Annotated in this window: 57 protein-coding genes, 3 tRNA genes and 1 pseudogene (2 of these 61 only partly in view); 31 read left to right on the forward strand and 30 right to left on the reverse strand. The window is 66.9% G+C overall.

The window, feature by feature from the left end:
• Positions 1 to 13, forward strand: the 3' portion of a protein-coding gene (locus tag RU01_RS13335; RefSeq protein ID WP_042575107.1) for a sensor domain-containing protein. Its footprint begins 2,201 nt before the window's first position; 13 of the gene's 2,214 nt are visible here — the last part of the coding sequence; its start codon lies beyond the left edge, outside the window; its stop codon occupies positions 11 to 13.
• Here the strand turns inward: RU01_RS13335 and RU01_RS13340 are convergent, their stop codons facing one another.
• The 7 genes from RU01_RS13340 to RU01_RS13370 form a co-directional block, all read right to left on the reverse strand.
• Complete coding sequence (locus RU01_RS13340) at positions 14 to 280, reverse strand: lipopolysaccharide assembly protein LapA domain-containing protein (RefSeq protein WP_042575053.1); 267 nt, start codon at positions 278 to 280, stop codon at positions 14 to 16.
• 183 nt (positions 281 to 463) lie between these two features.
• The gene (locus tag RU01_RS13345; RefSeq protein ID WP_042575054.1) at positions 464 to 634 is read right to left on the reverse strand and encodes a CsbD family protein; all 171 of its coding nucleotides are present in this window, start codon (positions 632 to 634) and stop codon (positions 464 to 466) included.
• A gap of 108 nt (positions 635 to 742) precedes the next feature.
• Entirely contained in the window at positions 743 to 1,432 is a 690-nt protein-coding gene (locus RU01_RS13350; protein WP_042575055.1) for a ZIP family metal transporter, read from the reverse strand.
• 45 nt (positions 1,433 to 1,477) lie between these two features.
• Positions 1,478 to 1,738 (reverse strand): DUF202 domain-containing protein, encoded by a 261-nt coding sequence (locus RU01_RS13355; protein WP_042575056.1) that lies wholly within the window; start codon positions 1,736 to 1,738, stop codon positions 1,478 to 1,480.
• A complete protein-coding gene (locus tag RU01_RS13360) occupies positions 1,735 to 2,088 on the reverse strand; it encodes a YidH family protein (protein WP_082043095.1) in 354 nt (117 codons plus the stop codon). Before RU01_RS13360 ends, RU01_RS13355 begins: the two co-directional genes overlap by 4 nt.
• Positions 2,089 to 2,102: 14 nt before the next feature.
• Entirely contained in the window at positions 2,103 to 2,480 is a 378-nt protein-coding gene (locus RU01_RS13365; protein ID WP_042575057.1) for a DUF5313 family protein, read from the reverse strand.
• Positions 2,477 to 2,947, reverse strand: coding sequence for a MarR family winged helix-turn-helix transcriptional regulator (locus RU01_RS13370; protein ID WP_042575058.1), 471 nt, complete (start codon positions 2,945 to 2,947; stop codon positions 2,477 to 2,479). The genes RU01_RS13365 and RU01_RS13370 overlap by 4 nt, the downstream gene beginning before the upstream one ends.
• 1,114 nt (positions 2,948 to 4,061) lie before the next feature.
• Between RU01_RS13370 and RU01_RS13380 the strand changes: the two genes are divergently transcribed.
• Both RU01_RS13380 and RU01_RS13385 read left to right on the forward strand, forming a co-directional pair.
• Positions 4,062 to 4,766, forward strand: coding sequence for a response regulator transcription factor (locus RU01_RS13380; RefSeq protein WP_231568709.1), 705 nt, complete (start codon positions 4,062 to 4,064; stop codon positions 4,764 to 4,766).
• Entirely contained in the window at positions 4,763 to 6,139 is a 1,377-nt protein-coding gene (locus RU01_RS13385; protein ID WP_042575059.1) for a sensor histidine kinase, read from the forward strand. The genes RU01_RS13380 and RU01_RS13385 overlap by 4 nt, the downstream gene beginning before the upstream one ends.
• Here RU01_RS13385 and RU01_RS13390 read toward each other — a convergent pair.
• Positions 6,123 to 7,355 carry a multidrug effflux MFS transporter gene (locus tag RU01_RS13390; protein ID WP_082043096.1) on the reverse strand — a complete coding sequence of 411 codons (1,233 nt, stop codon included), beginning with the start codon at positions 7,353 to 7,355 and terminating at the stop codon, positions 6,123 to 6,125. The genes RU01_RS13385 and RU01_RS13390 overlap by 17 nt on opposite strands.
• Positions 7,356 to 7,396: 41 nt before the next feature.
• Between RU01_RS13390 and RU01_RS13395 the strand changes: the two genes are divergently transcribed.
• The 4 genes from RU01_RS13395 (at position 7,397) to RU01_RS13410 (ending at position 10,007) form a co-directional block, all read left to right on the forward strand.
• Positions 7,397 to 7,873 (forward strand): MarR family winged helix-turn-helix transcriptional regulator, encoded by a 477-nt coding sequence (locus RU01_RS13395; protein ID WP_082043097.1) that lies wholly within the window; start codon positions 7,397 to 7,399, stop codon positions 7,871 to 7,873.
• A 37-nt stretch (positions 7,874 to 7,910) separates the two neighbouring features.
• Positions 7,911 to 8,450: a thioesterase family protein gene (locus tag RU01_RS22515; protein WP_082043098.1), complete on the forward strand. Its 540-nt coding sequence runs from the start codon at positions 7,911 to 7,913 to the stop codon at positions 8,448 to 8,450.
• Between the two features lie 68 nt (positions 8,451 to 8,518).
• Positions 8,519 to 9,271 (forward strand): molybdate ABC transporter substrate-binding protein, encoded by a 753-nt coding sequence (gene modA, locus RU01_RS13405; RefSeq protein WP_082043099.1) that lies wholly within the window; start codon positions 8,519 to 8,521, stop codon positions 9,269 to 9,271.
• A gap of 76 nt (positions 9,272 to 9,347) precedes the next feature.
• Complete coding sequence (locus tag RU01_RS13410) at positions 9,348 to 10,007, forward strand: NADPH-dependent F420 reductase (RefSeq protein ID WP_042575060.1); 660 nt, start codon at positions 9,348 to 9,350, stop codon at positions 10,005 to 10,007.
• 4 nt (positions 10,008 to 10,011) lie between these two features.
• Here the strand turns inward: RU01_RS13410 and RU01_RS13415 are convergent, their stop codons facing one another.
• From RU01_RS13415 to RU01_RS13425, 3 genes are read right to left on the reverse strand one after another with little or no spacing between them, the layout of a single operon-like run.
• Complete coding sequence (locus RU01_RS13415) at positions 10,012 to 10,557, reverse strand: DUF6518 family protein (protein WP_156148912.1); 546 nt, start codon at positions 10,555 to 10,557, stop codon at positions 10,012 to 10,014.
• 14 nt (positions 10,558 to 10,571) lie between these two features.
• Positions 10,572 to 11,369: an enoyl-CoA hydratase-related protein gene (locus RU01_RS13420; protein WP_042575061.1), complete on the reverse strand. Its 798-nt coding sequence runs from the start codon at positions 11,367 to 11,369 to the stop codon at positions 10,572 to 10,574.
• On the reverse strand, positions 11,366 to 12,910 hold the full coding sequence (locus RU01_RS13425) for an acetyl-CoA acetyltransferase (protein ID WP_042575062.1): 1,545 nt from the start codon (positions 12,908 to 12,910) through the stop codon (positions 11,366 to 11,368). Before RU01_RS13425 ends, RU01_RS13420 begins: the two co-directional genes overlap by 4 nt.
• A gap of 47 nt (positions 12,911 to 12,957) precedes the next feature.
• Between RU01_RS13425 and RU01_RS13430 the strand changes: the two genes are divergently transcribed.
• Complete coding sequence (locus RU01_RS13430) at positions 12,958 to 13,557, forward strand: TetR/AcrR family transcriptional regulator (protein WP_042575063.1); 600 nt, start codon at positions 12,958 to 12,960, stop codon at positions 13,555 to 13,557.
• Here the strand turns inward: RU01_RS13430 and RU01_RS13435 are convergent.
• Positions 13,554 to 14,405 (reverse strand): SDR family oxidoreductase, encoded by an 852-nt coding sequence (locus tag RU01_RS13435; RefSeq protein ID WP_042575064.1) that lies wholly within the window; start codon positions 14,403 to 14,405, stop codon positions 13,554 to 13,556. The two genes, RU01_RS13430 and RU01_RS13435, sit on opposite strands and share 4 nt — an antisense overlap.
• Before the next feature lie 86 nt (positions 14,406 to 14,491).
• Here RU01_RS13435 and RU01_RS13440 point away from each other — a divergent pair, with 86 nt between their 5' ends.
• Positions 14,492 to 15,388: an amidohydrolase family protein gene (locus tag RU01_RS13440; RefSeq protein ID WP_442970517.1), complete on the forward strand. Its 897-nt coding sequence runs from the start codon at positions 14,492 to 14,494 to the stop codon at positions 15,386 to 15,388.
• On the forward strand, positions 15,385 to 16,245 hold the full coding sequence (locus RU01_RS13445; RefSeq protein WP_042575065.1) for an LLM class flavin-dependent oxidoreductase: 861 nt from the start codon (positions 15,385 to 15,387) through the stop codon (positions 16,243 to 16,245). Before RU01_RS13440 ends, RU01_RS13445 begins: the two co-directional genes overlap by 4 nt.
• Here the strand turns inward: RU01_RS13445 and RU01_RS13450 are convergent.
• Entirely contained in the window at positions 16,221 to 17,099 is an 879-nt protein-coding gene (locus tag RU01_RS13450; RefSeq protein WP_042575066.1) for an alpha/beta fold hydrolase, read from the reverse strand. The genes RU01_RS13445 and RU01_RS13450 overlap by 25 nt on opposite strands.
• A 70-nt stretch (positions 17,100 to 17,169) precedes the next feature.
• Positions 17,170 to 18,426, reverse strand: a complete 1,257-nt coding sequence (locus RU01_RS13455; protein ID WP_042575067.1) for a PucR family transcriptional regulator — start codon at positions 18,424 to 18,426, stop codon at positions 17,170 to 17,172.
• Between the two features lie 135 nt (positions 18,427 to 18,561).
• Between RU01_RS13455 and RU01_RS13460 the strand changes: the two genes are divergently transcribed.
• The 4 genes from RU01_RS13460 to RU01_RS13475 all read left to right on the forward strand — a co-directional run bounded on the left by RU01_RS13460 (position 18,562) and on the right by RU01_RS13475 (position 21,413).
• Positions 18,562 to 19,353: an SDR family NAD(P)-dependent oxidoreductase gene (locus RU01_RS13460; protein WP_042575068.1), complete on the forward strand. Its 792-nt coding sequence runs from the start codon at positions 18,562 to 18,564 to the stop codon at positions 19,351 to 19,353.
• 79 nt (positions 19,354 to 19,432) lie between these two features.
• A complete protein-coding gene (locus RU01_RS13465; protein ID WP_042575069.1) occupies positions 19,433 to 20,065 on the forward strand; it encodes a dihydrofolate reductase family protein in 633 nt (210 codons plus the stop codon).
• A 41-nt stretch (positions 20,066 to 20,106) separates the two neighbouring features.
• Complete coding sequence (locus RU01_RS13470; RefSeq protein WP_042575070.1) at positions 20,107 to 20,760, forward strand: helix-turn-helix domain-containing protein; 654 nt, start codon at positions 20,107 to 20,109, stop codon at positions 20,758 to 20,760.
• Entirely contained in the window at positions 20,757 to 21,413 is a 657-nt protein-coding gene (locus RU01_RS13475; RefSeq protein ID WP_042575071.1) for an enoyl-CoA hydratase/isomerase family protein, read from the forward strand. The genes RU01_RS13470 and RU01_RS13475 overlap by 4 nt, the downstream gene beginning before the upstream one ends.
• A gap of 12 nt (positions 21,414 to 21,425) precedes the next feature.
• Here the strand turns inward: RU01_RS13475 and RU01_RS13480 are convergent, their stop codons facing one another.
• The 5 genes from RU01_RS13480 to RU01_RS13500 all read right to left on the reverse strand — a co-directional run bounded on the left by RU01_RS13480 (position 21,426) and on the right by RU01_RS13500 (position 23,731).
• Entirely contained in the window at positions 21,426 to 21,764 is a 339-nt protein-coding gene (locus tag RU01_RS13480; RefSeq protein WP_042575116.1) for a DUF2834 domain-containing protein, read from the reverse strand.
• A 31-nt stretch (positions 21,765 to 21,795) separates the two neighbouring features.
• Positions 21,796 to 22,584 (reverse strand): crotonase/enoyl-CoA hydratase family protein, encoded by a 789-nt coding sequence (locus RU01_RS13485; protein ID WP_042575072.1) that lies wholly within the window; start codon positions 22,582 to 22,584, stop codon positions 21,796 to 21,798.
• A gap of 121 nt (positions 22,585 to 22,705) precedes the next feature.
• Positions 22,706 to 22,781: transfer RNA gene (locus tag RU01_RS13490), tRNA-Arg, on the reverse strand.
• Between the two features lie 43 nt (positions 22,782 to 22,824).
• Positions 22,825 to 22,914 (reverse strand) — tRNA-Ser (locus RU01_RS13495).
• 94 nt (positions 22,915 to 23,008) lie between these two features.
• Entirely contained in the window at positions 23,009 to 23,731 is a 723-nt protein-coding gene (locus RU01_RS13500; RefSeq protein WP_042575073.1) for a dienelactone hydrolase family protein, read from the reverse strand.
• A 92-nt stretch (positions 23,732 to 23,823) separates the two neighbouring features.
• On the opposite strand from RU01_RS13500, the gene hisC reads away from it, so the two are divergent.
• Positions 23,824 to 24,891 (forward strand): histidinol-phosphate transaminase, encoded by a 1,068-nt coding sequence (gene hisC, locus RU01_RS13505; protein WP_042575074.1) that lies wholly within the window; start codon positions 23,824 to 23,826, stop codon positions 24,889 to 24,891.
• A gap of 433 nt (positions 24,892 to 25,324) precedes the next feature.
• On the opposite strand, the gene RU01_RS13510 is transcribed toward hisC, so the two are convergent.
• Entirely contained in the window at positions 25,325 to 26,353 is a 1,029-nt protein-coding gene (locus tag RU01_RS13510; RefSeq protein WP_042575075.1) for an alpha/beta hydrolase, read from the reverse strand.
• A gap of 541 nt (positions 26,354 to 26,894) precedes the next feature.
• On the opposite strand from RU01_RS13510, the gene RU01_RS13515 reads away from it, so the two are divergent.
• Positions 26,895 to 28,148, forward strand: coding sequence for a PucR family transcriptional regulator (locus RU01_RS13515; protein WP_042575117.1), 1,254 nt, complete (start codon positions 26,895 to 26,897; stop codon positions 28,146 to 28,148).
• Between the two features lie 58 nt (positions 28,149 to 28,206).
• On the opposite strand, the gene RU01_RS13520 is transcribed toward RU01_RS13515, so the two are convergent.
• Both RU01_RS13520 and RU01_RS13525 read right to left on the reverse strand, forming a co-directional pair.
• Positions 28,207 to 28,296: transfer RNA gene (locus RU01_RS13520), tRNA-Ser, on the reverse strand.
• A 64-nt stretch (positions 28,297 to 28,360) separates the two neighbouring features.
• The gene (locus RU01_RS13525; RefSeq protein WP_042575076.1) at positions 28,361 to 29,536 is read right to left on the reverse strand and encodes an alpha-hydroxy-acid oxidizing protein; all 1,176 of its coding nucleotides are present in this window, start codon (positions 29,534 to 29,536) and stop codon (positions 28,361 to 28,363) included.
• Between the two features lie 79 nt (positions 29,537 to 29,615).
• On the opposite strand from RU01_RS13525, the gene mgrA reads away from it, so the two are divergent.
• From mgrA to RU01_RS13540, 3 genes and pseudogenes are all read left to right on the forward strand, one after another.
• Positions 29,616 to 30,647, forward strand: a complete 1,032-nt coding sequence (mgrA, locus tag RU01_RS13530) for an L-glyceraldehyde 3-phosphate reductase (protein WP_042575077.1) — start codon at positions 29,616 to 29,618, stop codon at positions 30,645 to 30,647.
• Positions 30,648 to 30,764: 117 nt separating this feature from the next.
• Positions 30,765 to 31,679: pseudogene (locus tag RU01_RS13535) on the forward strand (ATP-binding cassette domain-containing protein); the annotation flags it as partial.
• Entirely contained in the window at positions 31,676 to 32,497 is an 822-nt protein-coding gene (locus tag RU01_RS13540; RefSeq protein WP_042575078.1) for an ABC transporter permease, read from the forward strand. The pseudogene RU01_RS13535 and the gene RU01_RS13540, both read left to right, overlap by 4 nt.
• Here RU01_RS13540 and RU01_RS13545 read toward each other — a convergent pair.
• A complete protein-coding gene (locus RU01_RS13545; protein ID WP_042575079.1) occupies positions 32,479 to 35,727 on the reverse strand; it encodes a BTAD domain-containing putative transcriptional regulator in 3,249 nt (1,082 codons plus the stop codon). The two genes, RU01_RS13540 and RU01_RS13545, sit on opposite strands and share 19 nt — an antisense overlap.
• A gap of 57 nt (positions 35,728 to 35,784) precedes the next feature.
• Between RU01_RS13545 and RU01_RS13550 the strand changes: the two genes are divergently transcribed.
• Positions 35,785 to 36,774 (forward strand): NAD(P)H-quinone oxidoreductase, encoded by a 990-nt coding sequence (locus RU01_RS13550; protein WP_042575080.1) that lies wholly within the window; start codon positions 35,785 to 35,787, stop codon positions 36,772 to 36,774.
• 1 nt (position 36,775) lies between these two features.
• Here RU01_RS13550 and RU01_RS13555 read toward each other — a convergent pair whose 3' ends face one another.
• Positions 36,776 to 37,978: a cysteine desulfurase-like protein gene (locus tag RU01_RS13555; RefSeq protein ID WP_042575118.1), complete on the reverse strand. Its 1,203-nt coding sequence runs from the start codon at positions 37,976 to 37,978 to the stop codon at positions 36,776 to 36,778.
• Between the two features lie 94 nt (positions 37,979 to 38,072).
• Between RU01_RS13555 and RU01_RS13560 the strand changes: the two genes are divergently transcribed.
• From RU01_RS13560 to RU01_RS13580, 5 genes are read left to right on the forward strand one after another with little or no spacing between them, the layout of a single operon-like run.
• Positions 38,073 to 38,666, forward strand: coding sequence for a bacterial proteasome activator family protein (locus tag RU01_RS13560; protein WP_042575119.1), 594 nt, complete (start codon positions 38,073 to 38,075; stop codon positions 38,664 to 38,666).
• A gap of 27 nt (positions 38,667 to 38,693) precedes the next feature.
• The gene (gene wzm / locus RU01_RS13565; RefSeq protein ID WP_042575081.1) at positions 38,694 to 39,569 is read left to right on the forward strand and encodes a galactan export ABC transporter permease subunit Wzm/RfbD; all 876 of its coding nucleotides are present in this window, start codon (positions 38,694 to 38,696) and stop codon (positions 39,567 to 39,569) included.
• A 15-nt stretch (positions 39,570 to 39,584) separates the two neighbouring features.
• Complete coding sequence (gene wzt / locus RU01_RS13570) at positions 39,585 to 40,394, forward strand: galactan export ABC transporter ATP-binding subunit Wzt/RfbE (RefSeq protein WP_042575082.1); 810 nt, start codon at positions 39,585 to 39,587, stop codon at positions 40,392 to 40,394.
• Positions 40,387 to 41,274, forward strand: coding sequence for a galactofuranosyltransferase GlfT1 (gene glfT1 / locus RU01_RS13575; protein WP_042575083.1), 888 nt, complete (start codon positions 40,387 to 40,389; stop codon positions 41,272 to 41,274). Before wzt ends, glfT1 begins: the two co-directional genes overlap by 8 nt.
• 39 nt (positions 41,275 to 41,313) lie before the next feature.
• Complete coding sequence (locus tag RU01_RS13580; RefSeq protein ID WP_042575084.1) at positions 41,314 to 42,120, forward strand: class I SAM-dependent methyltransferase; 807 nt, start codon at positions 41,314 to 41,316, stop codon at positions 42,118 to 42,120.
• Here RU01_RS13580 and RU01_RS13585 read toward each other — a convergent pair.
• From RU01_RS13585 to rfbB, 5 genes are all read right to left on the reverse strand, one after another.
• The gene (locus tag RU01_RS13585) at positions 42,113 to 44,011 is read right to left on the reverse strand and encodes a glycosyltransferase (RefSeq protein WP_042575085.1); all 1,899 of its coding nucleotides are present in this window, start codon (positions 44,009 to 44,011) and stop codon (positions 42,113 to 42,115) included. The genes RU01_RS13580 and RU01_RS13585 overlap by 8 nt on opposite strands.
• A 72-nt stretch (positions 44,012 to 44,083) precedes the next feature.
• The gene (locus RU01_RS13590) at positions 44,084 to 46,348 is read right to left on the reverse strand and encodes a hypothetical protein (protein WP_052493277.1); all 2,265 of its coding nucleotides are present in this window, start codon (positions 46,346 to 46,348) and stop codon (positions 44,084 to 44,086) included.
• Positions 46,345 to 46,791, reverse strand: coding sequence for a GtrA family protein (locus RU01_RS13595; protein WP_231568710.1), 447 nt, complete (start codon positions 46,789 to 46,791; stop codon positions 46,345 to 46,347). The genes RU01_RS13590 and RU01_RS13595 overlap by 4 nt, the downstream gene beginning before the upstream one ends.
• Positions 46,788 to 47,774 (reverse strand): glycosyltransferase family 2 protein, encoded by a 987-nt coding sequence (locus tag RU01_RS13600; protein WP_042575086.1) that lies wholly within the window; start codon positions 47,772 to 47,774, stop codon positions 46,788 to 46,790. The genes RU01_RS13595 and RU01_RS13600 overlap by 4 nt, the downstream gene beginning before the upstream one ends.
• Before the next feature lie 113 nt (positions 47,775 to 47,887).
• A complete protein-coding gene (rfbB, locus tag RU01_RS13605) occupies positions 47,888 to 48,892 on the reverse strand; it encodes a dTDP-glucose 4,6-dehydratase (RefSeq protein WP_042575087.1) in 1,005 nt (334 codons plus the stop codon).
• 57 nt (positions 48,893 to 48,949) lie between these two features.
• Here rfbB and rfbA point away from each other — a divergent pair, with 57 nt between their 5' ends.
• Entirely contained in the window at positions 48,950 to 49,825 is an 876-nt protein-coding gene (gene rfbA / locus RU01_RS13610) for a glucose-1-phosphate thymidylyltransferase RfbA (RefSeq protein ID WP_042575088.1), read from the forward strand.
• Positions 49,822 to 50,391: a dTDP-4-dehydrorhamnose 3,5-epimerase family protein gene (locus RU01_RS13615; RefSeq protein WP_042575089.1), complete on the forward strand. Its 570-nt coding sequence runs from the start codon at positions 49,822 to 49,824 to the stop codon at positions 50,389 to 50,391. The genes rfbA and RU01_RS13615 overlap by 4 nt, the downstream gene beginning before the upstream one ends.
• Here RU01_RS13615 and RU01_RS13620 read toward each other — a convergent pair.
• Positions 50,378 to 50,839: a GtrA family protein gene (locus RU01_RS13620; protein ID WP_082043104.1), complete on the reverse strand. Its 462-nt coding sequence runs from the start codon at positions 50,837 to 50,839 to the stop codon at positions 50,378 to 50,380. The two genes, RU01_RS13615 and RU01_RS13620, sit on opposite strands and share 14 nt — an antisense overlap.
• A 47-nt stretch (positions 50,840 to 50,886) precedes the next feature.
• On the opposite strand from RU01_RS13620, the gene RU01_RS13625 reads away from it, so the two are divergent.
• The 4 genes in view from RU01_RS13625 to RU01_RS13640 are tightly spaced (at most 7 nt apart) and all read left to right on the forward strand, a layout consistent with a single transcriptional unit that may run on beyond the window.
• Positions 50,887 to 52,293, forward strand: coding sequence for an FAD-binding oxidoreductase (locus RU01_RS13625; protein WP_156148913.1), 1,407 nt, complete (start codon positions 50,887 to 50,889; stop codon positions 52,291 to 52,293).
• Positions 52,290 to 53,054, forward strand: coding sequence for a decaprenylphospho-beta-D-erythro-pentofuranosid-2-ulose 2-reductase (locus RU01_RS13630; RefSeq protein ID WP_042575090.1), 765 nt, complete (start codon positions 52,290 to 52,292; stop codon positions 53,052 to 53,054). Before RU01_RS13625 ends, RU01_RS13630 begins: the two co-directional genes overlap by 4 nt.
• A 7-nt stretch (positions 53,055 to 53,061) precedes the next feature.
• A complete protein-coding gene (locus RU01_RS13635) occupies positions 53,062 to 54,954 on the forward strand; it encodes a galactan 5-O-arabinofuranosyltransferase (protein WP_042575091.1) in 1,893 nt (630 codons plus the stop codon).
• Positions 54,951 to 56,548 carry the 5' portion of a 6-pyruvoyl-tetrahydropterin synthase-related protein gene (locus RU01_RS13640; protein WP_042575092.1) on the forward strand. The gene runs 154 nt beyond the window's last position, so 1,598 of the gene's 1,752 nt are visible here — the first part of the coding sequence; its start codon is at positions 54,951 to 54,953; its stop codon lies beyond the right edge, outside the window. The genes RU01_RS13635 and RU01_RS13640 overlap by 4 nt, the downstream gene beginning before the upstream one ends.

Consider the following 56,548-nt stretch of genomic DNA (forward strand, 5'->3'; position numbering starts at 1 on the left):
CGACGCCGAGTGACTACTTGACGGCGCGACGGACCCGGAGAGCTGCGGAGATCGCGAACGCGATGATCGCACCGACGACGGCAGCGCCGAGCAGCGCGACACCCTGAGCGAGGTCGAAGTTCCACCCCACGAAGTTGATGGTGGTGTGAATGGTGTTCTGCAGGATGAAGATGACCAGGGCCACCGTGAGGATCAGCGCGACGAGGAGAGAGAGCTTGGAGAAGAATCCGCCTGCGCGTCGACGTCCGGTGTGGGCGTGCGTGGTGGTGGTGTCGGTCATGGTCGTGCCTTTCGAAGACGTCACCGGTCCCTGCCGGTGATCGAGTGAGGAATCGGCCACTGGGGCCTCCGCGAAACATGTCTGCGCGGTCGGTTCGGGGCGTCCGGACAGGCTCCGGACACACCACGGGCGGCGATGGACCCTCGTGGGTCCGGCGCCGCCCGGGTGCGAGTGAAGTACTGCTTACTTGAAGGTGTCCTTGATGTTCTCGCCGACCTTCTTCACGCCGGCCGAGCCCTGGTCCTTCTTGCCCTCGGCCTCGAGGTCCTTGTTGTCGGTGGCGTCACCGATAACTTCCTTGGCCTTGCCGATGGCGTCTTCTGCTGCGTTCTTTGCCTTGTCGACGATTCCCATGATGAATCCTTTCGTTCCGAGCGGTAGCGGGTGACTGCCGCGTTCTGAAAGGTGAGACGAGAGTCGACACGGAAAGCGCACGCCATGGACAGGTGATGCCGGTCACACTCATCCGCCGAGGGCGAAGGCGACGAGGAAACCCAGTGCCGTCGACATGCCGACCCACCACCCGCCGTCCTTGTAGGCCTCCGGCATCAGTGAGTCCGCGAGCACTGCCAGCGTCGCGCCGCCGGCGAAGGCTTGCACTGTCGAGATCCCGACATCCGGAATTGCGTCGGACAAGCCGTATCCGAGGACGGTCACAGCGACCAGGACCACCGCCGTCGCGGTCCACAACGCCATCGCCCGGGCCGCCGAGAAATTGTGTCGGTCACGCATGAGTGAGGCGCCGCCGACCGCCTCGGGCACGTTGCCCACCGCGACGGCCACCAGCAGAACGAGGCCGCCCCCGCCCGTCAGCGACACACCCAGCGCGGTGTTCTCCGGTACGCCGTCGAGAATCGTTCCGAGCATCAGCGCCCACCCGATCGCAGCGGGACCCAGCTTGTTCTCGATCAGGTGGTTCGCCACCACGTAGACGCCGGCGCCGAGGAAGAGAGCAATTCCCGCGACGACGATCCCCGCTTGCCGGAACGCCGGTTCGAACAATTCGGACGACACCGCGGCGATCATGGTTCCGGCACCGAATGCCATGAGCGCAGCCAACACTCGTTTAGGGAGTGTCCAGCGAAGGCCGACGGCAGCGCCCACGACCAGCGGCAGAGCGGTGCCGATTCCGTAGAGCGCGGCCGTCAGCATGGCGACAGTTCTTTCACCGGTCGCGTATACCCGCGGGGACGCGACTCACCCACGCAGAACCGATGCAGCCACGACTGCGGCGAGCACCACAGTCACTGCGCAGGGCGCGACGAGAGGCACTCGGTAGGCGGCTCGCGGCCACACGACGACAGCAAGTGATGCTGCGGCACATACCAGGGCGACGACGACGAGAACGGCATCGTCACGGACCGCGCGAGAGACGATCAACGCGGTCATGGTGACCGACAGCGCCGTCCGGATGCGGGCCAGAGTGGTGCGCTCGGCGGCGAGACCGGGCGCCGTCACATCCTCAGCCCGACGGCGAAGGCCACGATGGCGACCACCAGTCCACCCGCCAGCATGGCAGCCGCGGCCGGGAGAGGAAGTGATTCACGGCGACGCATCGCGGATTCGATACGGATCCAGCGTCCGAATGCACCGATCACCAGCAGCGCGGCCACGCCCAGCAGCCCGAGCACCAGAACTCTCCGCAGGGTCGGAGACAGGAGATCCCCGCCGAAGGCTTCCAGCGCTGCAGCGGTGGCAACGAGGCCCAGCGACGTTCTGACCCACGCCAGGTACGTGCGCTCGTTGGCGAGGGTGAATCGCGGATCGGGGTCGGACCCCTCTCGGAGACTTCGGGGCCACAGGCGCACGAGATGCAGCCTAGCTAGCGGCCGGGGTGCCACCGCTCGTACGCCCGGCGTTCGGCTTCCTCACGCGCCACCTTCTTGGGGTTCTGCAGATCGGGTGACAGCCCGTGCGCGGCCAGACGGCGACGCCTGTTGGGCTCCATGTACGCCGCGGCGTAGAAGAGTGCCAGCAGCACTGCGAGCAGGATCATCGCGCCGCGCAGCCACAGCTCTCCCGGGAACAGCAGAAAGGCGGCGAAGATGGGCAAGAAGGGGATCATGCTGCGCAGAAGATGCCGCGGCACCGCCCTGTCGCCGATCAGATCGTTGCGCACCCAGGCCTGCATCGTCGGCGGCAGAGTGCGTCCGAACGAGTAACCGATCCACTGCAACGGCCCGGGTCGAGACCGACTCATCGTGTGCCTCCCTCGGCTGTCGACAACGCACCTGCTGCGATCGCGGCGGTGTTGATGCTGCTCAGCACCTCGTGCAACCGTTCCAGTTCGGACACGTCTGCCCCGAGCGCCTCTATGACCTTTCCCGGTATCGACTCCGCTGAACGTCGCAGGGCCGTTCCCTTGTCGCTCAGGGCGATCACCAACCGACGCTCGTCGGTGTCGCTCCGGCGGCGAGTGAGCAGACCGTCCGCATCGAGCCGCTTCAACAGCGGCGTCAGCGAGGCAGGCTCGAGTTGCAGAGCCGACGCGATCTCCCCCGCCGACATCGGCGCCCGCTCCCACAACGCGAGCATGACGAGGTACTGAGGGTGCGTCAGCCCGAGCGGCTCGAGGAGCGGCCGGTAGACGGACAGCACCGCTCGATTGGTGACGGCCAGGGCGAAACACACCTGGCGGTCGAGCGCGAGCGGGTCGGTGGTGGTCACGAGAACCAGCCTACGCTGATAGTTAGAGTGCTTACTGTTTGATCGCTCACGATTTTGTGGGTGCAGGAGGGGGTGCGCACACCCCTACCGTTGGGCGAACACCCCCCGCGGCCTGCTGCAGAGGGTGTGGAGCGCTGGAAAGGGTGTGCACACGCCGCCCGTGAGCAGCGCGCAGGCCGGAGTTTGCCGAGATCCTCCCGTGCTGCAATTGGTGTGCACACCCCCACCGTGAAGCGCACACCCCCTACGGCCTGCCGCAGAGGGTGTGGCGCGCTGGAAAGGGTGTGCACACACCGCCCGTGAGCAGCGCGGTTGCTGGAGCTTGCCGAGATCCTCCCGTGCTGCAATGTGTGTGCACACCCCCACCCTGGAGCGCACACCCACTACGGCCAGCTGCAGAAGGTGTGGCGCGCTGGAAAGGGTGTGCACACCCACCGCAGTTCCGGCGATCAGGGCGTCGGGGGTGCGCATTCCGCCGCTGCCGGAGCACCCTCAGGTGCCTTGCCTGCCGGACCGGCGCCCTCGGGGCCGTGACCTGCAGGACCGTGACCCGCGGGACCGGGGCCTGCGGGACCATGGCCGGCCGGGCCACCCTCAGGACCGCATCCGGGTGCAGGCGGCGTCGGCGCACCTTCGGCCGGCGCAGGCGCATCAGCAGGCGGAGTCGGCGCACCCTCGGGCGGCGCAGGCGCATCAGCAGGCGGAGTCGGCGCACCCTCAGGCGGCGTCGGCGCATCAGCAGGCGGAGTCGGAGCATCAGCAGGCGGAGTGGGAGCAGCCGCAGGATCGCAGGTGGCGTCCGGGGCAGCGTCGGGTGCAGGCGCGTCGGGCGCAGCACTTTCCGACACCGGCGGGGCTTCACCCGGACCGTCGGCGGAGGCGGTGCCCACCGCCCCTAGCAGGAGCCCACCGGCCAGTACAGCTCCGGCAACCAGTCGGCCGGTCCTGACGCGCATCTTTCGTGTCGACATCTTCGTCCCCTCTGTCGTCGGCACCGGGGTGGCGCCGCTCGTGATGTCGACAGTCGGGCGTGGACCTGAAGCCTTCCTGAAGTAGCGCGGTTCGCGGGCTCGTCTTCAGCAAGTCTTCAGGCGCGGACCCGCATAGTGGTGTCGTGAGCGAACGGCGACCGGCACTGACCCCGCGAATTCTCGTGGTCGAGGACAACGAGACGTTGCGGCTGTCCGTGTCCACGGCCATCGCGGACATGGGCGCCGATGTCCGTTCCGCGCCGGACGGGTCGACACTCGAACAGGCGCTGGCGGATCACCGTCCGCACCTCGTCGTTCTGGACATCATGCTTCCGGGTCGCGACGGGCTCGAGCTGCTGCGCGTCGTGAGGCGGTCCGGCGATGCTGCGGTGTTGATGTTGACCGCACGGGACTCGATCTCCGATCGTGTCGCAGGTCTGACCGCCGGCGCGGACGACTATCTGGTGAAGCCGTTCGCCATGGCGGAACTCCTCGCCCGCGTGACCGCCGTGCTCCGTCGACACGGCGCGGTCGCCACGTCGATCGAGTGCGGTGACGTGTCGGTGGACACCGAGTCCGGCGACGCGACACGCTCGGGTCACCACCTGAATCTGACCGCGACGGAGTGGAAGCTGTTGTCCTACCTCGCTGCACAACGGGGTAGGACGGTATCCAAGACCCAGATCCTGACACAGGTGTGGGGCTATGACGCGTACGACGAGAACCTCGTCGAGGTCCACATCAGCGCGCTGCGGCGCAAGCTCGAGGAGTTCGGCCCGCGCATCCTGCACACCCGTCGCGGCATCGGCTACGTGTTGGCCGCCGACACCGTGAGCCCGGCGACATGACGACCTCACCCCGGCGCGGTCTGCGCACCGGATCGCTACGACTGCGATTGCTTCTGTCCGTGATGTCGGTGGTGCTCGTTCTGCTGGTCGGCATCGTGGTCGCCACGACATTTCTCCTGCAACGGCAACTCGAGGCGTCCGCGGGGGACAGCCTCGCCGGCCGCACCGCCACCGCGCAACAGCTGCTGGACAACGGTGCCGATCCCACCGAAATCGTCTCCGCCACACAGGGAGAGAACGTGGCGGCGCAACTGGTGACGACGGACGGTCGCATCGTCGGCGACCTCGCGCTCCGAGCGACGGCACCGCCGCCCGCACTGCGCCCGCCGGCGACCCCGGGGGGCGGCCCGCCGCCGGGACCCCCACCTGGCCCGGAAGAGACTAGGCCGACGCGAGTCTCGACGACGACGCTGACAGACGGATCGGTGTTGACCGTTGCGGTCGACACGTCGTCGATCGACGCCGTGCAGCGTCAGTTGCTGATCGTGCTGATTCCCCTGGTTCTCGTCGCGACCGCGGTCGCGGCTCTGCTCATGGCGGTGGTTGTGGGTGCGTCGCTGCGGCCGCTGCGCAGCATGACATCGCTGGCCCGGTCCATCACCAGAGGTAACCGAGGCGATCGACTCGCTCCGACCCGTTCCGACACCGAACTCGGCGAAACTGCAACGGCTTTCGACGAGATGCTCGACGAGCTCGAAGGCGCCGAGGCGCGGGAACGTGCTGCGGCGGATCGCACGCGGCAGTTCGTCGACGATGCGGCGCACGATCTGAGGACACCGGTGGCGGGCATCTCGGCCGCGGCGGAGACTCTCCTACGTGGCGGCGTCGACACGGATCGCGATGTGCGAGAACGACTGTTGGCGTCGATGATTCGGGAGTCGCGACGCGCGTCCCGGCTGATCGACGACCTTCTGATGTCGGCGCGCACCGATGACGACGTCGACCTGGACCGTCGGCCTCAGGATCTTCTCGCGTTGGTTCGGGCGGATGCGGACCGCGTGCGAGTGATCGCTCCCGACGCGACCGTGGTGGTCGACGGCGAGAGTGTCGTGGCGCGTGTCGACGGTGCACGGTTCGCTCGAATCCTGGCCAACCTCACCGACAATGCCCTCCGCTACGGACCACCCGAGGGGACGGTCACCCTCACCGTCACCAGGTCGGCCGACACCGCGATCGTGACGGTGCAGGATCAGGGACGGGGCATCGCCGAGCACGAGGCCGACCGCATCTTCGACAGGATGGTCCGACTCGACGACGCCCGTTCCACCGAAGGATCGGGGCTCGGACTGACGATCGCGCGCACGTTCGCGCGGGCGCACGGCGGTGACGTCGTGTACGACGGCACCGCCTTCGTCGTCACTGTGCCGGTGTGACCGTACGGGTTCCGACCAGCACCGCGCCGAGCCCGACGACTGCACTGACCAGCATCGCGACGGCCATGGGCACCGCAGTGTCCTCGCCCCCGAGGCCCACCAGCGGCGAGATGACCGCGGCGAGCCCGAACTGCGCCGCCCCCATGACAGCGGAGCCGGTTCCGGCGGCCCGACGGGCTTCGCCGAGGGCGAGCGTGGTGGCGTTGGCGATGATGAAACCGAGGCTGGCCACCGCGAACCACAGCAGGACGAGCGTCGCCCACAGATAGGGCCCGACGACGGCGTCGACGACCAGGAGCGCGGAGAACGTCACCATGGCGACGAGGCCGACTCGCAGCAGCGTTTCCGGACGTACTCGATCGACGAGTTTCGCGTTGGCTCCGCTGGTCACCACGATGCCGAGAGCGTTCGCGGTGAAGGCGATGGAGTACCACGTCGTCGACAAGCCGTGGACTTCCTGGAGTACGAACGGCGACGCCGAGATGTACGCGAACATGACGCCGAATCCGAAGGCGAACGCACCGGCGAAGCCGAGGAAACGCCTGTTGGACAACACCTCCCGAGCATCCCGCATCATGGTGGACACGCCGCCGGTGCTGCGGAGTTCCGCCGGGTGACTCTCCGGCAGCAGGGCGAGCACACCGACGAACATGAGGACGGACACCGCGGCGAGAACCCAGAACACGCCGCGCCACCCGGTCAGGCCGATGACGGTACCGCCGAGCAGCGGAGCGATGACGGGAGCGACGCCGTTCACCAGGACGAGCAGGCTGAACAGCTTCGCTGCCGCCGCGCCGCGTGCACGGTCACTGATGACGGCGCGGGAGAGAACGACGCCGGCGGCACCGGTGAAGCCCTGTACGAACCGGAACACGGTGAGCAGCTCCACCGTCGGGGACCACGCGCACAGAATCGTGGCGATGATCGAGACGAAGGTGCCGATCAGCAGCAGGGGCCGCCTGCCGAAGCGGTCGGACAACGGCCCGATCACCAGGTTTCCGACGGCGAGCCCCACCAGGAACGTGGTGAGAGTCAGCTGGATAGCCGAGGCGCTGACACCGAACTCCTCCGCCATGCGGGGGAACGCCGGGAGGTACATGTCGATGGACAGCGGAGCGACGGCGGCCAGAAGTGCCAGCATCGCGATCACACCGGACGAGACGGGCCGGGCCGCGGTGGAGTCGACGGTGTCGTCGGACCGGGTGTCGACGCTCATCGGATGGCCTCCGTATTGGATATAACTTTATACATACTCACATGAGTAGAATGGCAGCCATGGAGCCCGGAAGTCCAGTGAGCGAGTCCGATGTGATCGACATCGCTCGGGAGGTTCGCGCCCTCGTCTGGTCGCTCCGACGTTTCGGTGAGCGTCAATCCGGCCTGCCCGCTCTCCCTCATTCCGAACTCGAAGTTCTGCGGGTGGTGGTGGGCCATGAGGGGACCACCGTCTCGGACGTCGCCCGCATGCTGGGCTTGCACAGCAGCAACGTCAGCACGACGGTGCGACGTCTGATCGACAAGGGACTGCTCGCGCGGGACACCGATCCCGGTGACAGACGGTCGAGTCGGCTGCATTCCACCGCTACGGCACGGCGGCACGGCGAGATGATCGACGACGTGTGGATCGACGCGATCGGACGCCGACTCGCCGCCATGTCTCCGGAGGACGCAGCCCTGCTCACCCGCGCCGCACCGCTCCTCGCGCACCTCACGTCGATGCCGGCCGAACCCTGACGACTGCGCGAGGCTACGGAACAGTCATAGTGACGCCATGCTGATGTCGCTCCGCCTTCTTCGACAGATGGCGCCGTGGCGCACCGGACACGGTCCCGTGCGCGTCGAACCCACCCGCACCTGGTTCCGAGTCGCGCCGTCCGACCTGGACGTGTTGATGCACATGAACAACGGTCGCTACCTGTCGATACTCGACGCCGGCCGAGTGGACATGTTCGTCCGCGGCGGGTTGTGGCGGACGCTGCGGGGCAAGGGGTGGCATCCCGTCGTCGCGTCGCAGACGATCACCTACGTGCGGTCCCTGACGCTGTGGACCAAATTCTCGGTGTCGACGCGAGTCCTCGGCGTGGATGCGAAGAACGCCTACCTGGAGCAGATCTTCGACGTCGACGGTCGGGTTCACGCGACGGCCGTCGTCGCACTGCGTTTCCTCGACGACACGGGATCGTCCGTTCCCACCGAGAGCATCGTCGCGTTGTTCGGCGCCGACGCCGCTCCCCGTCACCGTCCGGACGCCGAGATTCCTCTGGGCCGCCGAACGCAGCACCTGATCGTCACCGCATTCGACGACGCCTGACCGCCGTATCCGCAGCCGCTGCTATATCGTCGCTTCCGAACCGCACCTGCGGTCAGAAGGAGCGCATCATGCCCAGAACATCCGTGCTCGTCTGCGGGACGGCGGCGTTGGTCGTGGCGATGTCGGCGTGCTCGTCTCCCGACGCCGGAGACACCGTCACGGTGTTCGCCGCCGCGTCGCTGAAGACGACGTTCACCGAGCTGGGGACGCAGTTCGAGCAGTCGCATCCGGGCACCACCGTCACGTTCACCTTCGCGGGCTCGTCGGACCTGCTGTCCCAACTCACGCAAGGTGCGCGCGGCGACGTGTTCGCCTCGGCCGACGCCGCCACCATGCAGAGGGCAGTCGACGCGGATCTGATCGACGGAAACCCGGTGACCTTCGCGACGAACACCCTCACCATCGTCACTCCTCCCGGCAATCCGGCGGGCATCACATCGTTCGCCGATCTGGCGAGACCCGGTACCGACACCGTCGTGTGCGCACCGCAGGTGCCGTGCGGAGCCGCCACCGAGAAGCTGGAGGGCGCCACCGGGGTGACGCTCGCGCCCGTCAGCGAGGAGTCGTCGGTGACGGACGTGCTGGGCAAGGTCACGTCCGGGCAGGCCGACGCCGGACTCGTCTACGTCACGGACGCCTCCGGCGCCGGAGATGCCGTCGACACGGTGGCCTTCCCGGATTCGTCCGGCGCGGTGAACACCTACCCGATCTCCACGTTGACCGACTCTCGCACACCGGACCTCGCGAGCGATTTCATGGACTTCGTGGCCGGCGCCGACGGACAGAAAGTGCTGAGCGAGGCGGGTTTCGGCGCACCCTGACCCACCGGGGGAATGATCCGGGATCCGACGGGGTTGGCCGAGCGAGACGCTCGTCGTACGACCGAAGGAGAATGACGTGAAGATCGGCATCATCGGAGCAGGAGACATCGGCGGCACCCTGACGCGGCGACTGCGCGCTGTCGGCCACGAGGTCGCCGTGTCCAACTCGCGCGATCCCGAGACCCTCGCCGATCTGGCATCCGAGACGGGAGCTACCGCCGTCTGGGCCAAGGACGCCGCGACCGACGCCGACCTGGTCATTGTCAGCATCCCGCAGAAGAACACTCCCGACCTGGCGTCGGGCATCCTGTCCGCGCGCAAGCCCGGAGCGCCGGTCATCGAGACCAACAACTACTACCCGCAGCAACGTGACGGAAAGATCGACGCGATCGAATCCGGAACGCCGGAAAGCGTGTGGGTGTCGGAGGTGCTCGGCGAGCCGGTAGTCAAGGCGTTCAACGGCATCTGGTGGAAGCACCTTCTGAACAAGGGTGTTCCGGCCGGTACCGACGGACGCATCGCACTCCCCATCGCCGGGGACGACGCCGACGCCAAGAAGCTTGTGTCCGAGGTCATCGACGAGATCGGCTTCGACGTCGTTGACACCGGCTCGCTTGCCGACTCCTGGCGTCAGCAGCCCGGAACACCGGTGTACGGCAAGGACTTCGGCACCGATGCGGCTGTCGAGGCACTGGCACAGGCCACCCCCGAGCGCACCGACGAGTGGAAGGCCTGACCGTTCACGCGGCGTCTATCGCGTCGTACAGGGCGTAGAGCCCGAAGGATCCCACCGCGACCGCGACGGAACCGAGCCCTGCGCGGGCTCGGTCCGTCGTGGTCCGGCAGGCGAGCAGAACCACGGCGACGCCGATCGCGGCTTCCACGAGCCACTGAGGCCCTCCCACCACGCCGAGTCCGTACACGGCTTCCCCGAGTACCAGCCCGGCCATGACGGTGGTCCCGATGACCCGACGGCTACCGCGCAGAGCACCGCCGGCAGCGCCGCACACCGCCCCGGCAGCCAGCCCCGCGACGAGAAACACCAACACCTCGCGCCCACTGATGATGCTGGGTGCCAACACTATCCACGACCCGACGAGTGCGAGCATCGACGCGACGCCGAGCAACACGCCACGTCCGCCTTCGCTTCGCGACGCCACCGCGAACGGAACGAGCCCCCAGAGTGCGCTCGTGTTCGCGAGCGCATCCCACGGAGACGGCATCACCGCGAACAGCGTCGCGGCGAGAAGTCCGGTCAGAATTCCGACCGCAATCGCTGTCGGCACGCCGCGCGCTCGGGTCAGTGTCCCGTCCACCGAGGCGCGCGTTTCTCCATGAACGCCATGATGCCCTCGACCGTGTCGGACGAGGTGGAGAGCCGCGCCAGTGCCCGGTCCGTCTCCGCCCACGCTGCGGATTCGGACGGGATACGGCCGTCCTCGATGCCGCGCGCGATCACCTTGCTGGCCTTGATGGCCAGAGGCGCCCCTGCACTGATCTTCTCGGCCAGCTCCAGCGCGGTGTCGAGGACGCGTTCCGGCTCCACGACGTGATTCACCAATCCCCATCGGGCCGCATCCTGCGCGGTCATGGGCTCACCGGTGAGGATCAGCTCCATCGCGATCGCCCGCGGAATGGCGTCGACGAGCCGGAACAGCCCGCCCGCGCCGGCTATCAACCCCCGATGCACCTCGGGTAGCCCGAATCGCGCTGTGGTGGAGGCGATCACCAGGTCTCCGGACAGAGCGATCTCGGTGCCGCCGCCGAGCGCATTTCCCGTGACTGCGACGATGACGGGCGTCGAGATGGGGTGCCTCGTGATGCCGGCGAAGCCCCAGTGCGCCGTCTCGGGAGGCGTGACTCCGTCGGGCCCACGCGTACCGAGGGCCTTGAGGTCAGCCCCTCCGCAGAACGTGGAATCCCCTGTCGCCGTGAGGACGACGGTACGGATGGTGTCGTCCCCGTCCGCTCGTTCCCACGCTTCCCCGAGAAGGGTATGCACCTCGGCGTTCACGCTGTTCGCCGCTCTCGGGCGGTTGATCGTCACCAGCAGAACGTGATCGCGCACTTCGGTGAGGACGGCATCCTGATCGGTCATAGCGGTACGTCCTTGTCGGTTCGGTTCATCGTGACGGTCAGAGTTCCGTCGTGGTCGATCACGTCGATCTCGAGACCGACGACGGACGTGTCGGACTCGGTCGTCGCGGCGTGGAGAGCGGCTGCGACATCGGCGCCGGCATGACCCGCGACGCGTTCTCCCGCAGGTGTTCTGGCCACGATCAGCGCCTGGTCGGGCGCCCCGTCGCGGCCGAACATGACGGTGGCCGTCTCGACGACCGCCGGTCCGTCGTAGCTGTGCACGACGGACACCGGATCCGTCGACAGGGAGACCGCGTCGGGATTCCCGATGTACCCGTCCTCGTGTGCCGCTGTCGACAACAGGATCGTGTGCTGGTGCGTGAGATAACCCCCGTTGGCATGGACCATCGCGACTGCCGGAGACCCACTCCCGCGTGCCGTGCGCAGCAGCCTGGTCGACTCCGCGACGGCGTGCAGCGAATAGCTGCTGAGAGGACCGCCGAAGAACGAATGTCCGCCGAGCACCGTCGGTGTCGAGTCGGGCGACAGTCCCAGTTCGTCGATCAACAGCATCGGCACGACGGGGAAGCAACTGTAGGCGTCGACGACGGTCAGGTCCGCACCGGTCACGCCCGCCGCCGACAACGTGGTGCGCACCGCCTCACGGAGGGCGGGTGAGTGATCGAACGTGCTGCGCGCGAGTAGGTCCGGGGTGTCCGAAACACCGGCACCGCCCCACAGGTAGACGAGGCGATCGTCCGGCACGCCCGCGTCGCGCGCCGCTGCCAACGAGCAGACCAGGACGGCGGCTGCCTGATCCACGAACGGCATGGCATTCATGGCGAGCGGGTAGCAGTCGGACACCGCGCGATTCGTCGAGTCGACGGTGGAGATGCTGTCGGGGGTGCGCTCGACCGGGCTCCAGGCGACCGGGTGCCGGGCAGCGACGCACGAGAAGCGGGAGTACAACTCTGCCGACGCACGCAGGGACTCGGTCGGGCGAACGCCGAGTCGGTGAGCGCGAGCAATGTCGAAGAGGGGGTAGATCTGAACGGGTGCCAGAATCGCGGCGCGCTGCATCTCGGCGCTGCCGAGGTCGTCGGGGCTGAAGGTCGGCGGGCCACCCGGCGCGGTGAGCCATCCGATGTCCGCTGGGTTCGTACCCGATTTGGTCAACGCGCGCACCGACGCCTGGGTTTCACTGCCGATCACCAGCGCGGCAGTGGTCAGCCCCTCGGCTATGTCGTGGCCCACCTGATCCATCAGGCGCGCAGGATGGTGCCCACCGATCGAACTGGTCGACCGCCTCGACGCCTCGACACCCAGACGGTCGGCGACCAGCGCGGGCAGGTCCTCGTAGTTCCAACTCGTCGTCCGGACGGCGTGGATGGCATCGATATTCGCGGTCAGTGTCGATACGCCCGTGTCCGCGATCGCCGCCTCGACTGCACGGAGCACCAGGTCGAGTGGTTCGACCGGGTCGGCAGACGTGCCGGCGCTTCCGGATACGACGTCGCCGACGCCCACGACGACCGGAATGCGCTCTGTTGCGTGTGACATGGAGACAGCTTATTACAGACACCAATTGTCTGTAATAAGCTGGTGCCATGGAGACGAGCGGAGAATCGGTCCGACGTGGGCGGCCCCGCGATCCGTCCATGGAATCGCGGGTCTACGGCGCCGTCGTCGACGTGTACTGGCGGACGGGGTGGGCCGGGTTCACCATCGATGCCGTCGCCAAGACCGGCGGGGTCGGACGCGCCGCCATCTACCGACGCTGGCCCACGAAGGAAGATCTGCTCACCGGCGCCCTGGAAGCGGTACTGCCGCTGGTCGATCCCATCGACACCGGCTCACTGACGACGGACCTGGCCGAGCTGGCCCGGCAGCTACTCACGGGCTACCGGGACTCCTCGGGTCTCATCGCGGTCCGTGTCGCCCTGGACGCGCGCGTCTATCCCGATCTGCTCGAAGCGCTGACCGCCACCATCAGCACCAGCCGGTTCACGGCAGCACGGGAGATCGTGCGTCGAGCGGTTGCCCGCGGCGAACTGCCCGAGAGCACTCGCACCACACTGCTTCTCGAAATGCTCACGGGCGCAGTCCTCAGCCGTGTCCTGTTCGCCCACGACGCATCGATTCCGACCGATGACGATGCGTACGTCGACGACCTGGTGGCGGCCGTGCTGACGAGCGTGCAGCGCTAGGCGCGAGGATCCGGAACCGAGACCTGCCCACGCGCCCTGTCCTCGTACGCGCGACGACGTTCGGTATCGACGTCGGCCAGGAAGATCTGCTCCGATCCGAAACTGCGACTGACGAATTCGCCGAGTCGACGCGGCATGAACCGCTGACTGACGACAATGGCGCCGGCCATGGCAGGAATGCGAACCTTCGGCCGCGGGCGCTGGATCAATCGGACCACCGCCTGCGCGATGTCCTCGGGCTCGGCCTTCTTCATGAACGGCACACTGCGTGTCCCGGACGCGAGTTCGGTGTTCACGAACCACGGAAGCACGAGGGAGAACTCGACACCCGACGACCGGTACTCCAACCGAGCCGCTTCGGTGAACGCGATGACTGCCGACTTGCTCGCGCAGTAGGTCGCCAGACCGGGTGCCACCGTCTCCCCCGCCATCGACGCGATGTTGATGACGTGTCCGCGCCTGTTCGGTGCCATCCGGCGCAGCGCGGCTTTCGTCCCGGTGATGACGCCGTGCACGTTGACGTCCATGATCCGCCGGGCGACCACATCGGTTTCGTCCGTCAACGCACCGACGGGCATGATGCCCGCATTGTTGACGACCACGTCGACGGGTCCGAGTTCACGCTCGACCAGATCGAGGAAGGCGTCGAACGACGCTGGATCGGTCACGTCGAGCGTCGTGTGTGCGTGGACGTTCGCGGACGCTGCTGCGCTGTCCAGCGCCCGCGCGTCCACATCGCCGATGGCCACCTTCGCGCCGCCGTCGACGAGGGCTCGCGCCGTGGCGAGCCCGATTCCGCGCGCGCCACCGGTGATGGCCACGACTCGTCCCTGCAGTGATCCCGTCATGCAGCTATTACAGACATGGTTTGTCTGTAAGTCAAGGATCCGACATCTCCGCCGGCGCACCCGCACGGGGTGCGAGGATCGACTGCGTGCAGAACCGTGACGACGACATCCGCAACGTCCACCGTGTGCTCGACGACCTCGAGCTCGCGTCGATCGTCGACGTCCACACCCACTTCATGCCCCACCAGGTTCTGGCGAAGGTCTGGAACTACTTCGACACCGTCGACGAGCGGTTGGGCAGGGCCTGGCCGATCGAGTACCGCGTGGACGAGGACGCGCGTACCGAACTCCTGCGCGAATACCGGGTCGGCACCTTCACGTCCTTGCTCTATCCCCACAAGCCGGGCATGGCGCAGTGGCTCAACACATGGGCGGGCGAGTTCGCGGACCGCACGCCCGACTGCGTGCGCACGGCGACCTTCTACGCCGAACCCGGCGCCGGCGCGTACATCCGCGCGGCACTCGAGGACGGTGTCGGCGTCGTCAAATGCCATGTCCAGGTGGGAGCCTTCGATGTGCTCGACCCGCACCTCGACGAGGTCTGGGCCCTGCTCGACGATGCACGGGTGCCCGTCGTGATCCACTGCGGGTCGGGACCGGAAGCCGGCCCCTACACCGGCCCGACGCCTATCGGTGCTCTGCTGCAACGATTCCCGACACTGACACTCCTGATCGCGCACATGGGCATGCCCGAGTACGACGAGTTCCTCACCCTCGCCGAGACCTACGACAACGTCGGCCTGGACACCACGATGGTGTTCACGAAGTTCATGGAAGACGTCGCGCCGTACCCGCGGGAAGCACTGCCTCGCCTGAAAGACCTCCAGCACAAGATCGTGTTCGGCAGCGACTTCCCCAACATTCCGTATCCCTATGCCCACGCTCTCGAGAGTGTCGTCGGACTCGGCCTCGGTGACGAGTGGTGTCGCGCTGTGCTGCACGACAACTGGTCACGTTTCCGCCGTCCGGAGCGTGTCTCGTGACCACTCCGCGGCTCGGCATCGCCTTCACCCCTGCACACGACCCGGCTCGGCTGATCGACGTCGCCCGCGCCGCCGACGCGGCCGGATTGGACGAGTTCTGGCTGTGGGAGGACTGCTTCAGCCACGGCGGTTTAACTACCGCGGCAACAGTTCTCGCCAGTACCGACCGGATACAGGTCGGACTGGGCCTCATGCCCGCACCGCTGCGCAACGTCGCGCTGTGCGCCATGGAGGTCGCCTCGCTGCATCGCCTGTTCCCCGGCCGCTTCCTCGCCGGCGTCGGACACGGGGTGCAGCGCTGGATGGGGCAGACCGGCGCCCGCGTCGCGTCTCCCATGACCCTGCTCGACGAGTACTCGACAGCCTTGCGCGCTCTACTCCGCGGCGACGAGGTCACCGTCGACGGCCGGTACGTCACGCTCGATGCCGTGCGGCTGCAGTGGCCGGCGCCGGACGAACCGTTCTTTCTCGGCGGCACCGGCCCGAAGACGCTGCGCTACGCGGCATCCCGCTCGGACGGCACCCTGTTCGCTGCCTCGATGTCGGACGACGAACTGGCCGCGTCGTGCGCCGAGGTGATCGCAGCGCGGCGATCGGCCGACCACCGCATCATCGCTCCTCGACTGGTGGCTGTGGGCGCCGATGCCGATGACCGCATTCGCGACGAGGTCGCGCGGTGGGGCAAGTCCGATGCGCACGGACTCGCTGTCACGGGCAGCGCAGCAGACGTGGCCCGCGAGGTGACCAGGTTGGGGCAGATGGGAATCACGTCCGTCGTCGCCCACCCGACCGACGACGAGCCGGATCTGGAGGGACTGATCGAGGTGCTCGGTCAGACGGCCGCGGCACTGCGCTGAGCGGCCGACGGAACACGGTGTGCAGCGAGGAAGTCGAGAAGCACGGGGGCGAAGGATGCGGCATCCTCGAAGAACGGAAAGTGGCTGCCTCCCTCGGCTCTGGTGAAGACGCGTAGTTCGGCACCAGGGATCCGGTCGGCGGTCCATGCCTGGGACGCCGTCGACACGTGGCTGACCTCGCCGCCGATCACGAGAGTGGGGACGTCGATGCCGGGCAACACGTCTCGCCAGTCCTGCATGATGTGATCGAACAGGAGCCGCGCACCCCACGCGGCCGGCATCCGAAGGTTCTCGCGGTAGAGCCATTCCACGTCGTCGGCGCCGATGTCCGGGGAGAGCATCGACACCAGGAACGCGTGGCGGATCGCGTCGCTCTCGGGAGAGGTCAGCGATGCCACGAAAGCGTCGGCACCCGCCACGTCCAGGATCGCACCCGCATCCTTGCCGTCCTCCGCCGTCATCCACGGCAGGACGGCGCAGGCGCTCGGCTGGTCCACGACGACGAGAGAGTCGACGCGGGACGATCCATGGGTGTCCAGGTAGCTCCAGGCGACCGAGGCGCCCAACGAATGCCCGACCAGGCATGCTCGATCCACGTCGAGAGCGTCGAGTACCTCGTGCAGATCGGCTGCCAGCCGCGCGACACGCGCGCCAGTCGCCGGCTTGCCCGACTCTCCGTGTCCACGGAGGTCGAAAGACACCACCCGATGAGTGGGAGCGAGCAGCGGGATCACGCGGTCGAACATCGCCCGAGACTGCGACCATCCGTGCATCAGCACCAGGGTGTCACCGGTCGATCCGGGACCGCTGTCTCTGACGTCGAGTGCACACCCGTCGCTGGTGGTGACCATCATGGTTGCGGCTCCTCGGGTCGGTGCCGGCGGAGACACCGACTGAGCGAGTGTCGCGCCATGGTGACCTGTGTCACCACCTCGGTCCGTCGGGATGCGCGGTGCCTCGATCCTCGTTCTGTCGGAACTGCGAGGTCAGGTCATGCAGGTGCAGCCCCAGATGAAGCTGCAGCCGGTCCCGTCCCGAGTCGAGATCGAGTGACGTGATCTCCCGTATGCGGTCCAACCGGTAGTACAGCGACGTCCGATGCATGTGGAGCTCGGCAGCCGTCCTCGCGACGGAGCCACCGTTGTCGAGGAACGACCGCAGCGTCGACGTCAGCCGTCCCGACGGGTCCTTCTCCATGAGGCGGCGCAGCGGTAACGGGACGGATTCCGGGACCATCACCTCGGCGGGAAGCTCGAGCAGCACCGCGTCCACCCCGAGGTCGTCCCAGAAGACGACATCATCGGACGGTGCTCGTGACGCGACGTCCGCGCGGTGGCGAGCACGCCACGCGCCTGCGCGTCCCTCGGTCGAGATGCCGACACCGACGGCGCAGCGATAGGAGCCGGCCCCCAGCACCCGATCGAGGCCGTCCGCCACCCGGCGGACGTGCTCGAGTATTCCCGCACGAGTCGGAACCACATCGGACGTGAGCAGAAGGAGCGCGCGGTCCTCGTCCACCAGGTGCTGCGCAGTGGCGCCGCGTGTCCGTGCCGCCATGTCGACGGCCACCTGCAGCGCAGTCGCGACCGAGGCATCCGGTGTGCCCAGCGCGGTGACGACGAACGACACCACGGTCACGCACGCCGACCCCGTCGGCCCCCCATTCCTTACGAACCACGCCTCGGCGGCGCGCCGAGCGGCCTCGTCGTTGCCGAGGAGATCGCGCAACGCTGCCGTCCGCTCGACGGAGGCCTCGCCGGATGCGATGGAGCCCGCATGCATCACGGATGCGACGTCCCGGCTCACCTTCTCGATGTGCCGGATCTCCTCCGGAGTGAGCGAACCGTCGGCGTCGATGACCATGAGGAAACCGAGTAACCACCCCGGCCCGTGCAGCGGCACACACAGCCGCGCGGTCAGCCCCAGGTCCGGGCTCGCCTCGAGGACGTGCGCTCCGTGCCACCGTCCGGCGCCTCGCGACAGAACGTACCGGCCGACGTCGGCACCGGCGTCGCGTTGCAACACCGCGCGGACGCGCACGGCGTCCTCGTCGCCGAAATGCCTGCTCGCACAGATCAACCGGATTGCCGGGTCGTCGACCACGACCGACCGGCCGAGATGTTCGGCGAGAGCGTCGATCAGCTCCAGGAGGCGAGCATCGACGCTCGGGGTGGCCGTCATGGATGTCAGCCTCGCAGTTCTTCCTACAGATGGTGGAAGTTTCACGCCGACGCTCGACGCGGCGCCCTGGTTCGAGGGCCTACCACTCGACGACCATCGAGACGTCACGTTCGCCCTCGGAATTCGGAGCCCGCCATGCCATCGTCACTGTCCGGCCGTGTCGTGCTCGTGTTCGGCGCAGGGTCGAGCGGTACAGCCATGAGCAACGGCCGCGCCGCCGCACTCGCCTATGCCAGGGCCGGGGCGACGGTGGTAGCAATCGACCGGGATCCCGCCCAGGCCGAGCTGACGGCGAAGGAGATCGTGAAAGCCGGCGGACGAGCGATGGCAATCGCCGCGGACATCACGGACGAGGACGGCGTACGCGACGCCGTCGACGCCGCCGCACACTCCGTCGGACCGCCCACGATCCTGCACAACAACGTCGGGTCGGTGACCACCGGACAGGTCACCGACCTGAGCCTCGACCGGTGGAACGCCGCGCTGTCGCTCAATCTCACCGGGGTGTTCCTCACCTGCAAGTACACGATTCCGTGGATGCTCTCGGTGGGGCGCGGGGCGATTGTGAACGTCTCCTCGCTGGCGAGCATCCGGTACACCGGGTACTCCTATCCCGCCTACGCCGCCGGAAAGGCCGGAGTGAATCAGCTGACCGTGGCGCTGGCGCTGGAATACGCCGCGTTCGGTATCCGGGTGAACGCGATCCTGCCGGGGCTGATCGACACACCCCTGGTCTCGCACACCCTGGTGGACGACGCGTCTCGCGAGACCGCACTCGCCGCCCGCCACGCCTCCAGTCCGACCGGACGGATGGGCACGCCACAGGACGTGGCCAATGCGGCTGTCTTTCTCGCCTCGGACGATGCGGCGTACATCAACGGGGTCTGCCTTCCCGTCGACGGTGGCCTGGCGGCGAGGAGCGTGTGAACCTCGACAGCGTCCAGCGATGACTTCCTGACCGTGCGGTGGTCCATACCGTCACACACGTGACGCGAGGAGACACACCATGGGAACGATCACGATCGAGATGTTCGCGACGCTCGATCTCGTCGGACAGGCGCCGGGCGGGCCCGACGAGGACCCCGAAGGGTTCCCGTTCGGCGGCTGGCAGGCGCCCCTGATCGACGACGTCACCGGAGCACAGGTCGACGCGGCCTACCGAGGCACCGATGCGCTGCTGCTCGGGAGACGGACCTATGACATCTTCGCTGCGTACTGGCCTCACCAACAGGGCGGGCCGGACGACGGTATAGCGAAACTCTTCAACAGGATTCCCAAGTACGTCGCCTCGCGCGACCGGCGCACGCTCGACTGGGCCGGATCCTCGGTACTGGGCCCTGATCTGCCGACCGCCGTGCGCGAGATCCGACAGCGGCATCACGACATCAAGGTCGTGGGCAGCCTGGACCTGGTGCAGACGCTGGTGCGGGAGCGGTTGTTCGACCGTCTCGACCTCTGGGTTCATCCGATCCTGTTGGGTGTCGGCAAGAAGGTGTTCGACGCGGGCACCGTGCCGTCGAATCTGACACTGACGGCGCCTCCGCAGGCGAGCCCCGGCGGCACTGTCCTGCTGCAGTACGCAGTCACGGACAGTGCTCCGACCACCGGTGATATGAGCGCACCGCAGCGGGGGATGTAGCTGAACCTCTAATGGAGCACTTGCTCTGTTATGGTGACGACATGCCCCGTCCTCGCCAGCACGACCTCGACGCGGTGATGGATGCGGCCGAAGTACTGGCCGTCGAGTCCGGCGCTGCGTCCGTCACCGTTCGCGCGGTATCCGAGCGGACCGCGATCTCCAACGGCGCCTTCTATCACGCCTTCGGCTCGCGGGCGGGGCTGCTCGGACGGGTGTGGGTGCGCGACGCTCGCCGGATGCTCACCCTGCAACGTGCGGCTGCCGACGCGGCTCTGGCTCGCACTCCCGGATACGACGCCGCGGTCGACGCAGTGGTCGCGGCAGCGGATGCCCCCGCCGTCTTCCTGCTCGACGCACCGATGGCGGGCCGCTTCCTGTTGGCCGTCTCCCGCCGCGAGCTCCTGGGTAGCGACGACATCCCGGCGGACACGGCCGACGATCTCCGCACACTCGACGCCACCCTCCTCGACCTCTTCCTGCGATTGTCCGACGCGCTGTGGGGACGGGTCGACCGCGAGGCGGTCGCCGTGATCAAGGATTGCGTCGTAGAGCTCCCCACCGCACTCCTGTTGCGCGGCAACCGAACTCCGGACACAGCCGTTCGCGCGCGGCTCGCTGCCGCCGTTCGCGGCGTCCTGACTCTCCCACCACCTGCGGCCGACACCGGTCGCTCACGACGAAAGGCTTCACCATGACCGCCACCCTGGACATTCGCGACGACATTGCCGTTCTCACTCTCGGCGACGACGAGAACCGCTTCTCGCCGGAGTGGCTCGACACCGTCGGCACCCACCTCGACCGCGTGGAGGCAGACGCCCGCGGGCTCGTCACCGTAGGAACGGGAAAGTTCTACTCCAACGGGCTCGACCTGGACTGGCTGATGGCCAACGGGACGCGCGCCGACTGGTACGTCGGACGCGTGCAGGACCTGTTCGCACGGATCCTGACGTTCCCGCTGCCCACCGTCGCCGCCGTCAACGGCCACACCTTCGGCGCCGGCGCGATGTTCGCTCTGGCTCACGACTTCCGCGTCATGCGCGAGGACCGGGGCTTCTACTGCTTCCCGGAGGTGGATATCAATATCCCTTTCACACCCGGCATGGCCGCGTTGATCCAGGCCAAGTTGTCTCCGCAGGATGCCCTGGTGGCGATGACGACGGGCCGTCGCTACGGCGGCGCCGACGCACTGTCCGCCCGACTCGTCGACGCCACCGCACCGGACGGCGAGGTGGTGTCGGACGCGATCGCTCGGATCGTTCCGATCGCCGGCAAGGATCGCGGCACTCTCGGCGCGATCAAGACCACCATGTTCGCGTCGGTCACCGCGGCACTGCAGGAGCGCGCGTAGTGCGCTGAGACGTCAGCCCGCGAGCCGGACCGTCCGAGCGCGGACGGCGAGGAAGAAAGGAATGGCGGAGCCGATGCCCACCCCGAAGGTCAGGACCACGGTGAGCAGCCACCATCGGACGATGCCGAGTCGCCGCGCCTCCGGCAGTGCCCAGACGTGGAAAGCGACGACCACCAGGATCAGGTCGACCATCGCAAACCGTCCGGGCACGGTGGACCAGATCTTCCCGACGAAGAAGTCGGCGGCCGATCGTGTCCCGTGCTTCCGAACGTAGGGCAGGGCGATCGCGTTCTGCGCGATACCGGCCACTGCCGCGAGGGCCATGAGTCTGCGTTCGTCCGACATCGTCATCGGGGCTCCGTTCGTAGTGTGTGCGTGCATGTCAGCTGCCGGTGAAGGTCGCCCGCCGACGCTCGACGAACGATGCCATCCCTTCGGCCGCGTCGGACGTCGAGAACAGTGTGCGGATGCCCGGAAGCAGGTGCGCGGCCGCCGCGGCATCCCCTTCGATCAGGCTGCGGTGAGCGGACTCGAGCGTCGCCCGCACACCGAGTGGCGCGGCAGTCTCCGCGATGCGGTGTGCGAGCTCGATCGCGCGATCGATCGCCGCCGCGGGATCCGCGCAGACCTCCTGCACGAGCCCGATGCGACGGGCCTCCTCCGCGTCGAACTCGTCGCCGGTGAGCATCCACCGCATGGCATTTCCCCAGCCGGTCTCGCGAGGAAATCGTAGCGTCGCACCGCCGAACGGATAGATGCCACGCTGAACTTCCATCTGTGAGAAGCGGGTCCCCGCTGCAGCCACTCGGATATCCGACGCCAGCAGCAGTTCGATGCCCAGGGTCATGCACCACCCGTGCACCGCCGTCACCACCGGAGTGGTCCACGTCCCGTCGAGACGCCACGGATCCCGCCCACCCTCGGCTACCGGCAGACTGTTCCCCGTCAGATGCTGGGCGACGTCCACGAGATCGAGACCAGCGGTGAAATGGTCACCGTGGGCGAAGAGCACTCCGGCACGGAGGTCGTCGTCCCTCTCCAGAAGTCCGTAGGCCGTCGACAATTCTCGGATCATGTCGGTGGTGAAGGAGTTCCGCTTCGACGGCCTGTTCAGGCCGATGTGCAGGACGTGCTCGCGCTGCTCGACGGTGATGGTCCGGAAATCGGTCACGACGCACTCCCCACTGACGCGGGGCGGATCCCCGCTCTATGTTCTATCGCATAGTACATAGAACAGGTGGAGCCACACATGCAAAAAGCCGGCACCAGGTGATCCTGGTACCGGCTTTCTGTGGTGCGCCCGAAGGGATTCGAACCCCTAACCTCCTGATCCGTAGTCAGGTGCTCTATCCGTTGAGCTACGGGCGCATGCTGTAGAACTGTTCAGTTGTCTTCCGACCGAAGTCGAAAGTGGCGGAGGCGAGAGGATTTGAACCTCCGGACCCGGTGAAGGGTCAAGTCATTAGCAGTGACTCCCATTCGGCCGCTCTGGCACGCCTCCTGGACCTCTTTCGAGGGCACCGGTCCTTGCGAACCGCCGAGAAGGAAGATTACACACGCCCCGGTGTAGACGCAAAACAGCTGGTGGGGCGGTCTTATCGGAGATGACTGTCGAACCAGTCGAAGATCCGTCGCTGAGCGTCGTCGATCGCGTCGTCACCCACCGAATTCCCTGAACCGTCGTACGGCGCCGACTCCTCGTCCGCCCGGTGCTCGACGCCCGCATAGCTGACGACGAGTGTCGCCACCGAAGCCTTCGCTACAGCGTCCTGGAGCCTCTCGACATGGTCGACGGGCGTGCGGGCATCGTCGCGGCCGTACAGAGCCAGCCACGGCGCTTTGAGAGAGGGAGCGGCGTCGATGAGGGCACGCGCATCCGCGGTCAACGGCTCCACGATTCCGGGGGCCGCGACGCTCACCGCGGCGCCCACCGTCCGGTCGGTGGCGACGAGAGCAGCTGCGGTGCCCGCATCGTCGAAACCGATGACCCCGATGCAGTCCGCGGGCACCCCACGCGCGAGCAGCCACGTGACGGTCGCATCGAAGTCCTCGAACAGCGGCGTGCCGAACACGTCGTCGTCCCCCGCCGCACGATGGAACAGGTGTGGTGCCGCCACGAGCCAACCGTCGGCGGCCAGGGCCTTCATGAATTCGACCAGCGCCGGCGGGAAGGTGCGGGCCTCGTGCAGGACGACGATGCCGCCTCGGGCCTTGGTGTCCGGCTCGAACGCGGTGAGCGGCACGCGATCGAGCGTCGTGGTGTCCGCCCCCTCGTCGCGCGAGCGGATGGGCGCAGTGTCCTCGATGAGACCCGACATGCGTAGAGGGTAATGGCAGACAATGGCTAAAGCGAGGGCCTTGCCGATGCCGACACCACACTGTGTCCGACCCCGGCGCATAATCGACTGCTGTGACCGCACGCACCCGCCCTGACCTCGACGCCATCCCCGGTTACATCCCCGGGCGCTCCTTTCCCGGCGCGATCAAACTGGCCAGCAACGAGACCACCGCGGGTCCCCTCCCGAGCGTGGTCGCCGCCATCGCGGAGGCCGCTGCCGGTGTGAACCGCTATCCCGACAACCAGTCGACTCAGCTGGTCGAGGCGCTCGCGGACTTCCTCGGTGTCGCGTCGACCTCGGTGGCTGCCGGATGCGGATCCGTTGCCCTGTGTCAGGAGCTCGTTCAGATCACGTGCAACGCCGACGACGAAGTCGTGTTCGGATGGCGCTCCTTCGAGGCCTATCCCATCGTCACGCTCGTCGCGGGTGCGACCGCCGTCCGCGTGCCGTTGACAGACGATGACGTCCACGACCTCGACGCGATGGCTGCCGCCGTCACCGACCGCACGCGGTTGATGTTCGTCTGCAATCCCAACAACCCGACCGGCACCGTCGTCGATGCAGCCGCGCTGGACCGCTTCCTCGATGCCGTTCCGGACCACGTTCTGATCGTGCTCGACGAGGCGTACTTCGAGTACACCGACCGCGTGATCGACGGGGTGGAGATCGGTCGAACCCGACCCAACGTCGTAGTGCTGCGGACATTCTCGAAGGCCTACGGCCTCGCCGGACTACGGGTGGGGTACGCCGTCGGAGCGCCGTCGATCATCACGGCCATGGAGAAGGTGCACACGGCCTTCAGCGTCAGCAGTGTCGCGCAGAGTGCTGCCATTGCGTCCCTGGCAGCATCTGATGAGTTGCTCGCGCGTACGACCACGGTGACGTCTGAGCGTTCTCGACTGCGATACACCCTGCGCGAGTTCGGGTTTCACGTTCCCGACTCGTCCGCGAACTTCGTATGGATACCGCTCGGCGCATCCTCCGGCGACTTCTCGGCTGCCTCGACCGAAGCCGGCGTCATCGTGCGCGCCTACGGTGACGACGGCGTGCGCATCACCGTCGGCGACCCGCACGAGAACGACGCGTTCCTCGAGTTCGCCTCGGCGGCCGCTGAGCAGTTCGCTCCGGTCACGTCGTAGCGCTGGGGTTCGCGGGCTGCTGGGGGTGTACACACCTCTACTGGTGGGCGCACACCCCCTACGGCCGGCGGGTAGGGGTGTGCGGTCATCAGAAGGGGTGCCCACACCCAGTACCGCACGGCCCGACGCACCCAAACGGCCTGCCGACGTGGCACCTGCAACCGGTGTGCACACCCCCAGCGCCAAGCGCACACCCTCTACAGCCGGCGGGTAGGGGTGTGCGGCCACCAGAAGGGGTGCACACACCCAGTACCGCACGGCCCGACGCACCCAAACGGCCTGCCGACGTGGCACCTGCAACCGGTGTGCACACCCCCAGCGGTAAGCGCACACCCTCTACGGCCGGCGGGGAGAAGTGTGCGGCCACCAGAAGGGGTGCACACCCAGTGCCGCACGCTCGATGCGCCGCACACACCCCCAGCAGCGCGAGGAGCTAGAGCCCCAGGGACCTGGAGACGACAGGCCAGGAGTTGTGCATCTCGTCCTGCCAGTACTTCCACGAATGCGTGCCGTAGGGCTTGAAGACGATGGTGGCGGGGACGCCCGCGGTGCGCAGCGTGTCCGCGAAGCCGGTGGTGCAGATGTTCGCAGCAGCTTCGAGCGGTCCGCCGACGGTGAGCGCTTCGATGACGCTCTCGCCGAACCCACCGGCCGCCTCGTAGGGGCCGGGGAAGCCGTTACCCGTCGACAGGTAGATCTGCTTGCCGCGCAAGGCTTCGACATGGTTGCTGGGGTCGTTGTCCGCCCACGCGGGGTCGGAGTTGGGGCCCCACATATTGGTGGCGTCACCGCCGGTGGAACCGACGGTCGCGCGCACGGCGTTCTTGGTCTCGTTGGAGCGATTGTCGTAGCACCCGCTGAAGCCGGCTATTCCGGTGTACAGATCCGGATGCTTGGTCAGCAGGTTCATCGCACCCTGGGCGCCCATGGACAAGCCCATCAGCGAGTTGATCCCGTTGCCGTCGAAACGTGCATCGAGGAGAGGAGGGAGCTCGGACGTCAGGAACGTCTCCCACTTGTTGAGTCCCAGAATCGGATCGGACTGCTGCCAGTCCGCGTAGTAGCTGCCTCGGCCGCCGACGGGCAGGACCACGTTGACAGCCTTGTCGGCGAAGAAGGAGACGACGTCGGTCTTCTGCGTCCACGTGCTCTCGGTGTAGTTCGACTCCTCGCCGGCACTGACGCCGTCGAGCATGTACAGCGTCGGGCGGGGTGCGGACCGGTCCGCGGGCAGCAGCACCTGAACCTGGATCTCGCGGCTCATCGCCGGGGAGAACACGGACAGGACGGCGCGACGATCGGTCTCCATCGTGACGGAGACGATGCGCGGTGCGGACGACGCTGCCGGCTGGCTCGGGAAGGACGACCCCGGAACGCTCGGCTCGGCGGTCGCGGTGGGTGCGGCACCCAGGACAGCCATCGCCGTGAGACAACCGGCGGCGAGCAGAGCGGGACGTCGCATCGACCGAACCTTTCGGGAAAGAACGTGGCCGAGGGCCACACGTGCTGAATATCGGTGCGTCGGACCGACCGTCCATGGAACGCAGCCCGTACCAACCTACTGGCTGGTAGGCAGAGCCGACTCCACGTCCAATCGACTGCTTGCGGTCTTGTCAGCGGTCACAAAGCATGTCGAGCTGCTGCGTTCGGTCCGCAAGAACCCCTGAATCATACCGCGAGACTGTTTGCAGCGCCGAAACACACTTCATTGATCGAAACCAGTGTTGTGATATTTCATGAATCAGTCGGTACTCAATTGTGTGGAAGCAAGACAATTGCGGACGAATCGGCAGGTGCGTTTGTCTCAACATCCGTCATGCGCCGATGTCAGCGCAGGTCACGGTCGGTGCGCACGAGGTGGGCAACCTCACCGAACAATGTGCCGACTCATACCGGCACTCTCGGTTCGGTATCTCGAAACAATCTCGAATCCCGTTAATGATTGTTACGGTACCCCGAGAACATGCACGACTGACATGAACTACACAGTCATGGGGGGATCGATGACCACACCGAAGACAGCTCCGAGTCCGCTTCCGGGCCACGTGGAGGCCGGCCTGATCGCCGGTACCAAGGGCAACACGCTCGCGCTGAACGATCTCCGGGGAGTGGCTCGTCACCTGGTCGATCACTTCGCGGCCAACACCCCCTGCGGGACATTGCCGGGCGAACTGCTCCACGGCGACGTCACCGAGGTGACGGTCAAGTGCCTCGGACTGGCGGTGCGCATGCTCGAGTCGGGCAAGACTCCGTCCGACAAGGACCTGGCGAACGTCCACGACGCTGCAGCGCGCTGGGCTCGCGAGGGAGTGCCGCTCCGGTCGATCCTCCGCGCGTACCACGACGGTTTCCGATTCGGACTCACTCTTGTCAGCCGCGACGCCAAGACCCACAACTCGGAGAACCTGACCGAGAACTCCCTCGTGCTGGTGACCCTCCTGGAAGCCGTCACGACCGAGGTCTCGATCGCCTACGTCGAGGAGTACCGGTCGGTCGCCTCCGAACATCACACGGCGACACATACTTTGGTCACCACGCTGCTCAGCGGTGGTCAGAACGCCACGTCCACCGCGCAGCAGTGCGGGATCGACCTCGCCGACGAGTACCTGGTCATCGCCTTGCACTTCCCCCAGCATCCCGACGAGTCGAATCCCGTCGTCGACCGCACGGTCTCTGCGCGCCGCAAGCTCCGACGCATCCAGGCGGAGCTGGCCACCACATGCGGCAAGTCCCCGCTGGCTCTGCTCAGCACCGAGGGCGGCACGGTACTTCTGCCCGCGCCCCGTGAGCGGGAGTGGATCGACACCCTGATCGAGCGGCTCTCTCGCGCCGGCGAAATCCCCATCACCGCCACCGTGACGACGGCGGAGCGCGAGGACATCCCCGGCGCGGCGGAGCACGTCTACGAACTGCTTTCTCTCACAAGGCAGTTGGGTCGGCCGTCCGGTATGTACCGGACCGAGGACCTTGTGCTGGAGTACCAGCTGACACGGCCCGGTCGTGGCAGGGAGCAACTGCTGCGCGCCCTCGGACCGTTGGACGACGCACCGGAACTGCTGGACACGCTCACCTCCTACATCGGCCACGAACTGAACAGGCAGCGCACCGCGCGTCACCTGTTCGTCCACGCCAACACCGTCGACTACCGCCTCAAGCGCATCGGGCAGCTCACCGGCATCGATCCGAGCGTCCCGTCGGGACTGCGGTATCTCCAGGCAGCCATCGTGGCGCGCGGACTCGCCGCGAAGCAGAAGTAGCAGTACCGGCAACACGTACGACTCGAGCCCCCCACCTGCAGGTGGGGGGCTCGTTCGTTGGCGGAAGCGGAGGGATTTGAACCCACGGACGCTTTTACACGTCTCTCGCTTTCAAGGCGAGTGCATTAGGCCGCTCTGCCACGCTTCCGCATCACATACTAATGGGCCGCCCGCTGCGGTCGACGTCGGCCGTCACGATCACGGGCCCGGCGTCAGGCGCGATGCAGGATGGACCGGTCGACGTCGGCGACGGACGCCAACCCGGCGAGACCCATCGTGATGTCCAGGTCGCCGAGGAGGCACCGCAGCGCGTGCACGACGCCGTCGCGGCCGGCCAGACCGAGGCCGTAGACCCAGGGCCTGCCGTAGAGAACGGCGTCGGCACCGAGCGCCAGGGCGACCAGAACATCGGCGCCCGATCGGATGCCCGAGTCCAGCAGCACCGTCGCCCTGTCCCCCACGGCGGCGGCGACGGGTTCGAGCGCGTCCAGTGCGGCGATCGAGTTGTCCACCTGTCGTCCACCGTGATTGGAGACGAGTACGCCGTCGGCACCGGAGTCGACGGCAGCGCGGGCGTCATCGGGGTGCAGCACTCCCTTGACGACGACGGGAAGATGCGTCCATTCCTTGACTCGCGCGATGTCCGCGAAGCGCAGAGTGTGATTGCCGAACATGCCGACCCACGTGAGGACGGCGATCTGCAGAGCTTCCGCACTCTCCTCGGGTGGGGCCGCCAGACGAGAGCGGAACACCGGATCGGACAGATAGTTTGCGATGCCCTCGGCGCGCAGGAACGGGAGGTGGCCCAGCGTCAGATCCCTAGGACGCCATCCGATTCCGGGGGTGTCCGCGGTGACGACGATGACCTTCGCTCCGGATGCCGTCGCCCGGCGGACCAGCGATTCGGCCACGCCCTCGTCGGACGGCCAGTACAGCTGGTACCACCAGTTGTCGCCGGACTCGGCCGCGACGTCCTCCATCGGTGTCGACGACGCTGTCGACAGGACCGACCCGATACCGAGTTCGGCTGCGGCAGAACCGACTGCAGGTTCCGCCGCTGGATGCACCATGCCGAGCACACCTACCGGTGCGGTGAGGATCGGCGCCGCCAGGGGGGTACCGAGCACCGTGACCGACAGGTCCCGGGCGTCGGGAGCGCTGGCTCCGCGCCACATCCGGGGAACGATCCTGTGCGCGGCGAACGCGTCGACATTGGCCCGAGCGGTGCGTTCGGTGGACGCACTTCCGGCGATGTAGGCGAAGGACGCCGCGGACAACGTCTCGCGGGCACGGTCCTCGAGACCGTCGGCCGTCATGGGGAGATCGGGCGAGAGTCCGCCGAGCCCGGTCAGGTAGATCTCGTTCTGGAAGTTGCCGAAAGTGCTCACACGCAAACGCTAGCGAACGTGCACGCCCGGCTGCACGGTTTCGCGTTGGTGACCGTCACGCATCCGGCAGGATGGGGCGATGCCGGATCCCTATGTCGCCTCCGCTCATCGTTACGACACCATGCCGTACCGCCTCACCGGTGCGAGCGGGCTGAAGCTTCCCGCCATCTCACTCGGGCTCTGGCACAACTTCGGAGACGACGTGCCCCTGGCCACCCAGCGCGCCGTCCTGCGCCGCGCGTTCGACCTGGGCATCACCCACTTCGACCTGGCCAACAACTACGGCCCGCCGTACGGCAGCGCGGAGATCAACTTCGGCCGCATCCTGCGGGAGGACTTCGGGCCGTACCGCGACGAACTGGTGATCTCCACCAAGGCCGGCTGGGACATGTGGCCCGGCCCGTACGGCTTCGGCGGGTCGCGGAAATACCTGCTGAGTTCACTCGACCGTTCGCTCGAACGGATGGGCCTCGACAGCGTCGACATCTTCTACAGTCACCGTCCCGACAAGGAGACTCCGGTCGAGGAGACCGCGGGCGCGCTGATCAGCGCCGTGCAGCAAGGCAAGGCCCGATACGTCGGTATCAGCTCCTATTCGGCCGCGCGCACTCGCCAGATGGCCGCCCTGCTGTCCGACGCCGGGGTTCCGTTGCTCATCCATCAGCCCAGCTACTCCATGCTGAACCGCTGGATCGAGTCGGATCTGCTGCCCGCCGTCGACGAGTTGGGTGTCGGCATCATCGCGTTCTCGCCTCTCGCCCAGGGCATGTTGACGAGCAAGTACCTCGGAGGCATTCCCGACGAATCCCGAGCGGCGCAGGGTAAGTCGCTCGACCCCGACTGGTTGACCGAGGACATGCGCGGACATCTGAACGCGTTGAACGACATCGCCTCGGCACGCGGACAATCGCTGGCGCAGATGTCGCTGGCCTGGGCACTTCGAGACACACGCGTCACGACGGTGCTGATCGGCGCGTCGTCCGTCGAGCAGCTCGACGACAACGTGGGGGCGCTGGACACCCTGAGTTTCGACGACGACGAATTGGCCCGGATCGACGAGCACGCCAAGGAGTCCGGCATCAACCTGTGGGAAGAGCCGTCACGGATCTGATCCGACACCGGGACGACACCGGCACGACAGTGCCGTGACAGCGGGGCGGTGCACGCTGAGCGCATGCAACCAGCCATCGAAGCAGACAACCTCGTCAAGAACTTCGGCCGGCAGCGCGCGGTGGACGGCGTCAGCCTGACCGTTCCCCGCGGCGCGGTCTACGGAGTTCTCGGACCCAACGGAGCGGGAAAGACCACCACCGTCCGCATGCTCGCCACCCTGCTGCGCCCGGACGGCGGCAGCGCACGGGTGTTCGGCCACGACGTCGTCGCGGAGCCCACGGCCGTGCGTTCCCTGGTCGGCGTGACGGGCCAGTACGCGTCGGTCGACGAAGACCTCACCGCGACGGAGAACCTCGTCGTGTTCTCTCGACTGCTCGGCCTCGGCCGTGCCGAGAGCCGACGACGTGCGAACGACCTTCTCGAGGAGTTCGCCCTCACCGAGGCCGCGTCGAAGCCGTTGAAGAATTTCTCCGGAGGAATGCGGCGGCGACTCGACCTGGCAGCGAGCCTCATCTCGACACCTCCGCTGCTGTTCCTGGACGAACCCACCACCGGACTCGACCCCCGCACGCGCGTACAGATGTGGGACACCATCCGCCGACTCGTGTCCGAGGGCACGACGGTCCTGCTGACCACCCAGTACCTCGACGAGGCCGATCAGCTGTGCGACCGCATCGCCGTCATCGACCGGGGACGCGTCATCGCCGACGGCACCGCCGACAGTTTGAAGGCGTCGGTGGGAACGTCCACGATGACTCTGGTGATCGCCGACCCCGGACGGACCGAGGAGGCACGTGTCCTGGTCAGCACCCGCCTCGGTCTCGACGCGTCCGCTGCCACCGGATCGGGCCGCGTCACGGCGCCCATGAAAGATGCGTCGGCGACACCGGACATCCTGATCTCGTTGCGGGATATCGGGATCGACGTCGCCGAGATCACCGTCGCCAAACCCAGCCTCGACGAGGTCTTCATGTCCATCACCGGTCGGCCCGACTCCGCGGCCGCCACATCCGAGGAGAACGCCGCATGACCACCACCCTGACCAGCCCCACCTCGGCGCCGCGTGTCGTCGACGCCCCGGTCGAGCGGATCTCCGTCTCGATGGCCGCTCGCCACACCGTCACGATGGCGTATCGAGGTCTGCTCAAGCTGAAGCACAACCCGGAGCAACTGTTCGACGTCGTCTTCGTTCCGATCGTCTTCACCTTGATGTTCACCTACATCTTCGGCGGCGCCATCTCCGGCGACATCGCGAGCTACCTGCCGGTCATCATTCCCGGAATCCTGGTCCAGACGGTCATCACCACGTCGATCGTCACCGGCACTCAACTCCGTGAGGACATGGACAAGGGCGTCTTCGACCGATTCAAAGCCCTTCCGATCGCACGCATCTCACCGCTGGCGGGCGCCCTGCTCGCCGACGTCGTCCGGTACGTCATCGCCACCGTCATCACGTTCTCCACAGGTTTCGCCATGGGCTACCGACCCGAGGGCGGTGCGGTAGGAGTTGCGCTCGCCGGCGGCCTGGTGATCGTGTGCGCATGGTCGATCAGCTGGATCTTCGCATTGATGGGTGTCCTGATGAGCAAGGCGTCCGCCGTGCAGGGCGTGTCGATGTTGATCCTCTTCCCGTTGACCTTCCTGTCGAACGCCTTCGTGGACACCATGCCCGGATGGCTCCAGGCCTTCGTGAACGTGAACCCGGTTTCCCAGGTGGTCACCGCGGTGCGCGAACTCGCCGGAACCGGCCGCGCCGGAATCCATGTGGTGTGGTCGCTGCTGGGCGCGGCGGTCATCGTTCTGGTCGTCGCTCCACTCACCGTGCGCACCTACATGCGTAAGGCCTGAGCCGTCAGCGCGGCCAGGATCGACTCCGCTGCGGCGGCCCGGGTGCGCGGCCGCCGCAGCAGGGCTGTCTCCACCGCGTCGATGCCGAGCACTCCGCGCGCCAGTCCCAGATGCAGGGCGAGCGTCATGGACGGAAAGTCTTGTCGCGCCGCGACGGACGTCGCAGCGGCCAGAAGGATCGGTCCTTCGGGCGATCGCCCGCGGGCGATCAGATACGACCCCACGGCGCAGGCCACGGCACCGAGCTGAGGAAGATCCCCTCGCGCCAGAGCACTGCGGGGAGCACAGACGCGGGTGCGGATCCACCGAACGAGATCCTCCACCCTGTCGTGATCGCCGTGCAGCACATGCGCATCCACGCAGGCGCAGGCCAACATCACGGCGTACGGATCTCCGATGTCGTCCCACCCCGACCGGCACTGCTCGGCGGCGTCCCGATACAGCGCCAGACCGGTGGACACATCTCCTCCACGCAGCATCGCCTCGGCCCGAGCTCCGAGAACCGTGGCTCGCGTCTGATGCCTCATCGCCTCGTCGGACGCGACCACAGCAAGCCCCGTGGTGATGCGATCGCCGTACCCGAACTCCGACAGCAGAGCCAACCCGTCACCGACACGGTCCGCGGCGACGAGAGACGCAGCGGCGAAGGTCCGCGTCTGGACACTCTCCTCGTATGCGTGGAGGCGCCAGAGCAACTGCGCCCCGTGGAGATAGAACTCGGCGGCCTGCTCGTGCCTCCCGGTCTGTCCGTGGATACTTCCCAGTGACTGAGCAGCCTGAGCCATGCCCCACAGATCGTCGGAATCGTGCGAGATGGACGCCGCGGCGCGAAGATCGCGTTCCGCGCCGTACAGGTCGCCGCGGTTCTCGCGCAGCGATCCGCGCAACATCAGCGCGGTACCTCGAATCTCCGGGTCGGCAGACCTCACCGCCTCCGCGAGCACCCTCGCCAGCCCCTTGCCGTCGGCCCGGTGCAGGAGCAAAACCGCCGGGAACCGCAGGGCCGGAGACGTTCCCGGCCTGGCCCGCAGAACGCTTCGCAACGCGGTGCGCGCGCGAGCCGCCTGTCGGGGCGAGCCTCCGTATCCCAGGTGCGACGCCATGAAGACGTAGGCGAACACGACGATGTCGTCGGGGACACCGCGGGGATCGACATCGGTCGCACCGAGAAGGCGCACCGACCAATTGACGACTTCCGAATGCGCACCCCGCACAGACCACAGGTAGGCGAGTGCGGGGAAGATCGTGAAGACGTCGGACCAGCGTTGTTCCACCGCCGCGACACGAAGCACTGCCAGCAGGTTGTCGTGCTCGGCGTCGATCGCCGGAACGACCGCGTTACGGTTGCCGTTCCGATGCAGTTCGAGCGCCTGTAATGCGACGGACGACGCCCACGCGACCATCGAGTCGGTGACCGCGTCACGCTCTGCGGGGTCGCGTGCAAGGTGCTCCTCGCCGAATTCACGGACGGTCTCGAGCATGTGGAACCTCAGCCCGTCCGACTCGTCCACCGTGAGCAACGAGTGCTCCACCAAACCGTCCACCGCATCGTCGATGCGGGCGCCCGGCTCGAATTCGGCCACCGCCCGCGCGGCATGCGAGGTGAAGCCGGCAGGAAAGCGGCACAACCGTCGGAGCGCACGACGCTGACCGTCGTCGAGCAGTTGCCAACTCCAGTCGATGACGGCATGCAGGGTCCGATGCCGCTCCGGTCGAGTCCGATCCTTGCTGCGCAACAACGAGAATCGATCGGCCAACGCGTTGTCGATCTCCTCGATGCTCATCGACCGAGCACGCGCCGCGGCCAATTCGATGGCCAACGGAAGACCGTCGAGACGGGTGCACAACCGTGCGATCCTGTCCGGGTCGATCACCACGGTCGGTCGTACCGCCCGCGCACGGGCGATGAACAGATCGGTGGCCGGTGACCCGCCCGCATCGACATTCAGCGGCGGAAGAGGATAGATCGACTCGGCAGCGACACCCAGCGGCGTTCGAGATGTGGTCAGGATGCGCACCAGATCGCTCGCGGCGATCAATTCGTCCACCACGCCGGCAACATCGGTCGACACGTGTTCGCAGTTGTCCAGGATCATCAGAAGAGGACGCGATGTCAGCGCGTCGCGAAGCCGGTCACGCGCGGAATGGACAGGACCGATGGGCAAGGACCCCATCACGACGTCCGCCTCGTTCAGTCCCAGGGTTCCACTGATGGCGGCGACCACGTCGTCTCCACTCCGCAGAGGTGCCAACTCGACGACGACAACCGGAACCCGTTGTGTCGCACGACGACCGATCTCGTGAGCCAGGCGCGTCTTGCCACTGCCGCCGGGACCGGTGACGGTCACCAGTCGCGCCCGGGACAGCAGGCTCTCCACCGCCGCGATGTCGTCCGTCCGGCCCACGAGCTCGGTGGAGGCGTGACGGACTCCCACCACCGGGTAGCCCGACAGCGCGACCGGCTCGACCGGAACTGTCGCGCCGAGCAGATCGGCATGCAGTGCCGCGACGACCGGCGACGGATCTATGCCCCACCGATCTGCCAGCAGCTCACGGAGTTCGGCGAACACGGCGATCGCATCGGCCGTGCGACCCGCGGCGTGCAGCGCGCTCATCATCGACGACGCCGCGGTCTCGTCGGCACGGTCGCGGTGCCAGCGTCGGCGTGCGATCTCGATCGCGGACGCGCGGTCACCGACATCCGACGACGCAGCCACAGCGATCGAGTCCAGCGTGTCGCGGATGTCTGCCGCAGCCTTCGCGACGTCGGCCGCCACGGTGCTGTCGCCCAGATCACCTCCGGGGTCGCCTCGCCACAGCGCGACCGCGTCGGCGACCGTGTCGAGTGCTTCCGCAGGTTCCAGGGACGATGCCGACGCGGCGAGCAGCTGGGCTCGCCACAGGTCGACGTCGTTCGGATCGAGTGAGAGGCGGTACCCGGCCGGTCCTGTCTCGATCATCGGTGCCACCGACCGCAGACGCGAGACCTGGGTCTGCACGGCGGACTTCGGCGACTCCGGTCCGCCGTCGGGCCAGAGTTCGTCGATGATCGTCGACACCGAGACGAACTTGCCGGGAGTCATCGCGAGAAGCGCCAGCAGTGTCCGCGCTCGCAGACCCGGCACACCCGAGAACTGCGTACCGACGCGGATGCGGACGTCACCCAGCAGGCCCACCACCGGTTGTCCGATGCCGGGCCGCACATCGTTCGCATCGTCTCGTCCGGTCACCGAGTCAAATGGTATGACCTCGTCGCAACTCACGCCCCGCGGCATACCATCGATCCTGTGCATGCGATCACACTGACCGAATACGGCGACCCCGATGTCATGGTCTGGAGCGAGGTACCCGATCCCGTACCGGGGCCGGGAGAAGTCCTGATCTCCGTCGCGGCGTCCGCCGTCAACCGAGCGGACCTTCAGCAGCGGCAGGGCAACTATCCGCCGCCGCCCGGTGCCACCGACATCCTCGGGCTCGAATGCTCGGGTGTGATCGCGGAGGTCGGCGACGACGTCACCGCGTGGAAGGTCGGCGACCGGGTGTGTGCGCTGCTCGCGGGCGGTGGCTACGCCGAGCAGGTCGTGGTGCCGGCCGGACAGGTCATGCCGGTTCCGGAGGGTCTCGATCTGCACGTCGCCGCGTCGCTCCCCGAAGTCGCCTGCACGGTGTGGTCGAACGTCGTCATGTATGCCGGGCTGTCTGCCGGCGACACGCTCCTGATCCACGGCGGCGGCAGCGGCATCGGCACCCACGCGATCCAGGTGGCCAAGGCGCTCGGCGCGCGCGTCGCCGTGACGGCAGGCTCGGCCGAGAAGCTCGAGACGTGCCGGTCCTTCGGCGCGGACATCCTCATCGACTACAAGACCTCGGACTTCACCGAGGAGTTGCGGTCCGCGACGGACGGACACGGTGCCGACGTCATTCTCGACAACATGGGTGCGAAGTACCTGTCTCCCAACATCTCTGCACTCGCCATGGACGGCCGACTGGTCACGATCGGGATGCAGGGCGGACGGGTCGCGGAGTTCGATTTCTCGGCGCTGATGAAGGTTCGTGGAAGCGTGCACTGCGCCGGACTGCGCGCACGACCGCTGACCGGACCCGGCGGGAAGGCCGACATCGTCCGACAGGTGCGCGAGCGCGTCTGGCCGATGATCACCGACGGCTCGGTCGTTCCGGTCGTGCACGCCGAGGTACCGATCGCGGAGGTCGCGAAGGCTCACCGCATGCTCGACGACCATTCCACCGTCGGCAAGGTCGTCCTGCGGGTCAGGTGAGTCAGGTCAGGGTCTCGAGAACCGAGATCAGCTGATCGATCTCGTGCCGTGTCGTGTACGGCGCGAGACCGATGCTGACGGCGCCGCCGGCATCCGCCACGCCCAACGACTCGAGCAACCGGCTACCGCCGTGCATTCCGCTGATGACGTCGATGCGGTTGTCGGCGAGACGTGCCGAGACCTTGTCCGAATCGACGCCGTCGACGCTGATGCTCAGGCACGGGATGCGACTCGACGACTGCCCGATGGCCATGACGTGATCGAGAGGCGCCAAGCGGGTCTGCAGGTAGTCGAACAGCCCGTCCTGGTAGTTCTGCAGCGACCCGATGGACAACTCGAGACGTTGTCGCCTCGATCCGTGCGCGGTCTCGTCGAGGCCGGCCAGGTACTCGACGGAGGCGGTCAACCCGGCCAACATCGCGTAGTGCAGCCCGCCGACCTCCAGGCGCGCGGCGCCCTTCGCGTCGGTGTCCAACGATTGCGACGGCAGCCTGTCCAGCAACTCCGGGTCGCGGAAGACCAGGGCACCGACACGCGGACCGCCCCACGCGGACGCGTTGACCGCCACCACGTCGGCGCGCAGTTCCTCGATGTCGAGGACTGCGTACGGCGCGGCACCCACGGCGTCGACGACGAGGAGTCCGCCTGCCTCGTGCACCAGATCCGCGGCGACGCGGACGTCGGGCGCCGACCCGACGACGGTCGATGCGGCCGTCATGGCGACCAGGCGGGTGTTGGCCGCGATGAGCTCACCGAACTGCCAACTGGGCAGCTCGCAGGTCTCGATGTCCACCTCCGCCCACTGCACCTGGGCGCCGTATCGGTTGGCGATGCGCAACCACGGGGCGACATTGGCCTCGTCGTCCAGACGGGACAGCACGATGCCCGTCCCCAGCCCGAGACGGGTGCTCAGAGATTCTGCGAGTGCGGTGAGGAGGATGCCGTGGTCCGGACCGAGGACGACGCCCTCCGGTGAACCACCGACCAGATCTGCGACGGCCTGCCGGGCGTCGTCGGCCACCTGCGCGCTGCGGAGCGCGTACGGGTGCCGACCTCTGTGTGTCGACGCGGTCCCGCGGAACGTGGTGGACACCGCGGTGGCCACCCGGTCGGGGATCTGCATACCCAGCTGCGGATCGAGATGGATCCAGCCGTCGCCGAGCGAGGGAAAGAGCCCTCGTACGCGGGCGACGTCGTAGCTCATGCCGCACACTCTAGGCGCCGCCGCGGACATGGAGGTCATGCACGTGAACTCCCCTCGCTACGACCCGGTCGCCGTCCCGGGTGAAGATGGAGGCATGACGTCTTCCTACGAAGCGAACTCGGACGACAACACCGCCGATCACGTCGTCGTCGTCGGACCCGACGGCCGACCCATCGCGATGAGCCCCAGCGAGGCCGCTGCGGCCGCAGCCAGAGCCGACGTGACGGGCGCGAACGACCGCGACGGTGACGAGGAGACTCTGGCCGACATGGTCGAGCAACCCGCGAAGGTCATGCGGATCGGCACCATGATCAAGCAGCTGCTCGAGGAAGTGCGCGCCGCACCGCTCGACGACGCGAGCCGCACGCGGCTCAAGGAGATCCACACGTCGTCGATCCGCGAGCTCGAGCAGGGGCTCGCGCCGGAGCTGCGCGAGGAGTTGCAGCGCCTCGCGCTCCCGTTCGGTGAGGACGCGATCCCGTCCGACGCGGAACTGCGCATCGCGCAGGCTCAGCTCGTCGGGTGGCTCGAGGGCTTGTTCCACGGAATCCAGACGGCCCTGTTCGCACAGCAGATGGCGGCGCGCGCCCAGCTCGAGCAGATGCGCCAGGGCGCTCTGCCGCCCGGCGTGTCCATCGGCGGCGGGCCGTCGAGTCAGCACGGCCAGGGCACCGGCCAGTACCTCTGACGGAGTCCGACGGTAGGGTCGTCGGTCGTGGCAGCACCAGCGATCGACTCGGACACCGGGGATTCGAACTCCGGGGATGCTCCCGTGTCCGATTCGCAGACGTTCGGCCGAGCCGTGCGCGATCTCCGGCAGGGATACGCCCAGCGTGAGCTGTGGCTGAGTCTCGGCTGGCAGGACATCAAGCAGCGCTATCGCCGGTCTGTCATCGGCCCCTTCTGGATCACCATCGCCACCGGCGTCCAGGCCGTCGCCATGGGTTTGCTCTACTCGGTCCTTCTCGACATCGACCTGAAGTCGTTCCTCCCGCACGTCACCGTCGGGCTCATCATCTGGAACCTCATCAGCGCCTCGATCCTCGAGGGCGCGGACGTGTTCGTCGCGAACGAGGGCCTGATCAAACAGCTGCCGTCCGCGCTCAGCGTGCACATCTACCGGCTGGTGTGGCGGCAGGTGCTGCTGCTGGGTCACAACATGCTGATCTACCTGATCATGCTGGCTGTTTTCCGACCGGAACTGCACTGGACCATCGTCATGGCGATACCGGCGTTCTTCCTGATCGTCGTCAACATGGTGTGGGTGTCGTTGCTCTTCGGCATCATCGCCACGCGCTACCGCGACCTGGCGCCGATCCTCGGCAGTGTCGTGACCTTGCTGTTCTTCATGACGCCCATCGTGTGGACCACGGCGAACCTGCAGAAGATGGGCGGAGCCGCTGCCGAGCGCGCCCGGCTGGTCGAGATCAACCCTCTGTTCCACTACCTCGACATTCTCCGCGCCCCGCTGATCGGCGAGGACCAGCAGGCGTACCACTGGTACATCGTGCTGGCGTTCACCGTGGTCGGCTTGGCCGTCACCATGGTGGCGATGCGTACGTTCCGGGCCCGCGTGCCCTATTGGGTCTGATCGGACGAGACACACATGACAGTCAGCATCGAGACGCACGGCGCGTGCGTCGACTTCCCGATCTTCGACGCCAAGACGCGATCGCTGAAGAAGGCATTCCTGGGCAAGGCCGGCGGCACGATCGGGCGTAACGGCAGCGACGTCGTCGTGGTGGAAGCACTGCGGGACATCACGCTGTCGCTGAAGGAAGGCGACCGCGTCGGGCTCGTCGGGCACAACGGCGCCGGGAAGTCGACACTTCTGAGGCTGCTCGCGGGCATCTACGAACCGACGCGTGGCAGCGCCGTCGTCAAGGGACGCGTCGCGCCGGTGTTCGACCTCGGCGTCGGAATGGACCCGGAGATCTCCGGATACGAGAACATCATCATCCGCGGGCTGTTCCTGGGCCAGACGCGCAAACAGATGATGTCCAAGGTGGACGAGATCGCCGACTTCACCGAACTCGGCGAGTATCTCGACATGCCGCTGCGTACCTACTCGACCGGCATGCGCGTCCGCATCGCGATGGGCGTCGTCACCAGCATCGACCCGGAGATCCTGCTTCTCGACGAGGGTATCGGCGCCGTCGACGCCGAATTCATGAAGAAGGCTCGCATCCGGTTGCAGCAACTGGTCGCACGGTCGGGCATCCTCGTGTTCGCTTCCCACTCCAACGAGTTCCTGGCCCAGCTGTGCGATTCGGCGATGTGGATCGACCACGGACATGTGCGCGAGAGCGGCGGCATCGAGGATGTGGTGCGCTCGTACGAGGGCGACGACGCCGGCGACCACGTCCGGCGAGTCATCGACGAGCTCGAGGCTGCCGATCGCGACGACCGTGCCTGAACGCATCGTCGGTGTAGTCGTCACGCACCGACGCCGGGAACTGCTCGCCCAGTCCCTGAAGGTGTTGACGGCGCAGTCGCGTCCACTGGACCACCTGATCGTCGTCGACAACGCGGACGAACCGGCGGTGCGTGAGCTCGTCGAGAACGCGTCCGTGCAGACCACCTACATCGGCAGCAAGCACAACCTCGGCGGTGCCGGAGGATTCGCGCTGGGGATGCTCCACGCACTCGCCCTGGGCGCGGACCGCGTGTGGCTGGCGGACGACGACGGTCGCCCCGAGGGACCGGACGTTCTCGCGACTCTGCTCGACTGCGCCGAGCGGTACGGCCTCGACGAGGTGTCTCCGGTCGTGTGCGACATCGAGGAACCCGATCGCCTCGCCTTTCCTCTGCGGCGCGGCACCGCGTGGAGGCGGTGGCGGTCGGAGTTGGGCGAGGAGCAACTGTTGCCGTCGTATGCGTCGTTGTTCAACGGAGCGCTGTTCACGGCTGCGGCGATCGAGGCCGTCGGAGTGCCCGATCTCCGGCTGTTCGTCCGAGGCGACGAGGTGGAGATCCACCGCCGTCTCACGCGCTCGGGGCTCGCTTTCGGCACCTGCCTGCAGACCGCCTATCTCCACCCCAACGGATCGGACGAGTTCAAGCCGATCCTGGGTGGCCGCATGCACACCCAGTACCCGGACGACGCGACGAAGCGGTATTTCACCTACCGCAACCGCGGGTATCTGATGTCGCAGCCGGGCATGCGCAAGCTGCTGCCGCAGGAATGGGTGCGCTTCGGGTGGTACTTCGTCGTCACCACGCGCGACCCGAAGGGGCTGCGCGAATGGTTGCGTCTGCGCAAGCTCGGCCGGGATGAGTACTTCCGCAAACCCTGAACTACGGTATGTCCCCATGACGAGTGGACGGTGCGGGTAATGCAGTGGAGCCGACGCGTCAGAGCCTCCGCGCGGGGCAAGGTCGTGCAGGCCGTCCAGGACGCCGTGGCGCCCGAGGCCGACCGTCGACACAGTGAGCTCGTCGACATCTTGAGAGGCCAGGCGAAGTCCATCGCCGACCTGCAGGAGTCGATCTCGACACTCGAGTTCCGGATGCGCCGGGACATCCCCTTCGCGTCGGACATCGAAGCCACGGCATCCAGCGCGGATTTCGTCGAGCAGCACATGCCGCGGACGCGCGCGTTCACGCATCCGAACCTCACGCTGCGTCACGCACTGAACGCCGTGTCGATCGACGGTATGGCCCTCGAGTTCGGCGTCGCGTCGGGAAGCACCTTGACGACGATCGTCGACGAATGGACGCGGGCAGCGAACGTCGGAGTCGTCGTCGGATTCGACACCTTCACCGGCCTGCCGGAGACCTGGCGTACCGGATTCGAGGCCGGCACGTTCGCGCAGGACGCGCTTCCCGATGTTCCCGGCGCCCATCTGGTCAAGGGCACGTTCCAGCAGACCCTCGGGCCGTTCCTGTCGAAGAATCGCGGCCCTGTCGCGTTCCTTCATCTCGACGCGGACCTGTACTCGTCGACGGACTTCGTACTGCGCCGACTCGAGTCACGGCTGGCTCCCGGCACCGTCATCGTGTTCGACGAGTTCTTCAACTTCCCCGGCTGGGCAGCACACGAATATCAGGCGTGGACGGAATTCGTCGCACGCACCGGGGTGACGTTCGAGTACCTCGCCTACACGTCCAACGGCGAGCAGGTCGCGGTCAAACTCACGTAGTGGGGCCGTCGAGCCCGTAGAGGCGCGCCCAGTTCTCGCGGCTCGTCAGAGCGGGAAGGGCAGCACGGAACTGGCGCTGCGCTTCCGGGCCTTCGGCACGGAAGCGTGTCATGACGTCCTTGAGACGCTTGGCCACCACCTTGGCCTCGGCCACGTCACGACGGCGCACCCGCACGCCGGACTGCGAGGCGTCCGCCACCACGGCCCGATCGAACAGCGACACGTGCCACCAATGCGCGTCCGCGGCAGGGATGTACGCGAACTCGCCGCGAACGCCGCCTCGGAACTGATCCCGGACGCGTTTCAGGAGAACAAGATCGAGCATCTTGTTGTTGGGGGTGTACCCCGCAGGACTGGTGACCAGATCGGATGACACGACGCCGGGGATCGCACTGGCGGGATGCTTCACCGTCTCCGCATGTTCGTTGCGCATCGCCCGTACCGATTTCAGCACCGACTGTCCACCGTCGTCGAGTATCGACGGACCCGCGAGGAAGTCCTCGATCGCCTGCAACGACGTGTGAGCGAGGCCGTACTGCATCGAGACCGCGAACTGTGAGATCTCCCGTGTGAGCAGCTTGCTCAGCGACTTCACGTCGAAATCGCTGTGCAGGGCCGCGGCGATCAGTGAGTTCCGCGCACTGAAGTACTTCGCCCAGTCGTCGCGGTCCTTCCAATGGAAATCGGCATGCCAGACACCTGCGTTGGGAAGTGTCGCCGTTGCGAAACCATGTGCCCTGGCGCGGATTCCGAACTCGATGTCGTCCCATTGGAAGAACATGGGCAGCGGCAGGCCGATCTCCGACACCACCTCGGCGGGGATCAGACACGACCACCACGCGTTGTACCCGGCATCGACACGCTTGTTCTGACGCTTCTCGGTCAGATCTGCATCGTGCAGCGAATTAGCCGACCAGCGACCGGCTTTCAACTTCGGCAGGTCCGCCTCCTCGCCACTGACATGAAGGTTGAGCGGGTTCATGAGGTAGAGCATCTGGGCGCCGACGAGGGTCGGCGTCACCGTCACGTTCGCGAAGGCATTCATCCGCAGGATGCTTTCCGGCTCGCACAGGATGTCGTCGTCCATCAGGATGACGTTGGCGTGCTCGTTGATCGCGGTGATCTCGAACATTCCTCGCGTGAACCCGCCCGCCCCACCGAGATTGGGTTGCTGGATGTAGACGAGCTTGTCGCCGAGGATCTCCCGGACCTCCGCGAAGAGCGGACGGTCGGCCACGACGTCGGTGCCCTGGTCGACCACGAACACCGCATCCAATCCCGCTACCAGTTGCTCGTCCGCAGCGAGCGCGGCAAGGGTTTCGGCGCAGTCGGCGGCGCGATTGAACGTGCAGATGGCAATAGCGGCCGGCCGAACGACCGTGGGAGCAGCCACCGTCCATTCGACGGCGGACAGTCGGAGTCGGTCCTCGACCGCCGCGATCTCGATCCACAGATATCCACCGTCGAGGAAGCTGTCGACCGGCGAGGTCAGTGACTGCCGTCCGGTGCCGCTGACACGCACCGTGGTCACCGTGCGATCGTTTCCCCCGGAATCCGATGCTCTCAATCGGACCTCGCCGGCGCCCTCGTGATCGAAAGACACGGTGACCTCGGTGACCGTCGTCCACCGCTGGAAGTAGCTCGCGGCGAAGCGTCCGAAGTAGGTGTCGGTGTCGACGGACGCGCCCTGCTCGACCGTGACGTCGAACCTGCGGCGGTGGACGTCACCGACCGTGATCGACGCGTACAGGTCGTCGGAGACCCGGCTGGACGGGCCCGCGAACGTTCCGCGCTGCACGAGAAGACGAGTCGGCGCCTCGTGCTCGACCATGGTCCGTCGCACCGCGGCGAGGTTGTTGGATCGCGCATCGACATTCACGGAATTGCTCATCACACTCTCCTATGGATCTGCGGTGTGAGCCACCACTGTGCCGAACCACGTCGAACGACGAATCCGACGATATCAACCGATCGGGCTGTCTTCGCCCCGGCGTGAACGGGCGCGCCGCCGCCCGACCAGGCCCACTCCGATCGACATGATCACGACCACTGCGGTGGCCAGCGCTGCCGCCACTCGTCCCACCGCGAGCCCCGGTGACGAATACGTCACCTGCAACAGTCCGCTTCCGGCGGGCACGTCGACGGCGAGAAGTCCCGCCGGACCCTCCCTCACGGCGACAGGCGATCCGTCGAGTGTGGCGTCGTACCCGGGCCAGGCGAGCCGGGAGAAGACGACGGTCCCGGCCGCCCGAGCATCGATCCGAAGAGTCTCCTCGGACGGAGCACTCGACACCGTGCGGTACGTGACCTGCGACGACGACCAGGTCGCCGGTCCGGCTCCGGTGACATCCACGTCATTGCGCGTCCAGACCACCCGTGCGCCGTCGGACGCCGCGACACGCCACCCCGGCGGCGGGGGGCCGGACGTCGCCTCCGGGAGCAGCGTTCGTTGCAGGACGAGTGTGGACACCCCCATGACGTCGACGAGGGGTGCGTCGACCGTCTGCGACGCCGGCGCGACCACGCGATCGAACGCGTCGGCACAGACAGCTCCGCGGTAGTCCATGCAGAGCGTCTCCGCGAACGTGTCGAAGCCCATACCGGTGTAACTCGCCACTGTCTGCGCACCGGTAGCGCGGCCGAGGTTTCCGAACAGCAGCCTGCCGGCGTCGCTGTCCTCGGTGGTCACGGTCGATCGGTCTGCCAATTGGAGCACGGTGCCCCGGTAGAACTGCGAGCCGGCACGCATCCGGTCCAGCGAGATCGCCGCGGAACCTCCCTCGGGAGGCTCCTCGGGTTCCGGCTCCGACGACGGAAGCGGTTGTGCGGCGGACGGGAACGACGAGGTCTGCACAGCCAGCACGGCCGTCGTTCCCACGGTCGCTATCACCACCATCAGCACCGTCGCCCCACGTCGACCGGCGACGACCATGGCCGACACGAACACGGCAACCACCACGAGCCCGACGAGGTGCGTCAGTGACAGGTCCGGTCGGACAGCCCAGGACAGATAGCCGCCGAGGAGGATCGCCGCACCGGTGAGGCCCGCACGCCGCCGGACGTGGTCGCGCGCGAGGCCGGCGGACAGCGCGACGGCAACGACGATCGCCACCACCAGATAAAGGTATTCGACCAGCCGGAAGGGCCACCGGAAGAGCCAGACGTTGGACGGGGCCAGACTGGCAAGGAAATAGAAGCCGCCGACGACGGCAAGACCTGCCGATCCGGAGAAGCGTTTCCGAAGCGAAGGCCAGCGGAGCCATGGGAGGAGCGGCAGGAAGAACCAGGCGAAGTAGGTCGACGGGACTCCCTCGAGTCGTTCCCCTCCCCAGTTCGAGATGGACGGTAGGTAGGTCGGCGAGCTGCCGGCCACCAGATCACCGATGTCGGGGACGAGGAACGTGTCGTTGGCGATCGTGGCCAGAGACTGCCTACTGGTCACGGCGCTGGACCCGAGCAGCGGCAGGAAGACCATCAAGGCGACGGCCCCCACACATGCCCCCGTGATCGTGAGCATGGCGAGGCGTGCACGGTCGCCTCGGACCAGCAGCTCCACACCGACCGCCACGAGCACCACGACGAGCCCGAGGGGCGCGTACGGGTTGCCTGCCGTCATCGCCAGGAATCCGAACACGAAGGGCACGAGTGCGGGCACCCGGCCGAGCGAGAACATCCGGCAGGACCACCAGAAGTGGACGACCCAGGTGAAGGCCGCGAGTCCGGCAGGCCATCCGGCAGCTTCGTACCAGAGCGTGAGGCCCGAGACCGGCAGTGCGATCGCGACGAGGTACGCCGGTGAGCACCGTGCGCCGTAGGACCGCGCCAGCAGGTAGACGCCGACACCCAGAATTGCTGTCATCTCGGCCGCGACGACGAACGCGGCCAGCGCGAGATCGTCGAAATAGGACACGATCACGAAGTTGACCAGGTTCACCGGGTTCCAGATGCCGGTCAGCGCCTCGGCCGCGTAATTGCCACCCATCCATCCGGACGGGTCCATCGTGATCCACGTGCCACTGCGCAACTGGGATCCGAATACGTGCCACAACGGCGCGAATTGCTCGTACATGTCGCCGACGTAGAAGAACAACGTGCCGCGCCACTGCGCCAGAGACGCGAGAAGGCCTACCGTCACGGCCACCAGGACGACGCCGAGGACATCCGGCGCGCGCCGCCCGTGGCGTGGATCCGCCCGTGGTTCGTCGACGGTTTCGACCCCTACCGTCATCGCAACCCGGCCTGCGCAGATGACGGCTCGTGGCTGCGCGTCAGGATCCTCTTGGACAGCACGAAGGTGAACGGGATGGCGACGACCGCCGCGACGAGCGGGGCGATGCGCTCGTCCATCCCCACGCCGTCGACCAGGGCGATCACGCCCACCGTCGTCACGACGTAGTTGACCACGTTGCCGAGCGGAAAGAGGGCGAACTTACGCCAGGTCGGCGGCGTGCGAAAAGTCCAGTAGCAGTTCAGGAAGAAGGATCCCACCATCGCCACGACGATGGCCATCAGGTGTGCGGCGATGTACGGGACGACGAGTCGCAGAAGCAGGTAACTGCCGTAGTAGACCGTGGTGTTGACGACGCCCACGACGGCGAATCGCACCACGCCGGGAACCGCCGCTGCGATCGACTCGCGGCGACCGGAGGGGTGGGGCACGTCGGCCGTCACTCCGTATCGTCCGCACTGTCCCGAGCGACCCGGCGGCGGCGGACCGCCCTGCTCGGAGCGTCGCCGCTCTCGGTTTCCGCCACGAGAAAGTGCGGCCGTTGCTTCGTCTCGTAATAGATCCGACCGACGTATTCGCCGATCACGCCGAGGAACATCAGCTGAAGCCCTCCCAGCCCGATGATTGCGGCCACCAGCGTGACGTACCCCGGAACCGATACACCCGCGACGATCGCCGCGATGACGAGAAAGAGAACGTATGCCAGCCCCAGCGCCATCACCGACGCGCCGATATAGATCGCCAGTCGGACGGGCGCGTTGTTGAACGACATGATGCCGTCGATGCCGTAGTTGACCAACCGCCGGAAGGACCATTTGCTGACACCGCCGCCCTGACGAGCGACGTTCTTGTAATCGACTGTGGCCGTAGGGAAACCGATCCAGGAGAACAGGCCCTTGGAAAACCTGTTGTATTCACCCATTTGCAGCAGCGCGTCCACGGCGCGCCTGCTGAGCAGTCGGAAGTCGCCGGCTCCGTCCTGCATGTCCACGTCCACGAGTCGATTGACGGCGCGGTAGTACAACCGGGCGAAGGCGGTACGCCCGAAGGAATCACCGTCTCTGGTGCGACGAGCGACCACCTGGTCGTAGCCCTCTGCGTGAAGCCGCAGCATGTCGATGATCAGCTCGGGCGGATGCTGCAGGTCTGCATCCATGATGACGACGGCATCGCCCTTGGCGTAGACGAGACCGGCCAACATGGCTGATTCCTTGCCGAAATTGCGGCTCAGCGAGATGTAGCGGATGCGCGAGTCCTCGAGATTGAGACGACGCATGATGGCGACGGTGTCGTCCTTACTACCGTCGTCCACGAGGATGACCTCGACGTCCGGATCCGTCGGTGCGAGCTGCTCGAGCAGGCGCTCTGCGAGGTCGAGTAGGACGTCTTCCTCGTTGTGACACGGGACGACCACCGACAGCAACACGACAACTCCAACACGGGCGCGGAAAGCCGCCGATGGGCGGCCCGAACCCGGTCAGTGTGGCACAGGGTCACAGCGACGTAACAATGGACACTCGGTCCCGAAACCGCCCCCGGTCAGGTGATGCGCTCCCCTCCTGCCGCGTAAGCGGCCTCGGTGGTCTGTTTCCGAGCCTGCCACCAGGCGGGATTGCTCCGGTACCAGTCGATGGTGGCGGTGAGGCCGGCGCGGAAGTCGGTGTAGGTGGGTGTCCAGCCGAGTTCGGTGCGTAGGCGGGTGCTGTCGATGGCGTAGCGCAGGTCGTGGCCGGGGCGGTCGGTGACGTGGTCGTAGTCGTTGGTGTCGTGGCCGCAGAGTTCGAGGATGGTTTCGACGACGGTGCGGTTGTCGGTTTCGCCGTCGGCGCCGATGAGGTAGGTCTGCCCGAGGGTGCCGTTGTCGATGATGGTCCAGACGGCGGTGTTGTGGTCGTCGACGTGGATCCAGTCGCGGACGTTGTGTCCGGCGCCGTAGAGCTTGGGGCGGGTGCCGGTGAGGACGTTGGTGATCTGGCGGGGGATGAACTTCTCGACGTGTTGGTAGGGCCCGTAGTTGTTGGAGCAGTTGGAGAGGGTGGCGCGGACGCCGAAGGAGCGGGTCCAGGCGCGCACGAGCAGGTCGCTGGAGGCTTTGGTGGAGGAGTAGGGCGAGGACGGGTTGTAGGGGGTGGTCTCGGTGAACCGGGCTGGGTCGTCCAGTTCGAGATCGCCGTAGACCTCGTCGGTGCTGATGTGGTGGTAGCGCACGTCGTGGGTGCGGACTGCCTGGAGGAGGGTGGTGGTGCCGACGATGTTGGTGTGGACGAACGGCCAGGGGTCGCCGAGGGAGTTGTCGTTGTGTGATTCGGCGGCGAAGTGGACGACGAGGTCGGTGTCGGCGACGAGGCGGTTCACGAGGGCGGTGTCGGTGATGTCGCCGTGGACGAAGGTGATGCGGTCGGCGACGGGGTGGAGGGAGGCCTTGTTTCCGGCGTAGGTGAGGGCGTCGAGGACGGTGATCGCGATGTCGGGGCGGGTGCGGGCGGTGAGGTGTACGAAGTTCGCACCGATGAACCCGGCGCCACCGGTCACGAGCATTCTCATGGGCGGCACTTTACGTCGAGCGACGCCGACCAGCGCGGTCTGAAAGACTTCACGATCATGCGGGGAATCATTCTGGCCGGGGGAACCGGCTCACGGCTGCACCCGATCACACGGGGTGTCAGCAAACAGTTGGTTCCCGTCTACGACAAGCCGATGATCTACTACCCGCTCTCGACACTGATGCTGGCCGGAATCAGGGACATCCTGGTCATCACCACCGCGCAGGACGCCGACCAGTTCCGACGGTTGCTCGGCGACGGGTCGCATTTCGGGATCTCGCTGACCTACACGGTGCAACACGAGCCGAACGGCCTGGCGCAGGCCTTCGTCCTCGGCGCCGATCACATCGGCACCGACGACACCGCACTGGTGTTGGGCGACAACATCTTCTACGGCCCCGGCCTCGGCTCACAACTGTCGCGGTTCGACAACCTCACCGGCGGTGCAGTATTCGCCTACGAGGTGTCAGACCCGTCCGCGTACGGCGTGATCGAGTTCGACCGCGCCGGACGGGCGATCTCGATGGAGGAGAAGCCCACCGAGCCGCGGTCCAACTTCGCGGTACCGGGGCTGTACTTCTACGACAACGACGTCGTGTCCATCGCCCGCGATTTGCAACCCTCGCCCCGCGGTGAGTACGAGATCACGGACATCAACCGGCACTACCTCGAGGCGGGCACCCTGCAGGTGGAGGTGTTGCCGCGCGGTACCGCCTGGCTCGACACCGGCACGTTCGATTCGCTGCTCGACGCGTCGAACTACGTGCGCACCATCGAGCAACGCCAGGGCCTCAAGATCGGCGCCCCGGAAGAAGTGGCGTGGCGCCGCGGATTCATCACCGACGACCAGCTGGCCGAGCAGGCGAACGCCTTGGTCAAATCCGGATACGGGACCTATCTGCTCAACCTTCTGGAGCGAGGACGACACACGTGAACATTCGAGAGCTGTCCATCGCCGGGGCGTACGAATTCACCCCGCGTCAGTTCGGGGACGACCGCGGTGTGTTCTTCGAGTGGTTCAAATCCTCCGAATTCACCGCGGCGACCGGCCGGCCGCTCGAGCTGCTGCAAGCGAACTGCTCGGTGTCCGCGGCCGGGGTGCTCCGCGGAATCCACGTGACGCTGAACCCGCCCGGGCAGGCCAAGTACGTCACCTGCGTACGCGGAGCGTTCCTCGACGTGATCGTCGACCTGCGGGTGGACTCCCCGACCTACGGAACCTGGGACAGCGTCCTGATCGACGACGTCGACCGCCGCGCGGTGTACCTCAGCGAGGGACTCGGCCACGCGATCCTCTCGCTCGAGGACCAGTCCACGGTGATGTACCTGTGCTCGCTCGAATACGCCCCCGAGCTGGACCGCGACATCAACCCACTCGACCCGGACCTCGCCATCGACTGGCCCACCCTCGCCCGCGACGGCTCACCGCTGACCTACCAACTCTCCGACAAGGACGCCGCAGCACCCGCCTTCGAGGACTGGCGCGTCAGCGGAGCTTGAAGATCACCGCACGCTGGACCACGAAGTTGATCACCGTCGCAGTCCCCTGCGCGATGACGAACGCGGCAGCGCTGTAGACGATCGTCTCGGGCCACAGGTGGCCGAACAGTGTGTAGAGAAGGTTCTGGACACCGAAGGTCGCCAGGTAGAGCACCACGACGGCGATGAAGCGTGCTCGCGACGGCGCTGCGGCGAACGTCCACCGCCTGTTGATCAGGTAGGCCACGGTCGTGCCGACGACGAAACCGGCGGCCTTGGCCAGCGAGAGCTGGACGTCGAGCCCGTACTGGAGCGCGATCGTGATGCTGAAATCGACGATGGCCGACAACACGCCCGTTGCCAGGAATCGCAGGATCTGCGTCTTCAGGTCGAGTGCGTCGTCGGCAGTGTTCTCCGTGACGGGGATCTCGACGGGGAGAGGAACGTGCTGGTGATCGTCTGATGACACAGAGCGTCAGCGTACTGGGCCTGCCACTGCCTGTAACCTGACGAACGATGTCCATCACCGAAATGCCACCCACCAGTGCGCGCACCCTCACCGGGTGGGCACGTACCGCGCCGACCACGGCGCAGGTGCTGACCACGTCCGATCCCGAAGTCGTGGTCGCTGCGATCACCCGGGTCGCGGAGCAGAACGAGAGCAAGCCGTCGCATCTGCGACGCGGCGTCATCGCCCGCGGCCTCGGTCGTTCCTACGGCGACAACGCTCAGAACGGCGGCGGTCTGGTCGTCGACATGAGCCAGCTGAACCGCATCCACTCGATGAACGCCGAGACCCACATCGTCGACGTCGACGGTGGCGTCAACCTCGACCAGCTGATGCGCGCCGCGTTGCCCCTGGGCCTGTGGGTGCCGGTGCTGCCGGGCACGCGCCAGGTCACCATCGGTGGAGCCATCGGTTGCGACATCCACGGCAAGAACCATCACAGCGCCGGCAGCTTCGGCAACCACGTGCGCTCGATGGAACTGCTGCTTGCCGACGGCACCGTCCGGCACATCACGCCCACCGGTCCCGACGCTCCCCTGTTCTGGGCCACCGTCGGCGGTAACGGCCTCACCGGCATCATCCTGCGCGCCACCATCGAGATGACGCCGACGGAGACCGCGTACTTCATCGCCGACGGCGACGTCACGGCGAGCCTCGACGAGACCATCGCGATCCACAGCGACGGCAGCGAGAGCAAGTACGACTACTCGAGCGCCTGGTTCGACGCCATCTCCGGACCGCCGAAGCTCGGTCGCGCCGCCCTGTCCCGCGGTTCGCTGGCCACGCTCGATCAGCTCCCGGCCAAGCTGCAGAAGGATCCGCTGCGCTTCAGCGCGAAGCCGCTGTTCACGTTCCCGGACGTCTTCCCCAACGGTCTGGCGAACAAGTACACGTTCGGGCCGATCGGCGAGCTCTGGTACCGCAAGTCGGGTACCTACCGCGGCAAGGTCCAGAATCTGACGCAGTTCTACCACCCGCTCGACATGTTCGGAGAGTGGAACCGTGCGTACGGATCTGCCGGTTTCCTGCAGTACCAGTTCGTGGTGCCGCCGACCGCCGTCGAGGAGTTCAAGAAGATCATCCGCGACATCCAGCGCTCGGGTCACTACTCGTTCCTCAACGTGTTCAAGCTGTTCGGCGCCGGCAACGACGCGCCGCTGAGCTTCCCCATCGAGGGATGGAACGTCTGCGTCGACTTCCCCATCAAGGCCGGCCTCGGCGAGTTCGTCGCCGAGCTGGACAAGCGCGTCCTCGAATTCGGTGGTCGTCTCTACACGGCCAAGGATTCGCGGACGTCCGCCGAGACGTTCCACGCGATGTACCCGCGCATCGACGAGTGGATCGCGATCCGCCGATCCGTCGACCCCACGGGCGTTTTCGCCTCCGATATGGCCAGAAGGTTGGAACTGCTGTGACGATCGACGCTGTGGGTAACCCGCAGACAATTCTCGTACTGGGCGGAACGAGCGAGATCGGTCTCGCCATCACCGAGGAGTACCTGTCCTCGTCCCCGGCGCGCGTCATCCTCGCCGCACTGCCGAACGATCCCCTGCGTGACGACGCCGTCGCGCAGCTCACCGCCAAGGGTGCAAAGTCCGTGGAGGTCATCGACTTCGACGCAGTGGACACCGCATCGCACCCGAAAGTCGTCGACGCAGCATGGTCGAAGGGCGACGTCGACGTCGCGATCGTCGCGTTCGCGGTCGACTTCGATCCCGAACTGCTGTGGCAGGACCAGCGCAAGGCTGTCCTGACGGCGAACATCAACTACACGGCGTCCGTGTCGGTGGGCGTCCTTCTCGGCGAGAAGATGAAGGCGCAGGCCTTCGGCCGGATCATCGTCATGTCGTCGGTGGCCGGCGAGCGTGTGCGACGCTCCAACTTCGTCTACGGCTCCACCAAGGCCGGACTCGACGGCTTCTACCTCGGCCTCGGAGAAGCGTTGCGCGAGTTCGGACCTCGCGTGACCGTCATCCGTCCGGGCATGGTGCGCACCAAGTTCAGCGCCCATGTGAAGGAAGCGCCGCTGACTGTCGACAAGGAAGACATCGCCAAGCTGGCCGTGTCCGCGTCCCGCAAGGGCAAGGATCTGGTGTGGGCACCGGGACCGTTCCGCTTCGTCATGATGGCGCTGCGCCACGTGCCGCGTCCGATCTTCCGCAAACTCCCCATCTGAGTCGGCGGTGCAGACCACAGCACCGGCGCGAACGTCACTGACGACTCTCGCCGAGGCGGTTCTCGGCGCCGTGGTCGCAGTCCTGGTGTCGGCTGTAGGTCTCGTCGCGTTCTCGCTGGTGCAGTGGCCGGCGTTCAACTCCTCCAACGTCACACGCGCCGTGGCGACGGTGGGACAGGTCGCGACCCTCGCCGTGCTCGCTGTGTCGGTGTTGATGATCCGCGCGCAGCGCGCACCTCGGGTGGCGACGCTTCTCTCGTGGGTCGGGTTGTCGGGCTTCGTCACCGTCACCCTGGGCATGCCTCTCGCGGCGACGAAGCTCTACCTCTTCGGCATCTCGGTCGATCAGGAATTCCGCACCGAGTACCTGACGCGGCTGACCGACTCCCCCGCGTTGGCGGACATGACCTACGCGGATCTGCCGCCGTACTACCCGGCCGGGTGGTTCTGGGTCGGCGGCCGTGTTGCCGACGCCCTGGGCATGGCCGGGTGGGAGGCGTACAAGCCGTACGCGATCGCGTCGCTCGCCGTGGCCGCAGTGGTCTCACTCGTGCTGTGGCGCAGCCTCGTTCGCGCCGATCTTGCCGTGCTGGTCGCTCTGGGTGTGAGCGCTCTGGCCGTCGCCTACGCCTCCCCCGAGGCGTACGGCGCCGTCATCGCCATCATGATCCCGCCCGTGCTGATCCTGGCGTGGGGTGCGCTGCATCGTCCCGGGTCGACGCGCTGGGCAGGGTGGGGCGCGGTCGTCGGCACCGGCCTCTTCCTGGGCGTCGCCGCCACCGTGTACACGCTCTATCTCGGCATCGCCGCGTTCACCGTCGTGGTGATGGCCGTGGTCTCCGCCGGGATGCGGTACCGCCAACGGCGGTCGTTCACCGCGCTCGTCGATCCCGCTCTGCGGCTGGCCGTCATTGCCGGTATCGCCGGGCTTCTCGCCCTGGTGGTGTGGGCGCCGTACCTACGGGCTTCGCTGACCGGGACCACGGCCGAGAGCGGTACGGCGCTGCACTACCTGCCCGACTCCGGCGCCGAACTGCCGTTCCCCATGGCGCGCTTCACCCTCCTCGGCGCGCTGTGCCTGGTGGGCACGATCTGGATCGTGGTGCGAGCCAAGGACTCCCGTCGTGCTCAGGCCCTGGGACTGGGTGTCGTCTCGGTCTACGGATGGTCGCTCCTGTCGATGCTCGCCACCGTTGCGGGCACGACACTTCTCGGCTTCCGGTTGGAATCGGTCCTCATCCTTCTTCTCGGGGCTGCGGGTGTGTTCGGCGTCGTCGACGGATCGCGCGCCTTGTATCTGATCGCGAGCGAGTCCCCGCGGGTGCGGTCCGTCGCCGTCGCCGTCGGTGTGGTGGGAGCCGTCGCATTCGCGCAGGACATTCCCCACGTCCTGCAGAACGAGATCACCGTCGCCTACACGGATACGGACGGTGACGGCGTCCGCGCGGATCAGCGTCCCCCCAGCGCCGTGTCGTACTACGCCGAGATCGATGCGGCCCTGACGTCGATACGCCCCGAGCCGCGGTCGGGCACCGTCCTGCTGACCTCGGACACCACGTTCCTGGCCTACTACCCGTACTTCGGTTTCCAGGGGCTCACCTCGCACTACGCCAACCCGTTGGCCGAGTTCCAGGCACGCGCCGCAGCCGTCGAGTCGTGGGCCGACCTGGGCAGCAGCGACGCCCTGATCGGCGCACTGGACGATCTGCCGTGGCGCGCACCGGACGCTTTCCTGTTCCGCCGCGGCGCCGACGGGTACACCTTGCGCCTCGCGGAGGACGTCTACCCGAACGACCCCAACGTGCGCCGCTACACCGTGTCCTACCCCGAGTCCCTGTTCGACGATCCACGCTTCCAGATCCGCGAGATCGGGCCCTTCGTTCTCGTGGTGCGCACATGACGACCGGTACGACCGCCGACACCGAGCCGGAGAGCTCGCCCAGTCCGAAGACTTCCCGGCGCCCCGATATCCTCGCCGCGGCGGTCTACACGGCGCTGTCCGTCCTGATCCTCCACAACCAGTGGCAGCACCTGCGGTCGGAGTACCTGCGGTTCAGCGGCCAGGACCAGACCATGTGGGAATGGTTCTTCGCCGTCACCGCGCGGTCGGTCACCCACCTCGAGAACCCGTTCTTCACGGATCTGCAGAACGCCCCCGACGGGGTGAACATGATGGCCAATACCGCGATGCTCGGGTTGTCCGTCCCGCTGACCCCGATCACGCTGGCATTCGGAGCGTCCACGACGTTCGCCCTGGCCCTCACGCTCGGCCTCGCCACTACCGCTTTCGGGTGGTACTTCCTGTTCTCCCGCACCGTCGTCCAGTCCAGGGCAGCCGCCGGGCTCGGCGGCCTGATCTGCGGGTTCGCACCCGGCATGATCTCCCACGCCAACGCGCACCCCAACTTCGTCGTACTGGGGGTGCTCCCCTTCATCCTCTACGTGGTGCTCCGCATCGCCGACGGAGAGCGGCCGCGTCGGAACGCGGTGGTGTTGGGATTGCTGGTCGCCTGGCAGGTCCTCCTCGGCGAGGAACCACTGCTCATCTTCGCCGTGGCCGTACTCCTGCTGCTGGTTCTGTACGGGGTGCAGCGACCTCGTGAAGTGGGGGCGATGGTCGCGCGCTCGGCGCTTCCCGTCCTCGGAGCAGCAGTCCTCACGGCCGTGCTCGTCGCGGTGCCTCTCTGGTGGCAGTTCCTGGGCGCCCAGAGCTACACGCACCTGGACCACAACCTGCCGGGCAACGACCTCGTCTCGCTGATCCAGTTCCCTCCGCAGTCGCTGTGGGGAGCGGCGTTCCCCATGGAGGACGTCGCGCTGAACCCGACCGAACAGAACGCCTACTTCGGCATCCCTCTGCTTCTCGTCGTGGTCGCAGCGGCCGTCGTTCTGCGCCGTCGCCCCGTGGCCGTCGCCGCGTTCGTCTCCGTGCTCGTCCTCATGGTCATGTCGCTGGGTGTGCAACTGGTCGTCGACGAGACGGAGACCGGTATCACGCTGCCCGGGGAGTACCTCGACCGTCTTCCGCTGCTGCAGTCGGTCCTCGAGACGCGGTTCGTACTCGCCGCGGTCCCGGCGATGGCGCTGTTGCTCGCGATGGTCACCGACGAACTCCTGACGCGGCCCGGATCGCGTCGTCACGCGGTGGTGTGGACCGGAGCGCTCTCCCTCGCGCTCGTCCCGCTGGCACCGACCCCTCTGCCGACGGCCGATCGCGGTGAGACCCCCGCCTTCCTCGCCGACGGAACGTGGCGCGAGTACGTCGATCAGGGCTCCATCCTCACCGTCCCGGTCCCGAACCCCGGAACTGCCGCGGCGCTGCGATGGCAAGTGGCCACCGGGCTCGAGTACCGCATCGCCGGCGGCTACTTCGTCGGACCCAGCGGCATGGCCGACGGGGAGGCGAAGTACGGCGCGATCGACCGTCCCACGGCCAAGCTGTTGGGCACCGTCGGGCGCACGGGCATCGTCCCCACCCTCTCGGACCAGCAGCG

Origin of the sequence: Rhodococcus sp. MEB064, assembly GCF_000834565.1 — a bacterium.
Taxonomy (GTDB): domain Bacteria; phylum Actinomycetota; class Actinomycetes; order Mycobacteriales; family Mycobacteriaceae; genus Rhodococcoides.

Excerpts from the sequence above, each read along its gene's own strand:
- RU01_RS22515 (WP_082043098.1), top strand. The coding sequence starts at position 7,911 with ATGCTGATGTCGCTCCGCCTTCTTCGACAGATGGCGCCGTGGCGCACC.
- RU01_RS13430 (WP_042575063.1), top strand. The coding sequence starts at position 12,958 with ATGGAGACGAGCGGAGAATCGGTCCGACGTGGGCGGCCCCGCGATCCG.
- mgrA (WP_042575077.1), top strand. The coding sequence starts at position 29,616 with ATGCCGGATCCCTATGTCGCCTCCGCTCATCGTTACGACACCATGCCG.
- RU01_RS13625 (WP_156148913.1), top strand. The coding sequence starts at position 50,887 with ATGTCCATCACCGAAATGCCACCCACCAGTGCGCGCACCCTCACCGGG.
- RU01_RS13470 (WP_042575070.1), top strand. The coding sequence starts at position 20,107 with ATGCCCCGTCCTCGCCAGCACGACCTCGACGCGGTGATGGATGCGGCC.
- RU01_RS13390 (WP_082043096.1), bottom strand. The coding sequence starts at position 7,355 with ATGAGCGTCGACACCCGGTCCGACGACACCGTCGACTCCACCGCGGCC.
- RU01_RS13555 (WP_042575118.1), bottom strand. The coding sequence starts at position 37,978 with ATGAGCTACGACGTCGCCCGCGTACGAGGGCTCTTTCCCTCGCTCGGC.
- RU01_RS13590 (WP_052493277.1), bottom strand. The coding sequence starts at position 46,348 with ATGACGGTAGGGGTCGAAACCGTCGACGAACCACGGGCGGATCCACGC.
- wzt (WP_042575082.1), top strand. The coding sequence starts at position 39,585 with ATGACAGTCAGCATCGAGACGCACGGCGCGTGCGTCGACTTCCCGATC.
- RU01_RS13560 (WP_042575119.1), top strand. The coding sequence starts at position 38,073 with ATGACGTCTTCCTACGAAGCGAACTCGGACGACAACACCGCCGATCAC.
- RU01_RS13340 (WP_042575053.1), bottom strand. The coding sequence starts at position 280 with ATGACCGACACCACCACCACGCACGCCCACACCGGACGTCGACGCGCA.
- RU01_RS13350 (WP_042575055.1), bottom strand. The coding sequence starts at position 1,432 with ATGCTGACGGCCGCGCTCTACGGAATCGGCACCGCTCTGCCGCTGGTC.
- rfbB (WP_042575087.1), bottom strand. The coding sequence starts at position 48,892 with ATGAGAATGCTCGTGACCGGTGGCGCCGGGTTCATCGGTGCGAACTTC.
- RU01_RS13345 (WP_042575054.1), bottom strand. The coding sequence starts at position 634 with ATGGGAATCGTCGACAAGGCAAAGAACGCAGCAGAAGACGCCATCGGC.
- RU01_RS13500 (WP_042575073.1), bottom strand. The coding sequence starts at position 23,731 with ATGTCGGGTCTCATCGAGGACACTGCGCCCATCCGCTCGCGCGACGAG.
- RU01_RS13395 (WP_082043097.1), top strand. The coding sequence starts at position 7,397 with ATGAGTAGAATGGCAGCCATGGAGCCCGGAAGTCCAGTGAGCGAGTCC.
- rfbA (WP_042575088.1), top strand. The coding sequence starts at position 48,950 with ATGCGGGGAATCATTCTGGCCGGGGGAACCGGCTCACGGCTGCACCCG.
- modA (WP_082043099.1), top strand. The coding sequence starts at position 8,519 with ATGCCCAGAACATCCGTGCTCGTCTGCGGGACGGCGGCGTTGGTCGTG.
- RU01_RS13420 (WP_042575061.1), bottom strand. The coding sequence starts at position 11,369 with ATGACCGATCAGGATGCCGTCCTCACCGAAGTGCGCGATCACGTTCTG.
- RU01_RS13460 (WP_042575068.1), top strand. The coding sequence starts at position 18,562 with ATGCCATCGTCACTGTCCGGCCGTGTCGTGCTCGTGTTCGGCGCAGGG.
- RU01_RS13435 (WP_042575064.1), bottom strand. The coding sequence starts at position 14,405 with ATGACGGGATCACTGCAGGGACGAGTCGTGGCCATCACCGGTGGCGCG.
- RU01_RS13540 (WP_042575078.1), top strand. The coding sequence starts at position 31,676 with ATGACCACCACCCTGACCAGCCCCACCTCGGCGCCGCGTGTCGTCGAC.
- RU01_RS13475 (WP_042575071.1), top strand. The coding sequence starts at position 20,757 with ATGACCGCCACCCTGGACATTCGCGACGACATTGCCGTTCTCACTCTC.
- RU01_RS13425 (WP_042575062.1), bottom strand. The coding sequence starts at position 12,910 with ATGTCACACGCAACAGAGCGCATTCCGGTCGTCGTGGGCGTCGGCGAC.
- RU01_RS13450 (WP_042575066.1), bottom strand. The coding sequence starts at position 17,099 with ATGATGGTCACCACCAGCGACGGGTGTGCACTCGACGTCAGAGACAGC.
- RU01_RS13465 (WP_042575069.1), top strand. The coding sequence starts at position 19,433 with ATGGGAACGATCACGATCGAGATGTTCGCGACGCTCGATCTCGTCGGA.
- RU01_RS13455 (WP_042575067.1), bottom strand. The coding sequence starts at position 18,426 with ATGACGGCCACCCCGAGCGTCGATGCTCGCCTCCTGGAGCTGATCGAC.
- RU01_RS13585 (WP_042575085.1), bottom strand. The coding sequence starts at position 44,011 with ATGAGCAATTCCGTGAATGTCGATGCGCGATCCAACAACCTCGCCGCG.
- RU01_RS13510 (WP_042575075.1), bottom strand. The coding sequence starts at position 26,353 with ATGCGACGTCCCGCTCTGCTCGCCGCCGGTTGTCTCACGGCGATGGCT.
- RU01_RS13515 (WP_042575117.1), top strand. The coding sequence starts at position 26,895 with ATGACCACACCGAAGACAGCTCCGAGTCCGCTTCCGGGCCACGTGGAG.
- RU01_RS13580 (WP_042575084.1), top strand. The coding sequence starts at position 41,314 with ATGCAGTGGAGCCGACGCGTCAGAGCCTCCGCGCGGGGCAAGGTCGTG.
- RU01_RS13365 (WP_042575057.1), bottom strand. The coding sequence starts at position 2,480 with ATGAGTCGGTCTCGACCCGGGCCGTTGCAGTGGATCGGTTACTCGTTC.
- RU01_RS13480 (WP_042575116.1), bottom strand. The coding sequence starts at position 21,764 with ATGACGATGTCGGACGAACGCAGACTCATGGCCCTCGCGGCAGTGGCC.
- RU01_RS13385 (WP_042575059.1), top strand. The coding sequence starts at position 4,763 with ATGACGACCTCACCCCGGCGCGGTCTGCGCACCGGATCGCTACGACTG.